Below are 56,624 nucleotides of genomic sequence, written 5' to 3'. Positions count from 1 at the left end.
CCTTCTGCTGCGGCGCCGGGATGGAGCCACCATGCAGTTCAGGCGCCGGAGCTGCCGCCGCCGCGGCTGCGGCCTGCGCCGCAGCCTGTGCCTGTGCTGCCGCCTGGGCCGCTTCCGCTGCCGGGGCTGAGGAGGTCCTGCCGGCGTCCGGCGCCGTCGCCTTGCCAGCGGTTGCGTCCTTGGCTGCCGGCGGCACGATGAGCTGTCCCGCCACAGCTGGCGACGGGATGACTGCTCCTGCCGGTGCACCCTTGACCGCAGGCGTAGCCTTTCCGGTCACGGACAACGTGGACAAGTCGATCTGGCCTTTGACCGTGGACGCCACCATTCCCAGTTCCGTTGCCTTGGCGGCCAAGTTCTGGGGTGCCTCGAAGTTCTGAACCTGCTGGGTGAGATCCTGGTTGGCCTTGGTCAAGGAGCTCTGTTTGGCTCGAAGCTCTACAAGCTGGTACTGGGCCGTGGACACCGAGATATTGAGGACGAGCACCGCCACCAGTGCGACCGCCAGCATGGCGAAACACATCACGACAAAGGGGGCCCGGCGCTTGCGCGGGGCCGTGCGGACGACGGAGAGCGGGGTCCGTCCCTTGCGTCCCTCGTCAGGCCGGCCCGCAGGCCTGCTGACGGGCGCCGAGCTGCCGGAAACGACGGGAAAGTTCTTGACGGCGGCGGTGCTCATGCAGCTCTCCTGGCTCTGATTCGTTCTGCAGCACGAAGCCTGGCGGAGGCAGCGCGCGGGTTTTCGGCGATTTCGACGGCGGTTGGCACTTCAGTGCCCTTGGTCAGGGTTTTCAGTTCGGGTTTGTGCTCTTCGAGCTCCACCGGAAAGCCGAGGGGAGCCGAGGATTTGGACCGGGCCTGGAACACGCCCTTGACGATCTTGTCTTCCAGCGAGTGGTAGGACATGACCACGATGCGTCCGCCCATGGCCAGGGAATCGACGGCGGCAGGTACGGCCCGTTCAAGCACATCGAGCTCTTCGTTGACCTCGATCCTCAGGGCCTGGAAAGTCCGCTTGGCGGGATGTCCGCCCGACTTGGCGGCCGAGGCAGGGACAACGGAGCGGATTTGTTCCACCAGCTCGCCGGTGGTGGTGAACTCCTTGACCGCGCGGGCCGCAACGATTCGGTTGGCTATGCGTCCCGCGAACTTTTCCTCGCCCCATTTGCGGATGATCCTGACCAGGTCCGCCTCGCTGTAGGTGTTGACCACATCCGCTGCAGTTTGGCCCCGGCTGGTGTCCATCCGCATGTCCAGTGGTGCGTCGAAGGAGTAGGCGAAGCCACGCTCACGCTCATCCAGCTGCAGGGAGGAGACGCCCAGGTCCATGAGGATCCCGTGTACTTCGGCTACGCCGAGGTCCGCCAGCACGTCCTGGATTTCGTCATAGACGGCGTGGACGAGGTCGGTCCGTGCCGCGAAAGGCGCCAGCCGCTCCCCCGCGAGGGCCAGCGCTTCTTCATCGCGGTCGATCCCGATGAGGTGGAGGTCGGGAAACCGCTGAAGCATGGCCTCTGAGTGCCCGCCCATGCCGAGGGTCGCGTCAATGGCTACCGGAGTCTGGCCCCGGAGCCTCGCAGCTTCAAATCCCGGTGCCAACAAATTGATGCACCGGTCCCGCAGGACCGGCACATGGCGTTCGGACGTGGGCTTCGGTTCATCTGTCATGCCTGGTCCTTTCCCGCCGTCGTTGTCACCTGCTGCTTCTGGGACCAGATCCCCATCCGCGCCTACCGTCCTGCCCGCCTGGCTCAGGGGAAGTTGAGCCAGGTTGGCAGCCGATGGGCCGGCTGGAGATCTCATCCAAGAAGCCACCTGCTGCCCGTTCCGGATTCAGAGAATGCCAGGAATGGGATCGTCAGTTTCGGAGAAGGCGGTTTCCTTCTCCGCAAGGTATTCATTCCAAGCCTGGGCGTCCCAGATCTCGGCGCGGGTACCGGCGCCGATTACGGCAAGTTCCCTTCCGAGTCCTGCATACTCCCGGAGCGCTGGTGGAATGGTCACGCGCCCCTGCTTGTCAGGTACCTCGTCCGAGGCTCCAGAGAGAAATACGCGGATGTAGTCACGTGCTTGCTTGGAGGAGATTGGTGCCTCCCGCATCTGCTCGTGGACCCGTGCAAATTCCTTCTCACTGAAGACGTAGATGCAACGTTCCTGGCCCCTTGTGAGCACCAGCCCGCTGGCAAGCTCCTCCCGGAACTTCGCGGGGAGAATGATCCGTCCCTTTTCATCCAGACGCGGCGAGTGTGTGCCCAGAAACACTGGCCCACCGCCTGTCCGCCGTCAGGAACTGCACATCCCCTGTGTTGCAACCACCCTCTTATGTCCTCCACATTACTCCACTTTCCACCACAGTCAACGCAAAACGGCCTTTCAGGCGCTCCATTTATGGGATAGAACCCTTGAAATGGCGCGGAAAATGCCGTGGTGGTGGAAAGTGGAGGACTTTTACCCAAAATTGGCTCCGCCGGGACCATCGGCGGGCATTCTCCGGTTAAACAGGAAATGGCCCGCCGAAGCGGGCCATTTCCTGCGTTTCCCTGCCGTCAGGGGATCGAAATGGAGGGGCGGGGCGATTTGACCCGGAGGCCGTTCAGGACTCACCCCTGCGGCGCTCGTCCCACCGATCCTCGAGGCTGCTCATGAAGGAATTCCGGGGCTTGCCGGCCTTGCCGGTTCCAGCCTTCGAACCAGGCCGGCCCCGGGAACTGCGCATGGTGGCGAAATAGACTCCGCCGCCCATGACCACAAAGCCCAGGACACCGACGAAGATGTTCTGGAGGGTGACACCAACCAGCAGCAGGAAGACGCCGGCAAGCGCGCACAGGACTCCGATGACCACGTGCCTCGTGGACCATGAACGCCCGGGGTCCGAACCCATCGAGTTCGCGAACTTCGGATCGTCCTCGTGAAGCTGCTTCTCAAGCTGCTCAAGCAGCTTCTGTTCGTGCTCCGACAGCGGCATCACGACCTCCTTTTGTAGGCCAACGTCCGGGCTGATCCCAGCCACTACTTCTGACCCCTAGAACGTCTGCTGTAGCTGGAAAGTTCCCATCCGGCCGGCGGCGGCCAAGACGGGAACCTTACATGCAGTCGCGGGGGCGGGAGCATGTCCAAGAGGGTCCGGCAGTAAGTCCATTCACTCGAAAACTATGTATATCTAAGGATAGATTGTTGAGGCCTGATCTGAAAGACGGCAATGACTTCGGCGGACCCTCAGTCCGGCCGTTCCGCCCGCTCCCCGGACGGGATGTCCGGCTCCATCAGGCGGGCGGGCAGGACGGACTTGCTGCCGAACCTGCGTGTTACCTCATCCAGCGCCTGCTCGGCGGCCCGCCAGTTCTCATCCCTGCGGTCAATGCTCAGCTGGAGCGAGGTCCGGGCCGCTTCCTCAAGCTGTTCAGCCCGGACGCCTAGGAGCCGCACGGTCATGGCCCTGGTTCCGAGGGAGTCCAACAGCTGGAGCACGACCGCATAGATCAGCTGGGCGCTGTCCACCGGGGTATGGACAGTCCTGCTGCGGGTAATGGTGGAGAAGTCCGCGAACCGGAGCTTCAGGGCCACGGTCCGGGCCACCATGCCGGAGCTGCGCAGCCGGGTCGCCGTCCGGTGGGACAGCCGGAGCAGTTCCCGCCGCAGGAGTGCGTCGTCAGCCGTATCCACGGCAAATGTCTCTTCCGCGCCGATGCTCTTTTCCAGCCGCACCGGGGTCACGGGACGGGGGTCAATGCCCCAGGCGAGCTGGTGCACGTGCTCTCCAGCGGCACCGAGGACCTTCTTCAACGAGGACACGGGAGTTGCCGCCACGTCCGCCACGGTCTTGATGCCCATGTTCGCGAGGGCCTCACCCGTCTTGGCGCCGACGCCCCACAGCGCACCAACCGGGAGGCTGTGGAGGTAGGGAACGGTTTCGTCCGGCCCAATCATCAGGAGCCCGTCGGGCTTGCACCGGGTGGAGGCGATCTTGGCCACGAATTTCGTTTCCGCAATCCCCACCGAGGCGGTAATGCCCAGTTCCGCAGCCACCCTGCGCCGGATGAGCTCCCCTATCCCCCGGGGCGGCCCCAGGCGGCGCAGCGCACCGGTGACGTCGAGGAAGGCTTCGTCAACACTCAACGGCTCCACGAGCCCGGTGATGGATTCGAAGATCGCCATCAGCTGTCCGGAGACCTCGTAGTAGAGCTTGTGCCGGGGTTCAATCACCACGGCCTGCGGGCACATTCGCATCGCCACGGCCATGGGCATCGCAGACTTCACGCCAAAAGCCCGGGCCTCATAGGACCCCGACAGGACCACCGACCGCTCCCCCGGGAATCCGACAATCACGGGCTTGCCGCGGAGTTCAGGGCGGGTCCGGAGCTCGACGGAGACGAAGAAGGCATCCATGTCCACATGCATGATGCACGTACGCCGGCGGCCCGGAAGGCGCGCGGCGGCTGGCTGGTTCATACCTGCGGGCCCCACGGCTGCAATCCTATCGGTTTGCGCCGACCCCTCCGGAGGCTGGCTAAACTGGAGGCTGATTCCGCCAACAACACCAGGAGGAAAGACTCTGTGACGGCTATTGGAAACTTCAAGCCAGCTGGCCTGGCCGCGCTTGCCGCCGTTGGGGTGCTCGCCCTTGCCGCGTGCAGCCAGGCCCCATCGGGTCAGGCACAGCCCTCCCAGACGCCTTCCATTGCCGCCACGCAGTCCACGCTCACGGCCTCGCCCAGCCCATCGGCATCCCCCAACACGTCGGCAACGGTTGGCGCCGTCGTGGAAGGGTTTCCGCAGCAGCTCCTTCCCCTGATGACCGGGGCCACAGTGGTATCCAGCAGTTTTGACAAAGCATCCACCCCGGCAACGGCCGCGCTGGTGGGCACCGTGTCCGCTCCCACCAGCGCCGTCATCGACTTCTACACCAAGGCCCTCGAAGGCCAAGGTTTCAAGGCGGTGCCGGGCGATACCGTCGGCGGTGTTGCCTCCAAGGACTTCGTCCGGGGCGACAATGAGACCGTGAACCTCTCGGTAGTGGAGGCCTCCGGCGTCTCCACGTTCACGATCGGCGCGAACGTCGCAGCTGAGTCGGCCAAGTGACGGCCGCGGAGCAGCTGAGGAATGAACAGGCAGACTTCGTGGCGGGAGTTGCCGGCGAGCTCACAGGCTTCCTGACCGAGCGCCAATCCATCATGTCGGGCATCTCGCCTGACATCGAGCCCATCATGGGTTCCATCTCCAACTTGGTCACCGGCGGCAAGCGCCTCCGGGCGCTCATGTGCTATTGGGGCTGGCGGGGCGCCGGCGGCGAGGCCGGAGCCGGCCAGGTTGTGACGGCAGGTGCCGCACTTGAGCTGTTCCAGGCGGCGGCCCTGATCCACGACGACATCATCGACCGGTCAGACACCAGGCGTGGCGGTCCCAGCGTGCACCGTCGCTTCAGCCAGTTGCACACCGCGCAGGGCTGGGCCCTGGACAGCGAACGTTTTGGCCAGGCAGCAGCCATTCTTGCCGGCGACCTTTGCCTGTCCTTCAGCGAGGAGGCGTTCACCGACATCGGCGAGCGTGCAGCCTCCGGCAGCCGGGCACGGCTGATCTTCAACCTCATGCGCGCCGAGGTGATGGCCGGACAGTACCTGGACATCCTGGAAGAAGTGGCGGGACCGGTCCGCGACCGCGCCGGCGCTGTCGGGAGGGCCCAGTCCATTATCCGGTTCAAGAGCGCCAAGTACTCCACCGAGCATCCGCTGGCGCTGGGCGGCGCCCTGGCTGGAGCGTCCAATGAACTGCTCCGCGGCTACTCGGCCTTCGCCCTGCCGCTCGGCGAAGCATTCCAGCTCCGCGACGACGTCCTGGGCGTATTCGGCGATCCGCTGACCACGGGCAAGCCGGCGGGGGACGATTTGAGGGAGGGCAAGCGCACGGTCCTGGTGGCGCTGGCCCTGGACCAGGCATCCCCCGCCGAGTCGGAGTTCATTGACGCGAGCCTCGGCAGCCCCGACCTTTCGGAGGCGGACATCCTCGAGATCAGGCGGATCATCGAAGACTCCGGAGCATTGCAGGCCACGGAAGTCCTGATCGGGGAATTCGGTGCGGCAGCATTTGATGCCCTTGATGAGCTCGAGTTGGAGGACCTGCCCAAGACCGCCCTGCGGAGGCTGGCTGAAGCAACCGTCAGCCGAGCCTCCTAAAGCGGGAAATTACCAGGCGAGGGTTTGGGCCCTGCGCCTGATTTCCGTCTTGCGGCCTTCCCGCAATGCATCAATCGGGCGGCCGCGCAATGATTCGTCGGCGGTAAACAGCCACACAATGAGGTCCTCATCCGAATAACCTGCATCGGAGAGCACCACGATGGTGCCTTTGAGGCTGTCCACTAGCTGGCCGTCCTGGATGAATTCTGCGGGAACCGAACGGATCTTCCGCTCCCCAATCCGCACGGCGGCCAAGGCATGGTCGTCAATCAGGCCATGGACTTTGGTAATTGAAACATCCAACAAACGTGCGACGTCGGGCAGCGGCAACCACTCGCCCACCAGGTTTTCTACATTACTCACGGACCAAGGTTGCCACGCTGCGCACCCCGTCGCCTAGTCGGCACAATTCATTTGCCTGCCCGCCCGGAGACACTCCGTGAAACTGGGCATTCCAGGCATTCCCCGGATTCTTGTGCTAATCGCAAATTCGTGAGAGATTCACTTTCATCACAGTTGTAACACGGATAACTTAAGTCACAGTAGTATCAAGATTGACAGCGGCATCCCCGCCCGCGTCCGCGCCCGCAGTTGAGAAGAGGATTCTTTCCATGTCGATGTCCCGCTCGCCCAAGCAGCCCCCCAAGCCGAGCCTGCCGATGATCGCCGCCACCACGGCGGCACTGCCAGCGGTCGTCCTGTCATCCTTGGCCCTTGCCCAGCCCGCAGCGGCAGCGCAGCCCGCACGGACCATTCCCAGCAGCCTTGCCGCGGCAATGAAGGCCCAGGCAGCTGCCCAGGCCACCGGCAGGGTCATCCCCGCTTCTTCCGTCTCCACCACCATTCCGTCCACTTTGCAGCCCGCACAGCCGTCAGCCCCCGCGGAATACACCATCGTCCGGGGCGATACCGTGAGCGGGATCGCCGGCCGCTTCGGACTGGACACAGGGGACGTCCTCAAACTCAACTACCTCCAGCCGAACACCATCATTTACCCCGGCCAGAAGATCAAGCTGTCCGGCTCGGGAGCACCGGCGGCCCCCGCGCCGGCTCCCGCAGCCCAGGCCCCGGCAGCGCCGGCCGCCCCAGGCGGGGCAACCTATACGGTGAAGCCCGGTGATACCCTTGGCGCCATTGCCGCACGGCACAACGTGGGCCTCTCGGACGTCCTTGCCTGGAACAACCTTTCGATGCGCTCCATCATCTACCCCGGCCAGAAGGTCAAGGTCAGCGCCGGCGACGCCGCTCCCGCCCCTGCAGCCCCGGCACCGGCGGCTCCGGCGGCCGCTCCTGCACCCGCCTTGGCCGTCACATCCGCCCCGGCCACCGGCTCCTACACCATCAAGGCCGGTGACACGCTCTCGGCCATTGCATCCCGGCACGGGGTCAAGTTGTCGGACCTGCTTTCCGCGAACCACCTGGGCATGACCACCGTCATCTACCCCGGCAGCAAACTGGTGATCCCCGGCGGCTCCGGACCGGCGAGCCCCCAGCCCGCCCCGGCAGCCCCGCAACCGGCCTCTGCTCCGCTGGTTCCCAGCACCTTCCTCGGATTCAGCTACCCGGCCGCGGTCGTGAGCTCGGCCAACGAAAACAAGGCCCTCCTCAACGCGTCCCCCGTCCCGTCGAGGGATGAAATGAAGAACATCGTGGCAGATACCGCCCGCCGCATGGGTGTGGATACTTCCCTTGCCCTCGCCTTTGCTTACCAGGAGTCAGGCTTCAACCAGAGGGCCGTGTCACCGGCGAACGCGATCGGGACCATGCAGGTGATTCCCAGCTCCGGGCAGTGGGCATCCGACCTGGTGGGGCGCAAGCTGAACCTGCTTGACCCCTACGACAACGCGACGGCAGGCATCGCCATCCTCCACCAGCTGCTGGCCACGAGCAAGGACCAGGACACGGCTATCGCTGGCTACTACCAAGGCCAGTATTCGGTGAGCAAGTACGGAATGTACGACGACACCAAGGCCTACGTGGCCGCCATCAGGGCGAACCAGAAGAACTACAGCTGAGCCCCTGGGCACCGCCGGCTCCGGATGAAACACCGCGGGTCCGAACCGTTACCGGTTCGGACCCGTTTCCGTTTCGGATGCCTTTTGCCGCGGGATTAGGATCGTAAGGTGCAGGAACACGTGACAGACCCCCTCGCAGGGACACTGGTGGACAACCGCTATGCAGTGGCCTCCAGGCTCGCTCGCGGCGGAATGTCCACCGTCTACCTTGCCGTTGACCAGAGGCTGGACCGCGAAGTGGCACTCAAGGTGCTCCACCCGCACCTCGCTGCAGACGAAAGCTTCCTGGACAGGCTTGGCCGCGAAGCGAAGGCCGCTGCGCGTCTCTCCCACCCGCATGTGGTTGGTGTACTGGACCAGGGCAACGACGGCACCACCGCCTACCTCGTCATGGAGTACATCAAGGGCCACACACTCAGGGACGTCCTCAGGGAGCGGGGCGCCTTGCCGCCGCGGCTGGCACTGGCCCTGATCGATCCCGTGGTGGAGGGGCTGGGAGCCGCGCACGCAGCCGGCTTTATCCACCGTGACGTCAAGCCGGAGAATGTCCTGATCGCCGACGACGGCAGGATCAAGATTGGCGATTTTGGCTTGGCCCGCGCGGTCACCAGTTCCACCAGCACCGGTGCACTGATCGGCACCGTCGCCTATATCTCCCCCGAACTGGTCCTGGGCCAACCGGCGGACGAGCGCAGCGACGTCTACTCCGTAGGCATCATGCTGTACGAAATGCTGACGGGCCGGCAGCCGTTCGAGGGTGACGTACCCATCCAGGTCGCCTACCAACACGTCAACGGAACGGTCGGGCCGCCGTCGGCCCTGGTCCCCGGCCTTGCGGCGGAAGTGGACGAGCTGGTGCAGTGGTGCACCGCCAATGATCCCGAAAACCGGCCGGTCGACGGCAATGCGCTGCTCCAGGAGCTGCGCCACATCCGGACCAACCTGACGGATGCGGAACTTGACCTGCAGCCGCCCGCAGCCGCAGCCGCGGCGGCCCAGCACCAGACCGAAGTGCTGGCCCGCGCCAGCAATCCAACAACGCTTATGCGCCCTTCACGGCCAGCCGCCCCCGGGTATCTTCCCGGACGGCAACCGCTGCCGCAGGAGGACGCGGCCGCCGGGACTGCGACGGAAGCCTTGCTGTCCCACCCCCGGCGGCCGGACCTCGCACTTCCCGACGACGACGACACCTGGACTCCCCCACCGCCCCGGCTCAGCAAGCGGGCGCAGCGCCGCTCGGACAGGGAAGACGAAAAGGTCCGCGCGAGGGCGGCCGCCACGCCGGCGCGGACGCTCAGGGAAGGCAATCCACGCCGTCGCGGCATCCTGTGGATTGTCGTCCTTATTATCGCCGCCCTGCTGGCCACGGGCGCCGGATGGTTTTTCGGCATGGGCCCCGGCGCTGCGGCCGCGGTACCGGCTGTTGCCAACAAGACGGTGGCGCAGGCCCAGCAGTTGCTCAACGGGGTGGGTTTCCATTCCACCACCAGCGATGTCTTCGATGACCAGGTGCCCACGGGGCTGGTGGTGGGCAGCGACCCGTCCGCGGGAACCGAGATCCGCAAATTCCAGCCGGTCTCCCTGCTGGTCTCGAAAGGCCCGCAACTCTTCCCCCTTCCCAAACTCTCCGGCGGAACCGTGACGGATGCGAAGAACGCGCTCAATGCAGCCGAAATGGCGCTGGGCCCGGTCACCGAACAATTCGACGACCAGGCCTCGGCCGGCACGGTGCTCTCGCAAAATCCCGCTGCCGGTACTCCCGCCCGGCACGGCACCCCCGTGGAGATCGTGGTTTCCAAGGGACCACAGCCGATCGCCGTTCCCTCCGTCGTGGGCAAAGCCAAGGACGATGCAGTCGCCGCCGTCAAGGCTGCGGGGCTCACTGCCGACACCTCACCCGATGCCGTGTTCGACAAATCCGTTCCCGAGGGCGCCGTGGTCAGCCAGTCCCCGGCCACCGGGACACTGACCCGCGGCGGTACGGTCACCTTGACCATTTCCAAGGGGCCAAGGATGGTGGATGTCCCCAGCTTCATCGGCAAGCAGGCTGCAGAAGCGCGGAAGGCCTTGGAGGCGATGGGCTTCCAGGTCCGGGTCAACAACATCCTGGGCGGCTTCTTCGGCACCGTCCGGGACCAGGAACCGGTGAACCGGAAGGTCCCTGAGGGTTCCGTCATCACCATCACCGTGGTGTAGCTGGTTGGGGCCGGCAGGTGCCGGCCCCAACCCTCCCTAGTTCTTGGCGAGGGCCCCAGCGACGAGGAACGCCATTTCCAGCGATTGCATGTGGTTCAGGCGGGGATCGCAAACAGATTCGTAGCGGTCCAGGAAGGCATCCTGGTCGATCGGGTCCGCGCCGCCCAGGCACTCGGCCACATCGTCGCCGGTCATCTCCACGTGGAGGCCACCCGGTACCGTGCCCAACCCGTGGTGCACTTCGAAGAAGCCGCGCACTTCGTCGATAACGTCGTCGAAATTGCGCGTCTTGTAACCGTTGGGCGACGTGACGGTGTTGCCGTGCATGGGGTCGGTGACCCACAGCACCTGGGCACCGGAAGCTGTGACCTTCTCGACGACGGCGGGCAGCTTTTCGCGGATGTTGCCGGCACCCATGCGGGTGATGAAGGTCAGGCGGCCAGGCTCCCGGTCAGGGTCCAGCTTGTCGATCAGGCGCAGGGCGTCATCACCGGTGGTGGACGGGCCAAGCTTGACCCCGATGGGGTTGCGCACCCGCGAGAGGAAGTCGACGTGCGCGTGGTCCAGTTCCCGGGTGCGCTCCCCGATCCACAGGAAGTGGGCCGAGGTGTCATACGGGAAACCGGTGCGGGAGTCGATGCGGGTCAGGGCGCGCTCGTAGTCCAGCAGCAGTGCCTCGTGGCTGGCGAAGAACTCCACCCGCTTGAGGGCTTCGAAGTCGGCGCCGCAGGAGTCCATGAACTTGATGGCGCGGTCGATATCCCGGGCCAGCGACTCGTAGCGGGCGTGGGCCGGGTTTTCAGTGAACCCCTTGTTCCACTGGTGTACCGAGCGGAGGTCCGCGAAGCCGCCCTGGGTGAAGGCCCGGATGAGGTTCAGGGTGGATGCCGAAGTGTGGTAGGCGCGGAGCATCCTGGCGGCGTCATGGCCGCGGGACTCGGGAGTGAAATCGTAACCGTTGACGATGTCGCCGCGGTAGGCGGGCAAGGTGACGCCGTCGCGGGTTTCGTCGTTTGAGGAACGGGGCTTGGCGAACTGGCCGGCCATCCGGCCCATCTTGATGACCGGCATGGCCGCCCCATACGTGAGAACGACTGCCATCTGCAGAATGGTCTTTACGCGGGCGCTGATCTTGTCCGCCGTGGCGGCCTCGAACGTTTCGGCGCAGTCGCCGCCCTGCAGCAGGAAGGCCTTGCCCTGGGCCGCAGCGGCGAGCCGCGCGCGCAGCACGTCCACTTCACCGGCGAACACCAGTGGGGGAAGGACGGAAAGTTCCTTAACCGAGGCTTCGAAGACGCCGCGGTCCTGCCAGCTGGGCTGCTGCGAGATGGGAAGGTCCCGCCAGTTGTCGAGTCCGGGATAGTTGGCCGCCCCGCTCTGGGCGGTACTGGACAGCGAAAAGGCAGGTTTTGCAGATAACTCAGTCACCATCTAAGACTAGCGGCAGGGCGGGACCGACGGGCACAGCGCCGTCACTCAGGCCGGTCCCGGCGTCACAACGGCAGCGGCAACCCAGCTGCCGCTACTTGGCTGCGGATGTCCCGGCGTCGTCCTCCGGGGCACCACTACCCTCCGCCGGTACCTCCGGGCCGCTGCCGCTGCCGTGGAGGAATTCGCCTTCGGCGGCGACCGGCGCTGCCAGTGGCTCGGCTGCCGCCTGGGGTTCTGCGGGTTTGCCGGCAAGCCGGAGCTTGACCACGGCGGCGTACTCGTCGACATACTCCTGGCCGGACAGCCGCATCAGGTTGGTCATGATCTCGTCCGTGACAAGCCGCTGCACGGTGCGGTCTTCCGCCTGGTCACGGTATTGGCTGAAATCCAACGGTTCGCCGAAGATCATGCCGATCCTGCGGATGTTGGGCAGCCGCTTGCCGATGGGCTGGACTTTGTCGGTGCCGATCATGGCAACGGGAATGACGGGAACGCCGGCCTGCAGCGCCAGCCGGGCCACGCCCACTTTCCCGCGATACAACCGGGCGTCCGGGCTGCGCGTGCCCTCGGGGTAGATACCCAGCAGGCCGCCGGAGGTGAGCACGTCCATCCCCGCGTTCAGGGACGCCGCCGAGGCCGCGCCGCCGGAGCGGTCCATCGGCAGCTGGTTGGTCAGGCGGAAGAACGCCGCCGTCAACCTGCCCTTGATCCCGGTTCCCGTAAAGTACTCCGATTTGGCCAGGAACACCACAGGGCGGCGGACCATGAGCGGCATGAAGATGGAATCCGAGAATGACAGGTGGTTGGAGGCGATAATGGCGGCCCCCTGCGCCGGGATGTTGTCCAGTCCTTTGACCCACGGCCGGAAAAGCAGCTTGATCACCGGACCGAGGAAGATCCTCTTCATGACCCAATAGAACACGTGGCGAACCTCTCCGGAAGGCGGCTTCCAGCCCCAGCGTCGGGCCTGGCCAGCGATTCAATGCAACCCTACTCTAGTGAGATTTGACAGGAACAGTGACACGATGGAGTCATGACTGAAAGCAGCATCCCGCCCCGTCCGGCCGCTTTCAGCTATCCAGGCCACGGCCCGAATGCGCGGATTGGCATTGCCATCTGCCACGGGTTCACCGGCAGCCCGTTGAGCGTGCTGCCATGGGCAATGCACTTGGCAGACCAGGGATACGCGGTGTCCGTTCCTTTGCTGCCGGGGCATGGAACCGACTGGCGCCAGCTCGCCCGGACGGAGTGGCAGGACTGGTACCGCAGTTATGAGGAAGCCTTCCTGGACCTGGCCGCGCGGACGGACGTGACGTTTACCGCCGGCCTGTCCATGGGCGGTGCGATCGCCCTGCTCGCGGCCTCCCGCCACCACGTTTCGGGGGTCACCATCGTCAACCCGGGGCTGAGCTTCTATGACCGCCGGGTGCGCGTGATCGGCGTCCTCAAGTACTTCCAGCGGACCACGGTTCCCATCCAGGAGGACCAGCCCACGGCGGCAGCAACCGATGACGGCGACTATTCGCGGACCCCGCTGGCGGCCGTGCATGAGCTCAAGAAGCTTTTTGGCGCCGCCACGCGCGGGCTGCCGAAAGTGGACGCCCCGGTCCAGGTCTTCAAATCGCGGACGGACGCTGTGGTCCCGCCAACATCCCTGGCCTTGCTGGAAAAGGGGCTCCGGGGAAACCTCGCCGAGGTGGTGGACCTTGCCGGCAGCGGACATGTGGCTACTCTGGACGTGGACGCGCCCGCGATCTTCGAAAAATCAGAAGCATTCGTCGCCGCCCACGCCCGCCGCACCAGCACCTTGGAGACGCCATGACCTCCGGCCTTGACCACAGCCCCTTCTCGAGCGCCTTCAGCGGCGAAGGTCCCCGCACAGGAATCGTCCTGTCCCATGGCTTCACGGGAAGCCCGCATGGTCTGCGGGCCTGGGCCACGGCATTCGCCGCCGCCGGTTTCGCCGTCCGGATGCCGTTGCTTCCGGGACACGGGACAACGTGGCAGGACCTCTCGAAGACCCGCTGGCAGCAGTGGCACAGCGCCCTCGATGAAGCGTTCCTCGAGCTGGACGCCCAGTGCGACCGGGTCTTCGCTGCCGGCCTGAGCATGGGAGGGGCCCTGGCCCTGCGGATTGCCGCCACAAGGCCCGTTGCGGGAGTGGTCCTGGTTAACCCCGGCCTGGTTGTTGACGACCCCCGCGCGCCGCTGGCGGGCATCCTGAAACTGGTCTTGAAGAGCACCCCCTCCATTGGCAACGACATCCTCAAGGCCGGTGTGGATGAGGGCGCCTACGCACGCACCCCGGTGGCGGCCGCCCACGAACTCAACAAGATGTTCAAGGACACGGTCCGGCTCCTCCCCCGGATCACCGCCCCGGTCCAGGTCTACCGGTCAACCGTGGACCATGTGGTGTCCGATGCCAGCATGGCCGTCCTGCGGCGTGGGCTGACGAACGCGCCCCTGGACGTGGTCCGGCTGGAAAACAGTTACCACGTCGCCACTCTGGACAACGACGCGGACCTCATCTTCGAGGGCTCCGTGGACTTCATCCGGCGGGTCCTGAGCGCCGCGCCGCCTGCCAGCCCCGCCACTGCACGGCAGGAGGGCCGCCATGAACAGGCATGACCCTGGCCAGCCGGACCCGGGAGCGAGCCAGGACGACGCCGTCTGGCTGGATCTGGTGGCACGGCTCGAATCGGACACCGTGGCAACGCGCCCGGATACCCCGGCAGGCGGGCAGCTGCCTCCATCCGGGGCTGCATCCGGCGCTCAGGAAACGCACCAGCCCCCGTCGTTCCGGGACTTTGACCCCCTGGGCCTGGCCGGGATGCCTCCTGCCGAGTTGTCGGCGGCGGAGCGCCAGGCGGCAGCCGCCGGCGGGACGGGCACTGAGCCTGCCGGCCCCCCTGAGGGCCCCCGGGACTACGAGGTGGACGACGACGGCGGTGAGTTTGTGCCCGAGGAACCGCCCAGCCTGGCCGGCACCGATCCCCTGACCATGCTGGCGTGGCTGGGTGCCGTGGGCGGGCCGGTGGCACTGCTGTTGTCGGCAATGTTCTGGCGGTCGGCGCCCCTGCTGGCGATCGTCGGCATTGTTGCCGTGTTCGTGCTCGCGACCGTTTACCTGATCATGAAGCTGCCCCAGGAAAAGAACGGGGACGACGACGGCGCGAGGGTCTAGCAGGCCCGCCGGGCCGGTCAGCTGCGGACGCGGCTGCTGACGCGGGACAGGTCCGCGGCACCGATCAGGCCGGCGTTGGGGCCCAAGGCTGCCAGTTCGATGCCCGCTTCCGGCCTGAAGCCACGGCCGGTGAGGTTCCGGGAGAACGCCTTGCGGGCCGGCTGCACCAGCAGGTCACCCGCGGAGCACAGGCCCCCGCCGATGACGAACAAGCCTGGATCCAAGGCTGCGGCCAGGTTGGCCAGTCCCAGGCCAAGCCATTCGCCCACTTCTTCGATCAGCTCGCGCGACGCACGGTCCCCTGCCAGCGCCAGTTCCGTGACGATGGCACCGGTGATGGCTTCGGGGCGGCCGCCCACGGCCGCCAGCAGGTCCTGGGCTACGGGCGAATTTGCCCGGGCGAGGAGCCGTGCCTCCCGGCCCAGGGCGTTGCCCGATGCGTACTGTTCCCAGCATCCGCGGTTGCCGCACTCGCACCGGTGGCCGCCGGGCATGATGATCTGGTGGCCGAACTCGCCCGCGACGCCGAAGCGGCCGCGTTCCACCCTCCCGTCCATCACCATCGCCCCGCCGATTCCGGTACCCAGCGTGATGCATACCAGACGGTCCTCCCCTTGGCCGGCACCGAAGCGCCATTCCGCCCAGGCCGCAGCATCGGCGTCGTTGGTCAGGAGCACTGGGCGGCGGAGGAGCCGCTGCAGGTTCTCGCGAAGGGGCTCGTTGCGCCAGGCCAGATGCGGACTGAAGAGGACGGTTCCACCTGCCAGGTCCATCCACCCGGCGGCGCCTATTCCCACCGACCAGATGCGGTGGCCACGGCCCAGTTCCTCAACGAGTTCCACGATGACCTGCTCCACCGCCCGCGGGTCCGTTCCCGGAGTGGACCGGCGGGCTTCGCTAAGGATCCGACCCTCGGCATCCACAACGCCCGCGGCGACCTTCGTTCCCCCGATATCGATCCCAATGGCCAATCCCTTGCGGCCGAGGCGCAGGTGACCGCGGACTCCGTCGCCGTGCAAGCGTCCGGCGCGGTGGGTGGCGGGACGGCGGCGCCAGGGAGCCGGTCTTCCAAGGGGGCCGGCCTGATCGCCGGGCAACGCTCCGTACATAGTCCACCATTCTAGGCGGGCACCGGAATTGTCTTGACATACACCGCCACTCGCGGCGCTCATTGACGCCTAAGTTACTCGCCAGTAGGTTTGTGTACTGCACGGTCCCGCCCGGGGTATTAGTCTTTAGGCACACCCCCTGCGCGGGACTTCAGATATCAAAGGAGCTATAGTGCGCGAATTCAGTGTTCCGCCCCTGGTTGTTGTCCCACCCGAATCCAACATCACCGACCTGGTGTTGCGGCAGGCAGGGAAGGCCAGCAATCCGGCACTGTTTTCGCGCCTGGATGCCGCGGGCACGTGGCAGGACGTGCCCGCCACCGAGTTCCTGGCAGATGTCAGGGCCCTGGCCAAGGGCCTGATCGCCAGCGGCGTCGCTGCAGGCGACCGCGTGGGCATCATGTCCCGCACACGCTACGAGTGGGCCCTGGTCGACTTTTCCATCTGGTTCGCCGGTGCGGTGTCGGTCCCCATCTATGAAACGTCCTCCCCGTCCCAGGTCGCCTGGAACCTCGGGGATTCGGGCGCTGTGGCCGCTTTCGGCGAATCTGCGCACCACGAGAACGTCATCCGCCAGGCCGTTACGGCCGAGGGGCTCACTGACGTGCAGCATGTCTGGCAGCTTGAGGGCCAGGGACTGGACGCGCTCCGCGATGCCGGCCGGGATATCAGCGATGAAGAACTCGAAGCGCGCCGCAGCGCAGCGAACCTTGGCGACGTCGCCACCATCATCTACACCTCCGGAACCACGGGACGGCCCAAGGGCTGCGAGCTGACCCACGGGAACTTCGCGGAGCTCTCGGACAACGCCCTCGCCATCATCGGCGACATCGTCCATGAGAACGCCAAGACCATCATGTTCCTGCCGATGGCCCACGTGTTCGCCCGCTTCATCTCCGTGCTTGCGATGGCCGCAGGAACCACCGTGGCCCACACCCCCGACATCAAGAACCTCCTGGGCGACCTGCAGAGCTACGAGCCCACCTTCATCCTGGCGGTACCGAGGGTCTTCGAGAAGGTCTACAACTCCGCACTGACCAAAGCCGAGGACGGCGGCAAGGGCGCCATCTTCCACCGGGCAGCCGAAACCGCCATCGCGTTTTCCAAGGCCCGCCAGGACGGCCGGGTGGGGCTGGGCCTGAAGGTGCGCCACGCCCTGTTCAACAAACTCGTCTACGGCAAGCTGCGGGCGGCGATGGGCGGACACGTCGCGCACGCCGTGTCCGGCGGCGGGCCCCTGGGCGAACGGCTGGGTCACTTCTTCCAAGGAATCGGGCTGCAGGTGCTGGAGGGATACGGCCTCACGGAGACCACCGCTCCCATCACGGTCAACACGCCTTCACGGATCAAGATCGGATCGGTGGGCAAGCCGCTGCCGGGCAACGCGGTCAAGATCGCCGACGACGGCGAGATCCTGGCCAAGGGTGTCTGCGTCATGCGGGGCTACTACCGGAGGGAAGACCTCACCGCCGAGGCGTTCACGGACGGCTGGTTCCACACCGGAGATATCGGCCGGCTGGACGAGGAAGGCTTCGTATGGATCACGGGGCGTAAGAAGGAGATCATCGTTACGGCGGGCGGAAAGAACGTGATTCCGGCCCTCCTGGAGGACCAGATCCGCGCTGACGCCCTGGTCTCCCAGGTCCTGGTGGTGGGCGACAACAGGCCCTTCATCGGCGCGCTGGTGACCCTGGACCAGGAAGCACTGCCGGGCTGGCTCCAGCGCCACGGCCTTCCAGCGGACACCACCCTTGAGCAGGCCGCGGGCAATCCGGTAGTGAAAGCGGCGGTACAGGACCTGATCACCGCGGCAAACACATCGGTATCCCAGGCCGAGGCAATCAAGTCCTTCCGGATCGTTCCGGCGGACTTCACCGAGGCCTCCGGGCACCTGACCCCCTCCATGAAGGTGAAGCGGGCCCAGGTAATGAAGGACTTCGAAACAGTCATCGAGGAAATGTACTCCGCTCCGCGTTCATAGCAAGGCGTCACCACAACGAAGGGGGCCTTCCGTTGCCGGAAGGCCCCCTTCGTTTGCCCGGGCTATGGCCCGATTACTCCTCGATCACCAGCAGCAGATCCCCGCCTTGGACCTGCTCGACGGCGGAGATGGCGAGCCTGGCCACCTTGCCCGCTACCGGCGTCGTGATGGAAGCTTCCATCTTCATCGCTTCGATCGTTGCCACGGTATCTCCGGCCTGGACCGTGTCGCCCGGTTTGACGGTGACAGTGACAGCGCCGGCGAAGGGTGCGGCGACCTGGCCGGGCTGGCCGGGATCGGCTTTTTCGGCCGCCTTGACGTTGCTGACCACGGAACGGTCCCGCACCACGACGGGACGGGACTGGCCGTTAAGGGTGCACATGACAGTGCGCATGCCCTTCTCGTCCGGCTCCGAGACGGCTTCCAGGGAGGCGATGAGACGGACGCCGCGTTCCAGCTGGATTTCGTGCTCGGTGCCGCGCTGCAGGCCGTAGAGGTAGTCGCGGGTGTCCAGCACGGAGATGTTGCCGTACGTGTCCACGCTCTTCAGGTAGTCCTTGGTGGGTCCGTCGAAGAGCAACCGGTTCAGCGTGTGCTGGCGGGTCTTCGAATCGGACTTCAAGGCTGCGCTGTCCTCGGCGCTGAGCTCTGCATCGCGGACCTTCACGCTCCTGCCCTGCAGGGCCTTGGTGCGGAAGGGCTCGGGCCAGCCTCCCGGAGGATCACCGAGCTCGCCGGACAGGAAGCCGATGACGGAGTCGGGGATGTCGTAATTCTGCGGGTTCGCTTCGAAGTCCGCGGGATCGGCGTTGAGGCCCACCAGGTGGAGCGCGAGGTCACCCACCACCTTGGAGGACGGCGTCACCTTCACCAGGTGGCCCAGGATCCTGTCCGCGGCCGTGTACATGTCCTCGATCGCTTCGAAGCGCTCCCCCAGGCCCAATGCCATGGCCTGCTGGCGGAGGTTGGACAACTGGCCGCCGGGGATTTCGTGCTTGTACACGCGGCCTGTGGGGCCCGGCAGGCCGGACTCGAACGGGGCGTAGACACGGCGCACCGCTTCCCAGTACGGTTCCAGCGAGCTGACCGCGTCCAGGCTGATGCCGGTGTCACGCGGCGTGTGGGCCAGGGCAGCAACGAGGGCCGACGCCGAGGGCTGGCTGGTGGTGCCGGCCAGCGATGCGGCTGCGACGTCAACGGCGTCGACTCCGGCGTCGACGGCGGCGAGCAGGGTGGCCAGCTGGCCGCCCGCAGTATCGTGCGTGTGCAGGTGGACGGGCAGGTCGAACCGTTCCCGCAGGGCAGCCACGAGCTTTGCTGCTGCCGCAGGGCGGAGCAGGCCCGCCATATCCTTGATGGCCAGGATGTGGGCGCCGGCGTCCACGATCTTTTGCGCCAGCCCCAGGTAGTAATCCAGGGTGTAGAGCTTCTCTTCCGGGTCCAGCATGTCGCCGGTGTAGCAGAGCGCCACTTCGGCGACGGCGGTGCCGGTGGCGCGGACTGCCCGGATGGCCGGGGCCATCTGGCTGACGTCGTTCAAGGCGTCGAAGATACGGAAGATGTCGATGCCGGTGGAGGCGGCCTCGTTGACGAAGGCCTCCGTCACTTCTTCGGGGTACGGCGTGTAGCCAACCGTGTTGCGGCCGCGCAGGAGCATCTGGATGCACACGTTCGGCATCGCCTTGCGAAGCGCGGCGAGCCGGTCCCAAGGGTCCTCGCCGAGGAAGCGGAGCGCGACATCGTAGGTTGCTCCGCCCCATGCCTCGACGGACAGCAGCTGCGGGAGCAGCGCCGTGACGGCAGGCCCGGCGGCGACGAGGTCGCGGGTGCGGACACGGGTGGCCAGCAGGGACTGGTGTGCGTCGCGGAACGTGGTGTCCGTGACCGCCACCGCCGTCTGCTCGCGCAGTGCCTTGGCGAAGCCCTCCGGGCCCAGTTCGAGGAGCCTCTGGCGCGAACCCGCAGCCGCCTCCTTGCCCTTGACGTCGGGCAGCTTGTCGGCCGGGTTGGAGTGCACGGTCAATTCGCCGTTGGGCTTGTTGACGGTGACGTCGGCCAACCAGGTCAAGAGCTTGGTGCCGCGGTCCGCCGAGACCCGGGCCTTGAGCAGCTCGGGACGCTGGTCGATGAAGTTGGTGGCCACATCACCGGCGATGAAATCGGGGTCGTCCAGGACGGCCTGGAGGAAGGGGATGTTCGTGGAGACACCCCGGATGCGGAACTCTGCAAGGGCACGGCGGGCACGGGCCACCGCTGACGGGTAGTCGCGGCCGCGGCAGGTGAGCTTGACCAGCATCGAGTCGAAATGGGGGCTGATCTCGGCACCGGAGTACACCGTGCCGCCGTCGAGCCGCACACCCGCGCCGCCGGCAGAGCGGTAACCGGTGATCTTTCCGACGTCGGGCCGGAAACCGTTGGCGGGATCCTCGGTGGTGATGCGGCTCTGCAAGGCGGCACCGCGAAGCTTGACCGTGTCCTGGGAAAGCCCCAGGTCGGCCAGGGTCTCGCCGGAGGCGATCCGCATCTGGGCCTGCACCAGGTCCACGTCGGTGACTTCCTCGGTGACGGTGTGCTCCACCTGGATGCGCGGGTTCATTTCGATAAACACGTGCTGGCCTGCCCGCTCACCCTCGGTGTCCACCAGGAATTCGACCGTGCCGGCGTTGACGTAGTTCAGGGCCTTGGCGAACTTCACGGCGTCCCGGTAGAGGGCCTGCCGGATTCCCTCATCGAGATTGGGGGCGGGAGCGATCTCGATGACCTTCTGGTGCCGCCGCTGGATGGAGCAGTCGCGCTCGAAAAGGTGCATGACGTTGCCCTCTGCGTCGGCGAGGATCTGCACTTCAATGTGGCGCGGGCGGAGGACGGCCTGCTCCAGGAACATGGTGGGGTCACCGAAGGCAGCATCCGCCTCGCGCATGGCGGACTTCAGGGCCTCGGGCAGGGCTTCCCGGGTGTCCACCCGGCGCATGCCGCGCCCGCCGCCGCCCGCCACAGCCTTGGCGAAGATCGGGAAACCAATCTCATCGGCGGCGGCCAGGAGCTCGTCCAGGTCCTTGGACGGCTCGCTGGACTTCAGCACGGGGACACCGGCCTCGCGGGCAGCCTTGAGGGCGGCCACCTTGTTGCCGGCAAGTTCCAGCACTTCTGCAGGCGGACCCACAAAGGTAATGCCGGCGGCCTTCGCCGCGCGGGCAAGCTCCGGGTTCTCGGAGAGGAAGCCGTAGCCCGGGTAGATGGCGTCCGCGCCGGACTCCTTGGCAACCCGGACCACCTCAGCGACGTCCAGGTAGGCCCGGACCGGGTGCCCTTCCTCGCCGATCAGGTAGGCCTCGTCCGCTTTCTGGCGGTGGATCGAGTTTCGGTCCTCCTGCGGAAAAACGGCAACGGTCTTGGCGCCCAGCTCATAGCCGGCGCGGAAGGCCCTGATCGCGATTTCACCGCGGTTGGCCACCAGAACTTTGGAAAACATACTTCTCCTGCATCATTGCGGGGTGGATCGATGAGTGGTCACAGTGTCTAGGACCTACAAGGACAAACACAAATCTTTGTGGCCACCATCACAGATTTCCCCGTCATGTCCCGAACGCTTTCAGCCTGGCTGGCGGAAACCGCCCCGGCAGCACAGTCGGTGCCATGCCGACGTCCGATAAAGCAGGATTCGCCGACGCATCAACATATGATGAGTAGGGCGGCAGGACCGTCCGGCTTCGGCTCTGCCGAGGCAAACATTACCCCCAACACGGCATCCGGCGTTAGGTTTTGGTCTCTCAAGTGCAAGTAGTCAGCATCAGCAGCCTCAAGGGTGGAGTCGGCAAGACTTCCGTCACCACAGGATTGGCGTCTGCGGCGCTGGCCGCCGGAGTACGCACGCTGGTGGTGGACCTGGATCCGCACGCCGACGCCACCACCGCGTTGGGCGTCCAGCCCGGCGACCACCTGGACATCGGCAGGATGCTGAAGAGCCCCCGCCGGGCGAAACTGGCCGAGAATGTGGTGCGAAGCAGCTGGGCTGACCGTACCCCCGCCAATGGTTCCGGGCCCGCCGTCCTTGACGTCGCCGTCGGCTCCGCCTACACAGGCATTTACGACCGGCCGGACCTGGGCCGCCGCGACCTCCGCAGGCTTTCGGCCGTACTCGCCGGTGCCGAGGACTACCAGCTGGTCCTGATCGACTGCCCGCCGTCCCTCAACGGACTGACGCGCATGGCGTGGGCCGCCAGCGACAAAGTCGCCCTGGTCGCCGAGCCCGGCCTCTTTTCGGTGGCGGGCACGGAGCGCACCATGCGCGCCATCCAACTGTTCCGCCAGGAGTTCGCCCCCAACCTTTCGCCTGCCGGCATCGTGGCCAACCGGGTCCGAACGGGCTCTTCCGAGCACACCTACCGGCTGGCGGAGATGGAATCCATGTTTGGCGAACTCCTGCTGAGCCCGCGGATCCCGGAGCAGGCCAACTGGCAGCAGATCCAGGGCGCGGCCCACCCTGTCCATCACTGGCCCGGCGATTCGGCCAAGTCCGCGGCAGGATTGTTTGACGACCTCCTGGCCAACCTCATGGCCGCCGGCAGCAGCCTGCGCAGCCGCACGCGCTAGGAGCCGTTCCAACGTGTAAGGGCCACCCTCCGACCGGAGGGTGGCCCTTACACGTTGAAATTCGTGTCAGCTGATTTTCCGCGCTGCACGGCGCTTACTCAGTTCGTCGTCGGGAAACGATTGTTCCGCGGCATGCTCGCTGGGCAGCGAGGCGAGGCTGCCTTCCACTTCCCGCCAGACGCGGCCCACGGCGATCCCGAAGACACCCTGGCCGCCCTGGACGAGGTCAATGACCTCATCCGCGGACGTGCACTCGTAGACGCTGGCACCGTCGCTCATGAGCGTGATCTGGGCCAGGTCCTCCACGCCGCGCTCCCGGAGGTGCTCGACGGCGGTGCGGATCTGCTGCAGGGACACCCCTGTGTCCAGGAGGCGCTTGACGACCTTGAGGACCAGGATGTCGCGGAAGCCGTACAGCCGCTGTGAGCCGGAGCCGGCGGCGCCGCGGACGGCGGGCTCCACCAGACCGGTCCTCGCCCAGTAATCGAGTTGCCGGTAAGTAATGCCTGCCGCTTTGCAGGCAGTGGGTCCGCGGTAGCCTGCGTCCTCGTCCAGTACCGGAAGGTCCTCGGTGAACAGGAGGCCCTGGGCACCGCTCACGGGCACAGCAACACCAGCCGTGGGCTGTTTCAGCCCGCCTGCTTCGCCTTTGGGACTCACCTGGATCCTCCTTGTCGTACGCTCCCAGGAACTCATTAAGGCAGCTTCGGCATGAAGACCATGCGTGTAATTTGTCGCGGGGCGCACTTTCCAGTGTGACTTGCGCGGCTGCCGTAAGCAAGGGAACTTGATACTTCGACGTTAGGCCCGGCAGGTCCCGAGGTCAAAGACGTTGGGGGGTTGAAAGAGGCGTGTCGAAACTTTCAGCCTCAACTTTAACCTTAACGTGACCTTAGCCGTCGAAATCCTCGGGCTCCACGTCGTCGAGGAACTCGCGGAACCGGCGCATTTCGCGCTCTTCGTCTACCGTGGGGCCCGGCTCGGTGTCCTCCCCCTCGTCGTGCTCGGTGATGCGCACCCCGGCCTCGTCCATGACCGAATCGGCACACCAGATCCGGCATTTGGCACGGAGCGCGATGGCCAGCGCGTCGGAGGCCCGGGAGCTGACGGTGGTTCCGTTCTCGAACTGCAGCTGGCCGTAGAAAATGTTGTCTTCGACAGCCACGATGTTGACGCTGACCACGGAGTGCCCCAAGGACTCCACCACATCCACGAGGAGGTCGTGCGTCATGGGCCTGGGCGGGACCACGCCCTGCTGGGCCAGCGCAATGGCGCTGGCCTCAGGCGTGCCGATCCAGATGGGGACGTGGCGTTCGCCGTGCATCTCCTTAAGCAGGACCAGCGGCTGGTTGGACGGCAGTTCGATGCGAACCCCTACGATCTCTACTTCAATCATCAGATGTCCATGCGTGAGATGTGGTCTTGCACCAGGGCCCGGTGCAGGGTGAGGCAAAGATCGCTGATCTCGCGGGCGGCCTCGGCGGCCCGTGCCTGCGATGCCGAGTCCTTGCGCGAGGCCAGCGGCGCGACGGCACGTTCCACCAGGCCGAATTCCCTCTCGGCCGCCGCCTGGAAGGGACGCAGGTGGCGTGGCTCGAGCCCATGGCTTTCCAGCTGCACGCACGCCCGGGCAACCTGGAGGGCATGCTCATCGAATTGGCCGTTGCTGTGGCTGATGAGACCGAAGCTCAGCAGCGACTGCAGCAGGGGGACGCTGGCTCCGGATTCGGTCCGGAGCTGTTCCTCGCTCATTTTCCGCCCGCGGTTCTGCAACTCAGCCGCAAGCTCGTCCGAGACGATGCGCGGGGAGACCACGACGCCGGGCGGCAGGTTATCCGGCCGCTCCCCCCGGTCGATCGCGTCAAGGTAGTCCTTGATGACCTTCAGGGGCAGGTACTGGTCGCGCTGCAGGGCCAGGACGAAGCGCAACCGTTCGACGTCGCCGTCGGAATACTGGCGGTAGCCGGCCGGTGTGCGGCGCGGATTGATCAGCCCCTTCTCCTCAAGGAAACGGATCTTTGACGCTGTCATGCCCGGGAAGTCGGCGCTGAGCTGGGCGAGGACCTCGCCGATATTCAGGACCTGGGGGCCCCGGCGTTCCGGTTGTGCCATTGCCACAGGCAGTGGTCCCCGGTTCAGCTGCGGCCTGCAGCCGTGGCAGGGCTCAGGTAGAAGGTAAGGCGGAACTTGCCGATCTGGACTTCGCTGCCGGACTTCAGCTCCACGCTGTCCACCCGGTCATGGTTGACGTAGGTGCCGTTAAGGCTGTTCTTGTCCACGACTTCGAAACTGCGCGCGGTGCGACGGAATTCGACGTGCCGGCGCGAAACGGTGACATCGTCCAGGAAGATATCAGCGTCCGGATGGCGTCCGGCGGTGGTCACGTCCGAATCCAGGAGGAACCGGGCACCGGCGTTAGGGCCGCTGTGGGCCACCAGCAGCGCGGAACCGGCAGGCAGGGCCTCCACGGAATTGCGCTCGTCCGAGGAAAGCTTCGGGGCGATGGTGGGCTCGTCGGTGACCGGCGTGAGATGGATCGAGGTGGTCTCCGACGCCTTAGCCGCACCCGTGCCGTAATCCCCATCGGCAGGGTTGTGTCTGTGGCCAGCCATGGATTCCTCCTCTTAGACGTGCAGGGCCTTTGGCCCGCAACCAACGATTGCTCTCCGGCCCTGCGCGGCAGGTCCGGCACCGGCTCCCGATCCGGCCACTGACGTGCGAAGACGTCCTGCCTGCGACGCGGGGCCGGACCGGATTAACCGGTTAGCTTTAGCCTACCTGTTGTTCGTACTCCGATGCACTGAGCAGCGACTCTACGGCATCAGGTTCGGCCAGTTTGATCTCGATAAGCCAGCCGTCGCCGTAGGGATCGGTGTTGATCAGGGCCGAATCGCTGTCCAGGGAGTCGTTGCGCGCCACGACTTCGCCGGAAACGGGTGCGTAGATGTCGCTCACGCTCTTGGTGGACTCGACCTCGCCCACCACTTCGTTTGCCGTAATCTTCGTGCCAACTTCGGGCATCTGGGCGTAAACGACATCGCCAAGGGCGTCCTGGGCAAAATCGGTGATTCCCACGCGGACCACGCCGTCGGCATTGGGGGCGGTAACCCACTCATGTTCGGCGGTGTAGGACAGGTCTTCGGGAATGTTGCTCATGGGGGGCCTTTCATCGGGGTGCGCGCCAAGGTCAAGAGTGGCCCGGGAATCGGGCCGCCGCTGAAAGTATAGGCATAACTGCCGGGGCGGGCACCGGGGTTTCTGACAAGATGGGACCCATGAGTGCAAGCACTGGTGCAGCGTCCCTGCGGCAGGGCAGGTAAGCCATGCCGGAACTGCCCGAAGTAGCCGGCCTGGCCACGTTCCTGGACGAGCAGCTGCGGGGGTGCACGATCTCCAGGCTGCAGATCGTGTCCTTCGCTGTCCTCAAGACCGCCGACCCTCCCTTCAGCGCCCTCGAGGGGCAGTTGGTTTCCGGGGTCCGGCGGTTTGGAAAGTTCATCAGCATCGATACCGCGGGCGTGTCGCTGGTGTTCCACCTGGCGCGCGCGGGGTGGGTGCGCTTTACGGATTCCCCCGCTGACAGCCAGCTTCGAATGGGCAAGGGGCTGATCGCCGTCCGGTGCACCTTCACCGGCCCCGACGGCCCGCGCGGCTTGGACCTGACCGAAGCGGGCACCAAGAAGAGCCTCGCGGTCTACGTGGTGCGCGATCCGCAGGATGTGCCCGGCATTGCGGCTCTTGGCCCCGATCCGTTCACGGAGGCGTTCGACGCCGGGATGCTGGCGGAGATCCTGCAGGGCAGTTCGCAGCAGATCAAGGGGCTCCTGCGCAGCCAAAGCGTCATTGCCGGCATCGGCAACGCGTACAGCGATGAAATCCTGCACGCCGCGCGGATCTCCCCGTTCGCGATTGCCAAGTCCCTGGACCGGGACACGGTCCAGGTGCTTTATGACGCCATCCACAGCGTGCTGGGCCAGGCGCTGGCGGAAGCCCGCGGCAAGCCGCCCAAGGACCTCAAGGACGTCAAGCGAAGCCACATGCGGGTGCACGCCCGCACCGGCCAGCCCTGCCCCGTCTGCGGCGACACCGTCCGTGAAGTCTCTTTTGCCGACACTGCGCTGCAGTACTGTCCCACGTGCCAGACGAAGGGCAAGATCCTGGCGGACCGGAGGACATCGAAGTTCCTGAAGTAGGCCGATCGGGAGCCGGGCGTCCGGGCGGCATGCCAAAAAACCGGAAGGCGCCGGAGATGATCTCCGGCGCCTTCCGCTTTTTGGTCGGGCTGACAGGATTTGAACCTGCGACCCCTTGACCCCCAGTCAAGTGCGCTACCAAGCTGCGCTACAGCCCGCTGGTTCCGCCGTTCTCCGCTGACTCCTATCCAAGGATTTCGCCGAGGATTTCCATCAGCAGTCCGGCCGAACCACCTAGAAGAGCTTACACGATCCGGAGGGGTGCCAGTGACACATTCCGGTGATCAGCCCCAAGGTGTGTCGCAATTAACGCTTCCGGCCGCGCTTCTCGCGCACGCGCATGCTGACCTCGATGGGGGTGCCTTCGAACCCGAAGGTTTCCCGCAGCCGGCGGGTGATGAACCGGCGGTAGCCGGGGTCCAGGAAGCCGGTGGTGAACAGCACGAACTTCGGCGGGCGGCTGGAGGCCTGGGTGCCGAAGAGGATGCGCGGCTGCTTGCCGCCACGGACCGGGTGCGGGTGTGCGGCCACGAGTTCGCCGAGGAAGGCATTGAGGCGCCCGGTGGGGATGCGCCGGTCCCAGTTCTCCAGGGCCAGGTCCAGTGCCGGCACCAGGCGGTCTTTGTGCCAGCCGGTCTTGGCGGAGATGTTGACCCGCGGAGCCCACTCGACGTGGGCAAGGTCCTGCTCGATTTCCCGTTCCAGGTAGCGGCGGCGTTCGTCGTCGAGCAGGTCCCACTTGTTGAACGCCAGCACCAGGGCGCGTCCGGATTCGATGGCCAGCTGGAGGATGCGCACGTCCTGTTCGCTGAGGACCTCGTCCACGGCCAGGAGCACGACGGCGACCTCCGCCTTTTCGAGGGCAGCCTGCGTCCGGAGGGAGGCGTAGTAGTCCGCACCCTGGGCCATGTGCTGGCGGCGGCGGATGCCGGCGGTGTCCACGAAACGCCACGTGCGGCCGCCGAGTTCGATGAATTCGTCCACGGGGTCACGGGTGGTGCCGGCGGTGTTGTCCACCACTACACGCTCGGATCCGGCGAGCTTGTTCAGCAGGGAGGACTTGCCCACGTTGGGACGGCCGATCAGGGCGATCCGGCGGGGACCGCCGGACCGTTCCACGCCCTCGACGGTGGAGAATTCGGGGAGGACGTCCATGACGTGGTCCAGGAGGTCCGCCACGCCGCGGCCGTGCAGCGCTGATACCGGGTACGGTTCGCCGAAGCCGAGGCCCCACAGTGCGGCGCTGTCTGCTTCCTGGGCGAAGTCGTCCACCTTGTTGGCCACCATGATGACCGGTTTCTTGCTGCGGCGAAGCATCTTCATGACGCCTTCGTCCGTGGCGGTGGCGCCGACGGCGGAGTCCACCACGAAGAGGACGGCGTCGGCAAGTTCCACGGCCATTTCGGCCTGCTCGGCCACGCGGGCGTGGATGCCGCGGGCGTCATGTTCCCATCCGCCCGTGTCCACCAAGGTGAAGTTGCGGCCGTTCCAGTTCGCCGAGTACATGACGCGGTCCCGGGTGACGCCGGGGGTGTCCTCCACCACGGCTTCCCGCCGGCCCAGGATCCGGTTTACCAGCGTGGACTTGCCCACGTTCGGGCGGCCGATGATTGCCAGGACAGGATCCAGCTTAAGGGGACCCTCCAGGTCCTCGTCGCCGTAGTGTCCGCTGAGCAGGGCGGCGTCGTCCTCATCGAGGTCGTAGTCCTCCAGGCCGGCCCGGAGGGATGCGGCACGCAGCTCCGCTTCGTCGTCGCCTATTGCCGCCAGCCGTTCGGCGACCTGGTCGCTGCCGGAGGGTACGTATTCGTCGTCGCCGGCACCGGAATGCCCGGAAGTCTGGGTGGTGTCGCTCATTGCACTGTCCTTAGTGGTCATCTGCCGGCGTCCCCGGCTACTGCTGTCAGGTCTTGGTGATCAGCGAAGGGCAAGGGCTGCCCGCTGATGTTGATGGTGTCCTGGACATGCCCCGCCAGGGCCGCACGGATTTCCTGCGCCGCCCTGTCCATTGAAGCACGTCCGCTTTCGCCGGCCCGGCGGGCCAGGGTAAGGGCTGTTCCGAAGCTGACGTGGAAGCGCCGCCCGGGCCGCGGAACGGAATCCAGGTGTTCAGCTCCCTGGCGGGTCCCGAGGATGGCCACCGGAACCACCGGCGCACCGGAGTTCAGGGCCAGCCACGCCACGCCGCCGTTAATGTCTTCTGCTGCCCCGCTCCCCCGCGTTCCCTCGGGGAGAATCCCGACGCAGCGTCCGGCGTCGAGCACGGCCTTGCAGCGCTGCAGCGCGCCCCGGTCGCCGCGGCGGTCCACGGGAAGTTGTCCGGAGGCGGTGAGGACCCGGCCCAGGAAACCTTTGAACATCTCCTGCTTCACCAGGATGTGCATGGGCCGCGGGGCCGCGCCGAACATCACCGGCCCGTCCAGGAAGCTGATGTGGTTGCCCGCGAAGATGACGGGGCCGCCGGTGGGGACGTTGCTCCTGCCGGTCACGGAGGTCCGGTAGACCACGTGGTCCAGCACCCAGCCCACGGGCCTGCTCCACACCGTGGTCAATCCGGACGGCAGGCCGATGCCGGCGTCAGTCACGGTTGAGCACCTTGGTGACGATGACGAGCGCGGCGTCCACGGTCTGCTCGAAGTCGAGGTCCGAGGAGTCAAGGGTGACCACGCCGTCCGCCGCCTGGGTAAAGTTGACGACCGTTGAGTCCTTGGCGTCCCGGTGCGTGACCTGGGCGGCAAGTTGTTCGGCGTTCTGGGTGCCGCCCAGCTGGATGCCGCGCCGGCGCAGCCGGGCTTCCTCGCTGGCCGTGAGGAGCATGCGCACTTCGGCGCCGGGCGCGACGACGGTGGTGATGTCCCGGCCTTCCACCACCATGCGGCGGTGGTGCTTTTCGATCAGGTCCCGCTGCCGGCGGATCAGTTCGGTCCGGGCCCCAAGCGTGGTGGCGACGGCGCTGACGGCTGAGGAGATCGCGGGCTCACGGATGGCGTCGGTGACGTCTACGCCGCCAACCCGCACGTATTCCTCCTGCGGGCTGGTGCTCAATTCCAGCACAAAGTCGCGGGAGGCCTGCTCCACGGCAGGGGTGTCCGCCAGGTCGATGCCCTCGCTCACGCAGAACCAGGTCAGGGCACGGTACATGGCACCGGTGTCCAGGTAGGCAAGCCGGAGCCGGCGGGCGACTTCCTTGCTCACGCTGGATTTGCCGGAGCCTGACGGCCCGTCGATGGCAACCACCAGGGGCCGGCCGATGCGCAGCGCGCGCATGGTTTCGAGAAGTTCCTGTGTCATTACTGAAGTACCCGCCATCCGCGGTCGTTGAGGGCTTCGATCAGGTGGTCGTGCTTGTTCGGCAACACAGACAATTCCACCATGCCAACGTTTTGTCCGGATGAATGATCCAGCCGGAGGTCTTCGACGTTCACGCCGATTTCACCGATCTCGGTGAGCAGCTGCGCGATCTGGCCAGGCTTGTCGTCCACCAGCACCGTCAGCCAGGAATATGCCTGCGGCGGCCCGCCGTGCTTGCCGGGAATCCGCGCCTGGCCGGCGTTCCCCTCACTGATGAGCTGGGCCAGGTCCAGGCGGGCGCCCGGTGCCGTGGGCTGCTCCAAGGTTCCGATGAGCCGGTTCAGGTCCTCGCGGACACCATAAAGGATCTCCACGACCTTGGCCGCGTTGCCGCCCAGGATCTGGACCCACAGGGTGGGATCGCTGGCGGCGATCCTGGTGACGTCGCGCAGGCCGTTGCCCGCCAGGGACAGGGCATGCAGCGGCGTGCCCTGCAGTCTGCTGGCCAGGAGCGAAGACATGACCTGGGGCAGGTGCGACACCAGGGCAACGGCTTCATCGTGTTCTTCCGCCGTGAACTGCGAGACGACGGCTCCCAGGTCCGAAGCAAGGGAGCGAGCCACCTGCAGGGCATGGCCCGACGTCTCCTCCGACGGGCAGAGCACCCACGGCATGGAGGTGAACAGCTCGCCGCGGGCAGCCACCGGACCGGACTTTTCCCTGCCGGCCATGGGGTGCGTGCCCACGTACCGTGAAAGGTCGGCGCCCAGGCTCCGGAGCCGGGCAAGGATGTCCGCCTTGACACTGGCAATATCCACTACGACGGCGTCAGGGTAGTCAGAGAGTGCCTGGCAGACGACGTCGGCAGTAACGTCCGGCGGAGCGGCAACCACCACGAGCTGGGCTTTTCCGCTGCCGAGGTCGGACAGCGGGCGGCCGGCCCCGATGTCCACCGCCACCGCCTGGTTGGTGGGTGACGGATCGGACAGGAACACCGCCACGCCGCGCCCCCGCAGGCCCAGCCCGATGCTGGTACCCAGCAGTCCGGCGCCAAGAACCACCACAGGCCCGTCCAGGTGGCCGCGGCCGTGGCTTTTGAACGCGGACATGGATCAGAGCCCTACGGATGCCAGCAGGTGGCCGACTTCCTGCTTGCCGAGGTTGCGGATGCTGCCCTGGCGCTGGTCTCCGAGCCCAATGGGGCCCACCTTGACGCGGACCAGCCGCTGGACCGGGAACCCGACGGCGTCGAAGAGACGGCGGACAATCCGGTTCTTGCCGGAGTGCAGCACAACCTCGATCAGCACGTGGCCGGGCGTGGAGTCCACCAGCCGGAATGAATCGACGCTGGCAAAGCCGTCCTCAAGCTCGACGCCGGCCTTCAGCTGGGCACCAACACCCTGCGGGAACGGCCCGCGCACCTGGACCAGGTAGGTCTTGGGTACCTCGTAGGAAGGGTGCGTCAGCCGGTTGGCGAGTTCGCCGTCGTTGGTCAGCAGCAGCAGTCCCTCGGTGGCGACGTCCAGCCGGCCCACGTGGAAGAGGCGTTCGCCGGTGTTCTTGTTGTTCTTCAGGAAGTCGCTGATGCAGGGCCGGCCCTCCGGGTCCTCCATGGTGGACACCACGCCCTTGGGCTTGTTGAACACCATGTAGACCAGGTTTTCGTCGAGCTGGATCCGCAGGCCGTCGACGTGGATGACGGCGGTTTTGGGATCGACGCGGACACCGAGCTCGGTGACCACCTGGCCGTCCACCTCCACCCGGCCTTCCGCGATCATCTCTTCGCAGACGCGCCGGGACGCGACTCCCGCCGACGCCATGACCTTCTGGAGGCGGACGCCGTCGGCATCGTGGAGTTCCGACTGGGGAACGTTGCCGCGGGGGCCCTTCCTGCGGGCAGGTTTGCGGACCGGGCCGAGGTTCTGGCCGAAGCGTTCGCTGCCAAAGGCGCGGGAGGCCGCCGCGCCGGGTGCGCCCGTGCGCGGCTTGGGCTTGGGTGCGCCGGGAGTTCCGGGGGCCTTCTTGGCTCCCGGCTTGCGGGCTGCGGGCTTGCGCGACGACGGCGCGGCCGGCTTGGAGCCTCCTGCTGCGCGTCCTTGCTGGTCCCCGGCAAGGTCGGGGTCGACGAAGCGCTCCTCGCGCGGCTTGGGTGCCCGCTGCGGGCGGTCGCCGCCGAATGCGGACGCACGCTTTGCGGCGCCGCCCCGGGAGCCTCCGCCCTGATTGCCGCCGCGCTGGGGTGAATTCCCGCGCTGTGACGCGTTGCGGTCGCTCCCGCCGCGTCCTGATCCGTTACGTGGTGAACCCTGGCGTCCCGCCTGTGTCATGACCCGTCCTTCGATATTTTGGCCCGCAGAGATGTCCAAGAACAACCCTAGCCAGCCGTGCAGACTTCGTCTGCCCTGGTAAGTGAATTGACGCGGACAGGGCGTGCCCTGCCTACATCCTGTCGGCGTCGTAGAACTCTGCGATCCCGTCGAGCCCCGGTAGGTGCGGCGACAGGTGGGGCAACTCCCCCACTGAACCGATTCCCATCCGTTCAAGGAAATAGGAGGTGGTCCGGTAGAGGATTGCGCCGGACTCGGGATCGGTTCCCGCGTCCTCGATCAGCCCGCGCTGGGCGAGTGTCCGTACGACAGAATCAACATTGACTCCGCGAATTGCAGACACCCTGGCCCGTGAAACGGGTTGGCGGTACGCGATGACCGCCAGTGTTTCCAACGCCGCCTGGGTGAGCCTGGTGGTCTGCCCCTCAAGCACGTACTTGCCCACAATGTCGGCAAACTCGGCGCGGGAGTAGATCCGCCAGCCACCGGCGATGTTCCGCAATTCAAAACCCCGGGGCCTGGAGCCCAAGCCAGCGTGGCTGGCATTCTCCATATCCGGGGCGTTAACAGTATAGCCGTCATACTCGCGTTGCAGTTCTGCCAGCAGGGAGCGCACCGTGGCGGGTGCGAGGCCGACCCCCGCGGCGAGCTCGTCCTCGGTGGCCGGCTCGTCGAGGACCATGAGGACGGCCTCAAGGGCGGCCTTGGCGCCACCGGGAAGCCCGGCGGCGTCGTGGGCATCCACAAAATCCTCCCCCGGCTCCGGTTGTTGCGGTTCCAGGTTCACAGTTGTTCCTCGTATTCTTCGCTGAGATGCTCCGCCGACCAGTCGCGGCCATCGGCTGTCCAGTGGATGGCGAGCTCTGCCAGCGGGGACAGCTGGTCGAATGAAACGGCCTTGTCCCTGAACAGCTCCAACAGGGCCAGGAACCGGGCGACCACTACCAGCGTTGATTCGGCGTCGGCGATCAGGGAGCGGAAGGTCAACGGGGACTGCCGTTGCAGGCGCAGCCCCAGCATCTCCGCCTGCTCCTTGACGCTGACGTTGCCCCCGTGGAGGTGCCCAAGCGCCACCTGCGGCGGCTGCGCCGGTGCCTTGGGCCGGAGGGCGGCCTCGGCCAGCGCGGCGAATTGTTCAGGCGTGTGCTTCCAGACCAGTTCGGGAAGCATAGCCGCGAACTGTTCTTCAAGTGCCGCCTGCCGCGGGAAGCGCCGGCCTTCCTGGTGCAGGGTCTCGCCAAGGATTCCAGCCACATGCTTGAAGGCTTTGTATTGGAGCAGCCGGGCGAAGAGCAGGTCCCTCGCTTCCAACAGGGCGATGTCTTCGTCGTCCTCGACCTCACCGGCGGGAAGGAGCCGTGCCGCCTTCAGGTCGAGCAGCGTGGCGGCAATCACCAGGAACTCGCTTGCCTCGTCCAGCGCCCATTCTTCGCCGAGCTCCTGGAGTTTCCGGATGTACTTGATGAACTCATCCGTCACGGTGGCGATGGCCACCTCGGTGATGTCCAGCTGGTGCTTGGCAATGAGGCCCAGGAGGAGGTCGAAAGGCCCGGTGAAGTTGGCCAGCCTGACCTCGAAGCCTGGCTTTGATTCGGCCACGGCGTTGGTTACGGTGCGCCGCCGCGGGCGATCAGTTCCTTGGCCAGCCGGCGGTAGGCGTCTGCCCCCACATGGTTCCCCGCGTAGCTGGTGATGGGTTCGGCGGCAACGGTGGCATCGGCGAACTTGATGGAACGCTTGATGACGGTCTCGAAGACTTTGTCGCCGAAGGCCTCCACCAGGCGGGTGATGACTTCCCGGCTGTGCAGCGTGCGGGCGTCGTACATGGTGGCCAGCACGCCGTCCACCTGCAGGCGCGGGTTCAGCCGGTCCTGGACTTTGTCGATGGTTTCGACCAGCAGCGCCACCGCGCGGAGCGCAAAGAACTCGCAGATCAGCGGGATGATGACGCCGTGTGCTGCGGTAAGGGCGTTAACGGTCAGGAGGCCGAGGGAAGGCTGGCAGTCGATGAGGACGACGTCGTAATCGTCTTCGACCTTCTTGAGCGCACGGTCCAGGACTTGCTCGCGCGCTACTTCGTTGACCAACTGAACCTCCGCGGCGGAGAGGTCGATGTTGGCCGGCAGCAGGTCCACGTTGTCGACGCCGGTCTGGTGGATGGCGTCGCGAATGTCCACCTTGCGGTCCATCAGGACGTTGTAGACGGTGAGGTCAAGCTCGTGCGGATTGACGCCAAGGCCTGCCGAGAGCGCACCCTGGGGGTCGAAGTCCACCAGCAGGACCCGGCGGCCGTATTCTGCGAGCGCTGCAGCGAGGTTGATGGTGGAGGTCGTCTTCCCGACGCCACCCTTCTGGTTGACCATGGCAATGACGCGGGCCGGGCCGTGGGAGGACAGCGGCGCGGGTTCCGGGAACTCCCGGTATGGGCGCCCGGTGGGGCCCATCACCGCGTTTTCCAGGTCGAATTCCGTGCCCTCCAGAGTTGCTGAACCCTGTTCGCTGCTCACGTATCTGTCCACACTTTCGATGACGGTGATTTCCTGCCGCTGGCTCGCCAGCGCCGTTCGTTCTGATCCTTAGGTTACAGCGCCCGACACGGCATTCGACGGAACTTGACTTTCCGCGAATGTTGAGCCTTGACCTTCTAGTTGAGGTCGAAGGTTTCGGGTTGGACGCACGAAAACAGCCCCCGCAGCTGAGGCTGCAGGGGCTGTTTCATGCGGTGCCGCCGGTGAAGATCAGGCCTTGGCGACCTCCCGGGCGCCTTCTTCCTTGGGTGCCATTTCGCCATGCCCGGCGATCATGGTCTGCTCATCGAACGGAGCCTCGCCGGAGAGGACGCGGGTGACCTGGCCGCCGTCGATCTCCTTGACCCAGGTGCCGATCAGGACGGTGGCGACGGCGTTGCCGGTGAAGTTCGTCAGTGCGCGGGCTTCGGACATGAAGCGGTCGATGCCGACGATCATTCCCACGCCGCCGAGCAGCTCGGGACGGTGTGCCTGCAGGCCTGCGGCAAGGGTGGCCAGGCCGGCGCCGGTCACACCGGCGGCACCCTTGGACGCAATGATCATGAAGATCAGCAGGGAGATCTGGGCGCCAAGGTCCAGCGGGGTGCCCATGGCGTTGGCAACGAAGAGCGATGCCATGGTCAGGTAGATGGCCGTTCCGTCCAGGTTGAAGGAGTATCCGGTGGGAACGGTCACGCCGACGACGGGCTTGGAGACGCCCAGGTGTTCCATCTTGGCGATCAGCCGCGGGAGTGCAGCCTCGGAGGATGACGTGGAGAAGATCAGGAGGTATTCCCGGGCCAAGTACTTCATCAGCTTGAAGATGTTGACGCCCGCCACCACCTGGAGGAGCCCGCCGAGGATCACGACGATGAACAGCGCACAGGTGATGTAGAACGCCACCATCAGGGTGAACATGCTCACGATGGCCTGGACGCCTGTGGCACCCACGACGGCGGCGATGGCACCGAAGGCACCAACCGGTGCTAGCCACATGATCATGATCAGGACGCGGAACACGAGGGCCTGGCCGTGGCCGATGGCCTTGAGGATCGGAGCGCCCTGGGGGCCCATCTTTTGCAGCGCGAAGCCAACCAGGATTGCCGCGAGCAGGGTGGGCAGAACGGGGATGTCGCTGGGGATGATGCCCAGCAGGAAGTCAACGGTGCTGTCCGTGGCTGCCTTCTTGTTGGGATCGTAGGGCGTGAGCTTCAGGCCCTCGCCGGGGTGGATGAGGTTGCCCACCACCAGGCCGATGGCCAGGGCGAAGGTCGACATGATGACGAAGTAGCCCAGCGCCAGGCCACCCACCTTGCCCACGGTGGCCGCCTTGGCGATGGACCCGATGCCCAGGACGATGGTGCAGAAGATGACCGGAGCGATCATCATCTTGATCAGCTTGATGAACCCGTCGCCCAGGGGCTTGAGGTTCTTGGCGACCTCCGGGAACAGCAGGCCGACCAGCGCGCCCAGGATAACTGCCGCGATGACGGCGATGTAAAGATAGTGGGACTTGTCCAGTCCCTTGCGCCGCGGCGTCGCGGTTCCGAGCGACTCTCCTCGTTGAGAAGCCATGATGTGTCTCCTTGTGGATATTCTGATAGACGCTGCGGCGCAGACTCTGGGCTCGACACGTCCTTGCAATGTGATATCCATCATTGGGCACCCCGTGATCCAGCTCACCGTTGCGTTCATATTGGTCGTGGCACCCGCAGGGTCAGATGGAGGTACGCATGATCCACCGCTGGAGTATTGCCCGCCGGCTCTTCGTGGCAAACCTGCTGATCGTGGTGTGCTTCATCGCCATCGTGGGAACGGCGGCCTACCTCGACGCACGGGACCGGACCTATGACGAAGCCGGCCGCCGGATGGAGGGGGTGGCCGCCTCCATCGCCGCCAATCCGCTGGTGCTGCAGGCCGCTGCCACGCCGGACCCGTCGGTCCTCCTGCAGCCGTATGCCAAGGATGTCACCGCCGCGGCCCGCGTCGATTTCATCACCATCATGGCTCCCGACCGGACCCGCTGGACGCATCCCCGGGATGAGGAACTGGGCCGGCCCTACATCGGCTCCATCGACGCAGCCCTGCAGGGGCGGACGTTTACGGAAGTCACCGCGGGAACCCTGGGCCCTTCCGTCCGGACCATAGTTCCGGTCAAGGATTCAGCGGGAACAATCAAAGCGCTGGTGGCTGTGGGTGTAACTGTCCGCAACGTGGACGTTGCCTTCGCTGCCCGGCTCCCCGTGCTGCTGGCCCTTGGCATTGCCCTGCTGGTGGGCGGGTCCCTGGCCTCGTGGCTGCTGGGCCGGTACCTTCGCCGGGTGACCCGCGGCTGGGGGCCCGAACAATTGGCCCAGCTGTTCGCCTATTACGAGTCGGTACTTCACTCGGTCCGCGAGGGGCTGATCCTGATCGATGCCAGGAAGCGGGTGGTGATGTACAACGACCAGGCCGCCGAGCTGCTGGGCCTTGCGGAAACCGGAAGCAATGATCCCACCAAGCCGCCGTCGCTGTCCGACCTCCCACTGGACAGCGAACTTCGCAGCCTGTTCGATTCCGGACGTACCACCAAGGACGAGATGGTCCTGACAGGTTCCCGCGTGCTGGTGGTCAACCAGGGCCCTGCCCGGGGTCCGGAGTCGCCCGGCGTGCGCGGCAAGGTCCCGGTGTATGGAACGGTTGCGACACTCCGGGACAGGACGGAGATCGAAGCCCTGGGCAACGAGTTGCAGACGATGCGGACCCTGTCCGACGCGTTGCGGGCGCAGACCCACGAACACGCCAACCGGCTGCACACCATGGTCTCGCTCCTGGAGCTGGGCCGGACCGGAGAAGCCCTGGACTTTGCCACGAAGGACCTCGCGTTGAGCCAGCAACTGACCGATGACATGGTGAGCTCCATCGACGAACCGGTGGTGGGTGCCCTGGTCATGGGCAAGGTGGCCGAGGCCCACGAGCGCGGGGTCCAGCTGGATGTTTCCACCCTGGGTTCGGGCTCGACGCAGGGTGTCGCCGTCCAGGACCTGGTGACGATCATGGGCAACCTGCTGGACAATGCTATTGACGCGGCCGCGGATGCTCCCGCCCCGCGGCGGGTCCAGCTGACCCTGGAAGCTGACGAGGAAGGACTGGATATCGCGGTCAACGACTCCGGGACCCCTATCGACCCGGCCGATGCCGACCTGATCTTCCGGCACGGATTCAGCACGAAACCGGCCGGCCCCGGGGGCCGGGGGATCGGGCTGGCGCTGGTCCGCCAGGCAGTGGGGCGTTTGGGCGGTACGCTGGCCATCAACGGACGGAACGGCGCCAAGTTCGAAGTCTTCCTGCCCGCGGCGGTTCCCCCGGAAAAGGAGCACAGCCAGTGAGCAACATCCGGGTCCTCGTCGTAGAGGATGAAGCGATCGCTTCCGCAGCCCACGCCGCCTACGTCGGGCGGCTGCCCGGATTCGAGCTCGCCGGGACGGCCCCTGACGGCCAGTCGGCCCTGCGGCTGTTGAACGAGTTCGTGGCGGCCGGAGAGCCTGTGGAATTGGTCCTGCTGGACATGAACCTGCCGGACCTGCACGGGCTGGACATTGCCCGGCGGATGCGATCAGGCGGGATCCTTGCCGACATCATCGCCATTACCGCCGTGCGCGAACTGGCCATCGTCCGCAGCGCTGTCGCCATCGGCGTGGTCCAGTACCTGATCAAGCCGTTCACGTTCGCCACGTTCTCCGACAAGCTCGAAAGCTACCGCCAGTTCAGGCAGCAGTTGGCCGGCTCCGGCGCTGGAACCGGCAGAGGGGGCGCCTCGCAGAGTGAGGTGGACCGGGCCTTCGCCAGCTTGCGGGCTCCCTCAGAATTGCCGTTGCCCAAAGGGCTCTCCACCTCCACCCTCGGTTCGGTCCAGGAGTTTCTCCGGCAACAGCCCGAGGCAGTCTCTGCCACCGAGGTCATGGATGCCTTAGGCATGTCCCGCGTAACGGCCCGGAGGTACCTGGAATATCTCGCCGATGCCGGCGCCGTTTCGCGCATGGCCCGCTACGGCACCCCCGGCAGGCCGGAGAACGAATACCGGTGGACTGCCCGCTGAGGCCAGGGGCCGGACCCTGCCCCTCAGTCCCCTCCCGCCAGCCCCGGCCGCAGGACGCCGGCCAGTTGGTCGATGACCCGGGGGTCTTCGATGGTTGAGGGCACGGTGTACTCCTCGCCGTCGGCGATCTGCCGCATGGTCTTCCGGAGGATCTTTCCCGAACGCGTCTTGGGCAGGGCCTCAACCACCGTGACGTGCTTGAAGTCCGCCACCGCCCCGATGTCCCGCCGCACCAGGGCGACCAGGTCCTTCGCCAGGAGTTCCTCGGGTATGTCCACCCCGGACTTGAGCACCACGTAGCCGCTGGGGCGCTGGCCCTTGAGCGGGTCGGCGAGACCGATCACGGCGCATTCGGCGACGGCCGGATGCTGGCCGATCACCTGCTCCATGGCGCCAGTGGAGAGACGGTGGCCGGCGACGTTGATGATGTCGTCGGTGCGGCCCATCACGAAAAGGTAGCCGTCCTCATCCTGGTAGCCGGAGTCGCCGGTGGCGTAGCAGCCCTCGAAGGCCTGCAGGTAGGAGGAGATGTAGCGGTCGTCGTTGCCCCAGAGCGTGGCGAGGGTCCCCGGCGGCAGCGGCAGCCCCAGGACAATGTTGCCCTCGGTGCCGGCCTCCACTTCCTCTCCGGCCCCGTCGAGGATCCGCAGTTTGAAGCCGGGCATCGGCACGCTCGGCGAGCCCGCTTTGATCGGCAGCCCGTCCAGGCCGCGCGGGTTGGCACAGATGGCCCAGCCGGTCTCGGTCTGCCACCAGTGGTCCACCACGGGTACGCCGAGGATGCGGGAGGCCCAGTGGAAGGTGTCGGTGTCGAGCCGCTCGCCGGCCGCGAAGAGGGTCCGCAGGCTGGAGATGTCGTACTGTCCCAAGAGCTTTGCCTCGGGGTCTGCCTTCCGGATGGCCCGCAGCGCCGTCGGCGCGGTAAACAGCACGTTGACCTTGTGGTCCTCGATGACGCGCCAAAACGCGCCGGCGTCCGGGGTGCCCACCGGCTTGCCTTCGTAGAGGACTGTGGTGGCACCGGCGAGCAGCGGCCCATAGACGATGTAGGAGTGCCCCACTACCCAGCCCACGTCGGAAGCAGTCCACATGACATCGCCGGGGCCGACGTCGTAGATGTTCTCCAGCGTCCAGCTCAGGGCGACGGCGTGTCCGCCGTTGTCCCGCACCACGCCTTTGGGGGTGCCGGTGGTTCCGGAGGTGTAGAGGATATAGAGCGGATCCGTGGCCATGACGTCCACCGGTGCGACGGGATCTGCGGATGCCATTTCGCTGTCCCAGTCCAGCCACCCCGGGTGGTCCGCAGCCGATGATGCGAAGCCGTCCCGGGCTTTCACCAGCACGGGAATGCCGGGTGTGCCCGCAAGGTCCAGGGCTTCGACGACGGCGGGCAGGTATTCGATCCGGCGGGACGGTTCGATCCCGCCGGCGGCGGTGACGACGGCGGCGGGGGCGGCGTCCCGGATCCGGGCGGCAAGTTCCTTGGGGGCGAAGCCGCCGAAGACCACCGAATGGATCGCGCCCAGGCGGGCAGTAGCAAGCATGGCGATGACGGCCGCGGGAATCATGGGCAGGTAGATCACCACCCGGTCGCCCTTGCCCACGCCGTTTCTCCGGAGCACCCCGGCGAATCGGGCCACGAGATCGGTGAGTTCCGCGTAGCTGAAGCGCTGGTGCATGCCCAGCATTGCCGAGTCGTAAATCAAGGCGTCCTGGGCTCCCCGGCCTTCCGCGACGTGCCGGTCCAGGGCGTTGTAGCAGGTGTTCAGCACGCCGTCAGGGAACCAGCCATAGAGGGGCGCCCGGCTGGAGTCCAGGGCACGGCCGGGCGGTGCGCTCCAGTGGATCTTCCTGGCAGCGTCGAGCCAGAAGTCCTCCGGCCGCTGCACGCTGCGCTCATAACTTTCCCGGTAGCTGCTGGTGCCCATGAAGTCATCCCATCCACGACGTTGTGATGCAGGTCATGCTAGTTGCTCTGGGGACTCACCACAAGGCGTGTGTATACACAAAAATGGATGATGGGGATAAATCGTCGAACTTACTTGGCCCAGCAGGAGTCTGTGTATACACTGGTGAGCGTCGACCGAGGAAGGAGACCCCCATGCGCGCCAGCGAGAAGGCCTACGCCGCCCTCCGGGATGACATTGTCGAATGGCGGCTGGCCCCCGGGACCGTCCTTGCCGAGGTGGAGCAGTCCGAACGGCTCGGCGTCTCCCGCACTCCGCTTCGCGAGGCCCTTGGCCGGCTCACCGCGGAAGGCCTCACGACGCCGGGCGGGCGCGGTGTGGTGGTCACCGACATCTCCCTTGAGGACATCGACGAACTGTTCGAACTGCGCGAAACCCTTGAGGGGAAGGCCGCTGCGCTGGCCGCCAGCCGCGGTGATACCACCACTTTCGAGCAGTTGCAGCGCGAGCTGGTTGGGGCCCCGGACCTGATTAACGGCAACGATCCCGCCCGCCACGAGTACTACGAACTGGTGGGACGGCTCGATACCGCCATTGATGCCGCCATCTCCAACTCCTACCTGGCCCAGGCCATGCGAAGCCTTCGCGTGCATCTGGTCCGTATCCGCCGGTTGGCCGCCGACGACGCCGCCCGCCTGACTGCCGCGGCCGCCGAGCACGCAGCGATCGCCGAGGCAATCGCCGCAGGCAATCCGAAGCTCGCCGAAGCAGCCACGATCGTGCACCTGCACCGCAGCCTTTCCCACGTCAAAGCAACCCACGCATCCCACCACAAGGAGCACCATGGTTAAGGAACACCACGTCCGCGTCTACAAGAGCGAAGAGAACCTGGCCCGCGAGGACCAGCTTGCCTACAAGATCGCCAAGGTGGCCGCGGATCCTGTGGCGGTTCGCGACGATGTCACCGACATGGTGATCAACCGCGTGATCGACAACGCCTCGGTGGCCATCGCCTCCCTGACCCGCGCCCCCATCGTCGCCGCCCGGGCACAGGCCCTCACCCACGGCCCCAGCACCGGCGGCAACGGCTCGAAGGTCTTCGGCATCGACGAACGCGTCTCCCCCGAATGGGCGGCCTGGGCCAACGGCGTGGCCGTCCGCGAACTCGACTACCACGACACCTTCCTGGCCGCGGACTACTCCCACCCGGGCGACAACATCCCGCCGATCCTCGCCGTCGCCCAGCACGTGGGCGCCAGCGGCACGGACCTGGTCCGCGGCATCGCCACCGGCTACGAAATCCAGGTCAACCTGGTCAAAGCCATCTGCCTGCACAAGCACAAGATCGACCACGTAGCGCACCTGGGCCCCTCGGCCGCCGCCGGCATCGGCACCCTGCTGGGCCTCGACGTCGAGACCATCTTCCAGTCGGTCGGCCAGGCGCTGCACACCACCACCGCCACCCGCCAGTCCCGCAAGGGCGAAATCTCCACCTGGAAGGCCCACGCCCCCGCCTTCGCCGGCAAGATGGCCGTCGAATCCGCCGACCGCGCCATGCGCGGCCAGACCTCCCCTGTGCCGATCTACGAAGGCGAAGACGGCGTCATCGCCTGGATGCTCGATGGCCCCGACGCCAACTACACGGTGCCGCTGCCCGAGGACGGCGAAGCCAAGCGAGCCATCCTGGACACGTACACCAAGGAACACTCCGCCGAATACCAGGCCCAGGCCTGGATCGACCTGGCCCGCAAGCTGCACGGTGAACACCCCGAGGTCACGGACCCGGCCAACGTCGAGTCCGTGCTGATCAAGACCAGCCACCACACGCACTACGTGATCGGCTCCGGCGCCAACGACCCGCAGAAGTACAGCCCCACGGCCAGCCGCGAAACCCTGGACCACTCCATCCCGTACATCTTCACGGTGGCCCTGCAGGACGGCGCCTGGCACCACGTCGATTCCTACGCCCCGGAGCGCGCGGGCCGCCCGGACACGGTGGAATTGTGGCACAAGGTCACCACGGTGGAGGATCCGGAATGGACCCGCCGCTACCACTCCCTGGACATCGCGGAGAAGGCGTTCGGCGGCTCTGTGGAAATCGCGCTCAAGGACGGCACCGTCGTCACCGACCAGATCGCCGTCGCGGACGCGCACCCGCTGGGCGCCCGGCCGTTCGCCCGGGAACAGTACGTCAACAAGTTCCGCACCCTGGCCGCCGGGCTCGTGGAGGAGGCCGAGATTGAAAGGTTCCTCGCCGCCGTCGAACGCCTCCCCGAACTCGCCGCCGGCGAGCTGGACCAGCTGAACATCACCGCCGCCCCCGGCGTCATCGACCTCGCAGCGGCACCGAAGGGACTCTTCTGATGCTGTACTCGAAGACCACGCCGGAACAGAAGCGGATCCGGTTCCGGGAACTGCTGGCCTCCGGGACCATCCAGCAGTTTCCCGGCGCCTTCAATCCCCTCTCCGCCCGGCTGATCGAAGAAAAGGGCTTCGCCGGCGTGTACATCTCCGGTGCCGTCCTCGCCAACGACCTTGGCCTGCCGGACATCGGGCTGACGACGCTCACCGAGGTGGCCACCCGGGCCGGGCAGATCGCCCGGATGACGGACCTGCCCTCGATCGTCGACGCCGACACAGGTTTCGGCGAGCCGATGAACGTGGCACGCACCGTGCAGGAACTCGAGAACGCCGGCCTGGCCGGCCTGCACATCGAGGACCAGTTCAACCCGAAGCGCTGCGGCCACCTGGACGGCAAGAACGTGGTGGACCTCGAGACCGCCACCAAACGGATCCGCGCCGCAGCCGACGCCCGCCGCGACCCGAACTTCCTGATCATGGCGCGCACCGACATCCGCGCCACCGACGGGCTCGAAGCGGCACAGCAGCGAGCCAAGGCCCTCGTGGACGCCGGCGCGGACGCGATCTTTCCCGAAGCCATGAAGGACCTCAGCGAATTCCAGGCCATCCGCGACGCCGTGGACGTGCCCATCCTGGCCAACATGACCGAGTTCGGCAAGAGCGACCTCTTCACGGTGGACGAACTGGCCGGCGTCGGCGTCAACATGGTGATCTACCCGGTCACCCTGCTCCGTAGTGCCATGGGCGCTGCTGAGCGTACTCTGGAATCGATCAAATCCGACGGCACCCAGGAGGCCCAGGTTTCGAGCATGCTGACCCGTGCACGGCTCTACGACCTCGTGGACTACGAGGCCTACAACCGTTTTGACACCGGGGTCTTCAACTTCCAGATCCCCGGAATCTGACACCCCCACCGGACTGCCGGCCCCGGCCGGTCAACAGGCGTTAGGAACAAAGGAGTTTCAGCATGGCTGAAAATGAGATCAAGAAGGGCCTCGCCGGCGTGGTGGTGGATTACACCGCGGTTTCGAAGGTCAACCCGGACACCAATTCGCTGCTCTACCGCGGCTACCCCGTCCAGGAACTGGCTGCCAAGTGCAGCTTCGAGGAAGTCGCGTACCTGCTGTGGAACGGAGAGCTCCCCACGAAGGACCAGCTCGCCGAATTTTCCGCGCGGGAACGCGCCGGCAGGGCGCTGGATCCGGTGGTCAAGACGGTCATCGACGCGTTGCCCACCACGGCGCATCCGATGGACGTGTGCCGCACCGCGGCCTCGGTGATGGGCGCACGGCACCCCCTGGCCGAAGATTCGTCCAGGGACGCCAACATGGCCAAGGCCATCGACCTCTTCGCCGCCATGCCCGCGGTGGTGGCCTATGACCAGCGCCGCCGGCACGGCCAGGACATTGTTGAGCCACGCGATGACCTGGGCTATTCGGCAAACTTCCTGTGGATGGCTTTCGGCGAAGAACAGGTCCCGGAGGTGGTGGAGGCCTTCAACGTCTCGATGATCCTCTATGCCGAGCACTCCTTCAACGCCTCCACCTTCACCGCCCGCGTCATCACCTCGACGCTCTCTGACCTGCACTCCGCAGTGACCGGAGCAATCGGGGCCCTCAAGGGTCCGCTGCACGGCGGCGCCAACGAAGCGGTCATGCACACCTTCGATGAGATCGGCATCCGGCAGGAGGAGTCCCTCGAAGAAGCCGCGGCACGGGCCAAAGCCTGGATGGAAGATGCCCTGGCCCAGAAGAAGAAAGTCATGGGCTTCGGCCACCGCGTCTACAAGCACGGCGACTCCAGGGTTCCCACCATGAAGGCGGCGCTGGACAAGATGATCGCCCACTATGGCCGCCCGGAGCTGCTGGGGCTGTACAACGGCCTGGAAACCGCGATGGACGAGGCCAAGGCCATCAAGCCCAACCTCGACTACCCCGCCGGGCCCACGTACCACCTGATGGGCTTCGACACCCCGACCTTCACTCCCCTGTTCGTCGCCAGCCGGATCACCGGCTGGACGGCCCACATCATGGAGCAGTTGGACTCGAACTCGCTGATCAGGCCGTTGAGCGAGTACAACGGCGTGGAGGAACGGCACCTCCCCTAGCGTGTGCCGGACGACGGCGGCCGGAGCACCCAGGTGCCCCGGCCGCCGTCGGGCGTTAAACACCGTGGCGGCCAGGCGCCGGTTGCGCGGCAGTTCAGCCCAAAAGGCTCTCGGACGAGGCGACGGATTCGTTGTCGGTATCCATGGTGACCACGACCCTCACTGTCCCGCCTTCGAGCACCACGGGGAGCCAGTGGTCCGCGTCCTGCCACATCCGCTCGACCGGCAGGGTATCCACCGGGAACCATTCGGGGAGGATTTCGTCGCTGGGGGCCGGCTCGCCGTGCCACAGGCGGGCGGTGAAGAGCCGGGTCTGCATGTTCCATTCCGGCCGGGCGGGAAAGACGAAGTGTACCGATCCGGCGTCGGCGAGGTCTTCCAGCTGCAGCACCACCCCGGTTTCTTCCAGGACTTCCCGGACCGCGGCCTGCTGGTCGGTCTCCCCCGGTTCAACGTGGCCGCCGATTCCCACGATCTTGCCCCTGCCGAAACCTGTCTGCTTCAGCCCCAGAAGGACCTCAGTCCCGTCAGCCCCGTCACGGAGCAGGAAGCAAAGGGTCACGGCGGCTGCGGTCATGGCTCCAGCTTAACCGGCACCGCCGTGGATACCGGACTGCATCACAGCTGCTGCCACGGGCCACTCCCCATTGCTACAGTGAGGCCCATGAACCCGGCTGGAGAGGACCACTCCACCCCCGCTCCGAAACTTGGGGCCAGGCTTCCCCGCCCCGTGCCTCTGCCTGGCTGGTTGTCCCGGAATCCGCTGTACGCCGGGTGGGCGTGGACGGGTGCGTGGGCAGTGCTGATCGTTGCCGACGAGTACCTGGACCTGGCCGGCTGGACCTGGTACGCCTGCGTGGGGATGGCCGCACTGCCCACCTTGGCGTGCACTGTGGCCGTGCTTCACGCAACGCCGCGCCGGTACCTCCGGCCAACACGGGAGTCCGTGCTGTCGCACTTCTTCGTCCGGTTCCTGGCCTTGACCGCCGCCTTCCTGGTGTGGGGCATCTCGGTGGTGGCCAGCGCTTCAATTTCAACCACCGTCCAGGCGCTTGCCGGCGATTCGGAGCGGGCAGTCACCTCGCTGGGACTCAGCCTGCTCGCAGCGGCCGTCCCGCTGGTTGTATCGGTGCTGTGGATGGCACTGATCGTGCGCTGCGCGTGGTTCCTGCGACGCCTGCGGGGCTGGCGCCAGGTACCGGTGGATTCGCGTGTGCCGGCAGGGTTCCTGCACCGCGCGCCGCAGCTCCGGCGGGTGGTGGTTGCCCTCGCCCACCCGGGCCTGCTCTTCGTGGCCGGAGTGGGCACTTCCATCCTGGCGTTGTCCCTCGGCGCAGCGGAAGTGACCCTCAACCTCGCCGAGTGAACGGTAGTTTGCTGCCCGCCAGGCTGCTCCGGGATTGGCTAGCCCAGGGCCCTCGGATGCGCGGCGGCGTAGATCTCCCGGAGGGTATCGGCCGTGACCAGCGTGTAGACCTGGGTGGTGGTCACGGAGGCGTGGCCCAGCAGTTCCTGCACCACCCGGACATCGGCGCCGCCTTCAAGGAGGTGGGTGGCGAACGAGTGGCGCAGGGTGTGGGGTGAGACGTCCCTGGTGATGTTGGCTTTCTCCGCAGCAGCCTTCAGGATGGTCCAGGCACTCTGCCGGCTGATCCTTCCACCGCGGGCGTTGAGGAACAGCGCCGGCGTGCCTTTGCCCTTGGCGGCGAGCAGCGGGCGGCCGCGGACCAGGTAGGCATCGAGGGCGCGTGCTCCGTACGATCCCAGCGGGACCAGCCGTTCCTTCGATCCCTTGCCGAAAAGCCGGACGATGGCGGGACCGGCCCCTGGCTCTGCGAGGGTGATGTCATCGACGTCCAGCCCCACGGCCTCACTGATCCGCGCTCCGGTGGAATAGAGGAACTCGAGCAGGGCCCGGTCCCTCAGCCCCGTGGCCGTGTCAGTGCCTGCCGCCTCGAGGATGCGGGTCACCTCGTCCACGCTGATGGCTTTGGGCAGCCGTTTGCCGGCCATCGGCGGGTGGACTTCGCTGGCAGGATCGGCCGGCGTGTAGCCTTCCAGGGCCCAGAACTTATGCAGGCCCCGCACCGCCACCACTGTCCTGGCCGCTGACCGCACTCCCAGGGTGGACCCGCCGTCGGAACCGTCGGAGAGGGCGCGGACGTAACCGGTGACATGGTGCCGGGTGATGTCCTCCGGCCGGGTGCACCCGGCAGCGGCGAGATACCGGGCGTACCGGGCGAGGTCGCGGCGGTAGGCGGCCAGCGTATTGGCGGCCAAACCCCGTTCCACGCCCACGTGCTGCAGGTAGTCGGTGATGGCCCGGTCGACGGCCGCGGAACGTCCTGCGGCCGGTTCCCCGGCCGCAGGCGTGCCCGGTGCCGTTTCGGCCGAAGGCACCGGTTCAGCCGAAGGACCGGGAACCATCAGCGCTGGCTGGGGTGTGCGGGCCAGGGAGCGTCGGCGGGGCGGAGTTCCTGGAAGTTGCCGTCACGGGCGGCCGCGGCGGCAAGGATCCCGACGACGGCGGACGGGTTGTGCAGGCGTCCGGCCAGCACGGAGGCCACGGCATCGTCCAGGCTGATCCAGTGGAACTCGATCTCCGCTTCCTCGTCCGTCCGCTCGTGACGTTCGTGGTGCGGGATCTCGGTCAGGTCGCGGGCCAGGTAGATGCGGATTGCTTCGCTGGAGGAGCCAGGGGAATTGAAGACGTCGGCAAGGACGTTCCAGGTTCCGGCCGCGAGGTCGGCTTCCTCGCCAAGTTCGCGGGCGGCCCCCACCACGAAGTCTTCACCTTCGACGTCGAGCAGGCCGGCCGGCACCTCCCAGAGGTCCATGCCTACCGGGTGCCGGTACTGCTTCAGGAGCAGGATCCGGCCCTCGGCGTCCATGGGCAGCACGGCCACTGCCCCGGGGTGGTCGATGTAGTCGCGGGTCAGCGCATCCCCGGATTCGGAGAGCTGGAAGGTGTCGCTGACGACGTCCCAGATCCGGCCTTGGTACACCTTCTCGGTAGACAAAAGACGGCGCGGGCTTGGTGCATCCGAAACCTGCGTGGCAGGGGTGGTTTCAGGTGTACCAGGCATCGCGCCGTCCTTCTTCTGCTCTATTGACTACTTAGCGGTAACCGTACCGGATGCCGCGGCCTTCCCGGCCACGGGCGCAGCCGTGTCGGCAACCGCCTGGGATCCGGCGCCCTGGTGGTCCAGGGCCGCCTTGACCAGGCCGGCGAACAGCGGGTGCGGGCGGGTGGGCCGCGAGCTCAGCTCGGGGTGCGCCTGCGTGGCCACGTAGTACGGGTGCACGTCGGCCGGAAGTTCAACGAATTCCACCAGCTTGCCGTCCGGGGAGGTACCGGAGAAGACCAGGCCCTTGTCGGCAATCTGCTGGCGGTACTTGTTGTTGACCTCGTACCGGTGCCGGTGGCGTTCGCTGACGGTGGTGGCGCCGTACGTTCCGGCGATGACGGAGCCTTCGTCAAGCTTGGCTTCGTAGAGGCCCAGGCGCATGGTTCCGCCGAGGTCTCCGCCGCCTTCAACGAACTCGAGCTGTTCCTCCATGGTGGCGATGACGGGGTACTTGGAGTCCGGTTCGAACTCGCTGGAAGAAGCACCCTCCAGGCCCACCACGTTGCGCGCGTACTCGATGACCATGCACTGCAGGCCCAGGCACAAGCCCAGGACGGGAAGCTTGGTTTCGCGGGCGAACTTCAGGGCGCCGAGCTTCCCTTCAAGTCCGCGGATGCCGAAGCCGCCCGGCACGCAGATGGCGTCGACGCCGTCGAGCGCCTTGATGGCGCCTTCGCGCGTCTCGCACTCGTCCGACGGGACCCAGCGGATCTTTACCTTGGCTTCGTTGGCGAAGCCGCCGGCGCGCAGTGCTTCGGTCACCGAAAGGTAGGCGTCGGGCAGGTCGATGTACTTGCCCACCAGGGCGATCTCGACGTGGTGCTTGGGGTTGTGGACGGCGTCGAGCAGTTTGTCCCAGCTGGTCCAGTCAACATCCTTGAACGGCAGGTCGAGGGCGCGGACGATGTACGAATCCAGGCCCTGGGAGTGCAGGGTCTTGGGGATGTCGTAAATGCTCGGGGCGTCAGCGGCGTTGACCACGGCGTCGATGTCGACGTCGCACATGCGGCCGATCTTTTCCCGCATGGCCTCGGGAACTTCGCGGTCCGAACGGATCACGATCGCCTCGGGCTGGATGCCGATGGAGCGCAGCGCGGCAACGGAGTGTTGCGTGGGCTTGGTCTTCAGCTCCTGGGACGGCCCGATGTAGGGCACCAGCGAGACGTGGAGGAAGAACACGTTTCCGCGGCCGATGTCCTGGCGGACCTGGCGGGCGGACTCGAGGAACGGCTGTGATTCGATGTCGCCAACGGTGCCGCCGATTTCGGTGATGATGACGTCGGGGGCGTTCTTTCCCTCGGCGGGCAGGCGCATGCGTCGCTTGATTTCATCCGTGATGTGCGGGATGACCTGGACGGTGTCGCCGAGGTATTCGCCGCGGCGTTCCTTCGCGATCACCGTGGAGTACACCTGGCCGGTGGTCACGTTCGCGGAACCTTCAAGGTTCTCGTCCAGGAAGCGCTCGTAGTGCCCGATGTCGAGGTCCGTCTCGGCGCCGTCGTCGGTCACGAAGACCTCACCGTGCTGGAAGGGGTTCATTGTGCCCGGATCCACGTTGAGGTAGGGATCGAGCTTTTGCATCGTCACGGACAGGCCGCGGGCCCGGAGCAGGTGACCAAGGCTTGAGGCCGTCAGTCCCTTACCAAGCGAGGACGCCACACCGCCGGTGACGAAAATGTGCTTCGTCGTCTTGGAGGAGCCCGGGAACCGGGAATTTACACGGGAATTTGATCGCTGCACCACGGAATTCGAGCCTATCATCAATTCAGCCATCCCGTTGTTGTCCTGTCAGGCACGCTGGGGCAGCAGCTTGGCGTCGTCCAGCAGTTCGCGGGCGTGTGCCTGCGCGGATTCGGAGTCCTCCTGGCCTGCCAGCATGCGGGCCAGTTCACGGACCCGCTCGGGACCGTCGAGGAGGCGGACATCACTGGATGTGAAGCCGGTGGCGGTTTTGCCGTCCGCTCCCCTGACCGAGGTCTTGGTCACAGTGATGTGCTGGTCCGCGAAAGCAGCCACCTGGGGAAGGTGGGTGACCACCAGCACCTGGACGTGGCGTGCCAGCATCGCCAACCGCCGGCCGATCTCGACGGCGGCCCGTCCGCCCACCCCGGCGTCCACCTCGTCGAAGACGAACGTAGGGACCGGATCCACGGCGGCGAGCACGACCTCGATGGCCAGCATGACGCGGGACAATTCACCGCCGGATGCACCCTTGCCCAGCGGCCGGGCCGGCGCGCCGGAATGGGGCTGGAGCAGGAAGCTGATGTCGTCCGCGCCGTGCGGGCCCGGCTGTCCCGCTGATTCCAGGTTGATCACCAGAGTGGCGTCTGCCATGGCCAGCGCCGTCAATTCGGCGCTGACACGGGCCGAGAGGTCCTTGGCTGCCTTGGACCGGATCTTGCTGATGGCCGCCGACTGCTTCCGCAGCTCCGCTTCGGCACGGACCACCTCGGCGTCCAGCGCCTCGATCCGGGAGGAGTCGTCCTGCAGTTCGTCGTACCGGATGCGCGCGGTTTCAGCCCACACCAGCACTTCGTCAATGGTGGGCGCGTATTTGCGGACCAGCTTGGCCAGGGCGGCCCTGCGGTCCTCGATTTCGGCCAGCCGTTCCGGACCCTCCGAGTCCAGTCCTGCCTGGTAGCTGGCAAGTTCCGTGGCGATGTCGTTGAGCAGGAAACCGACCTCGGCCAGGCGTTCGGCGGCGGAACCGAGCTCGGCATCGTGCTCTGCCACGTGCTCCAGGGTGCGCTTGGCGGCATCCACCAGGGTGGTCGCATCGCCGGCTTCGCCAAAGTCCTCGGCGATGAGGGCCTGGTGCGCGGTGCTGGCGGCGATCCGCAATTCTTCTACGTTGGCGAGCTTTACGGCCTCGGCCTTCAGTAGCTCGTCCTCGCCCGGCTGGGGGTCCACGCCGTCGATCTCAGCGAGGGCGGCCTCCAGCGATTCCGCTTCCCGGAGCCTGTCCCGGGCGGCGCTGCGCAGGCTGTCCAGCTCTGCCTGGCTGGCCTTCCACCGGCCATAGAGCTCCTGATAGGCGGCCAAGGGACCGGCCAGGGCATCGCCGGCGAACTTGTCCAATGCCTCGCGCTGGGCCGTGGCGCTCTTGAGCCGGATCTGGTCCGACTGGCCGTGCACCACCACCAGCGACTCGCCGATCTCGGCCAGCACGCCCACCGGAGCGGCCCGGCCGCCAAGGAACGCACGGCTGCGTCCGTCCGCACCCAGGCGGCGGGCCAGGATCAGCTCGGCGCCGTCGTCGAACTCTTCCGCTTCCGCGCCGGCGTCAAGGGCGCGGGCGATGGCCGGGTGCCCGGACTCAAGCTTCAGGACTGCCTCGGCCGTGGCGCTCTTCGCACCGCTCCTGACGGCCCCGGCATCCGACCGGGCGCCCAGCAGGAGGCCGACGGCGGTGACCACCATGGTCTTGCCGGCACCGGTTTCGCCGGTCACCACGCTCAGGCCCGGGCCGAGCGGCAGCGTTGCGTCGGTGATGACGCCAAGATCGCGGATTCTCAGTTCTTCAATCATGGATTCACTTTGCAGTCAACGGATCGGGGTCGCCGCCGGGGCCGTCCGGCTCCGGGACCTGCAGCGGCGGCATAGGCCGTGGCGTGCGTACCAGCGGGATGGGACCGGTGTGCACAGCCTCGGCCTTGGGCACGGGGCCGCGCCAGCCGTGGATGGGCAGTTCGAACTTGCGGACCAGGCGGGCGGAGAAGGGGGTCTGGTGCGTGCGGGCCAGCCGTACCGGGTTGGCGGACTTGGTCACCTCGACGCGGGCACCGGGGGGCAGGTCCACCGAGCGCCGGCCATCACACCACAGCACGCCCTGCGCGTCGGTCCGGCCGAGCACCTCGACGGCGAGCCTGGACCGGGGCGAGACGACCAGGGGCTTTGCGAACAACGCGTGCGCACTGATGGGCACGATCACCAGGGCTTCCACCTCCGGCCAGACCACGGGTCCCCCGGCCGAGAACGCGTAGGCCGTGGAACCGGTGGGAGTGGCAAGCACGATGCCGTCGGAACCGAAGGACGTGAGCGGGCGCTCATCGACTTCGGTGACAACTTCGAGCATCCGTTCGCGGTTGGCCTTCTCGATGGCGGCCTCGTTTAAAGCCCAGGTGTGCCAAATCTTTTGTCCGCGGACCCACACCTGGACGTCGATGGTCATCCGCTCTTCGACCGTGTATTCACGGCTGGCAATCCATTGGACGGTCTGGGCCAGGTCCGCCCGTTCGCTTTCGGCCAGGAAGCCCACGTGGCCCAGGTTGACGCCCAGTAGGGGCACGTCCGCCTCGCGGACCAGTTCGGCAGCGCGCAGGATGGTTCCATCGCCGCCGAGGACCATGACGAGTTCGACCTCGGGCAGTTGGACATGGTCGTGGAGCACCTCCACCGGCTGGGCCAGGTGGCCAAAAAACCGCTCCATGTCCTCCAGCTCGGACTCCAGCATCACGGGGACGATGCCCGACGCGTGCAGCAAGGCGCAGGCTTCCCAGGCAGCCTTCAGTGATTCCTCGCGGCCGGTGTGGGCAAGGACCAATACACGCCTGCTCATCAGGTTCCGCTCTCTAGTGGTTCGGCCAGATTTGTCCGAGCAACGCAGCGGCTGCTGCCTCTCGCTCTTCGATCTTAGGCAAGTCTTGGGTGTTCCTGCGTTTTATCCACAGGAAGTATTCGACGTTGCCATCCTGTCCCGGAAGCGGGCTGACCGCCAGCCCGCACAGGTCCAGCCCGGCGTCGAGCGCCGCCATCGCGACTTTCTCCACGGCCAGCCTGCGTTCGCGCTCCGACGTGACCACGCCCGTCCTGCCCAGGCGGTCCTTGCCGATCTCGAACTGCGGCTTCACCATGAGCACCAGGTCGCCGCCGGGTTCGGTGCAGGCCGCCAGCGGCCGCACCACCAGGGTGAGGGAAATAAAGGAAAGGTCGGCCACCGTCAGCGCGCACGTCCCGCCGATGTGCTCCGGTGCCATGTACCGGACGTTCAGTCCCTCGTGGACTGCCACGCGCGGGTCGCTGCGCAGGTGCGGCACCAACTGGCCGTGCCCGACGTCGACCGCCACCACGTGCGCGGCCCCGCGGCGGAGCAGGACGTCGGTGAAGCCTCCGGTGGAGGCGCCTGCGTCGAGGCACCTTTTGCCCTGGACCGTGATGGCCGGGAAGGCGTCGAGGGCACCCGCCAGCTTGTGCCCGGCACGGCTGGCATAAACATCCTGGTCATCGTGCTCGACGGCGATGTCACGGCCGTCGTCGATTTGGAGGGACGCTTTGGCGAGGACCTGGCCGCCGGAACTGACTTTGCCCTCGGCGATGAGCGACGCCGCGTGCGTGCGCGACCGTGCCAGGCCGCGGGCCACCAAAGCCTGGTCGAGGCGGACGGGCATCAGGCGCTGCCTCCGGCGGGAGCAGTGGCGGCAGGTGCGCCGTCCGTTGCGTCGCTGTCGGTGGGGTCGTTGAGCGCGGCCAGGAGGTCATCGTGAAGCCGGTTGTACAGGTCTTCGTGATCGGCAGTTGGAAGCCGGGGCACCTCCCGCAGCCGCTCCGTGGCCTGCGCCACGCGTGGATCAGGGATGTCCTGTCCGTCGGCATGCGGCCACTCGGGAGCAGGCTGGGCTGGCGCGTCGTCCGGTTCGGTCAGCTCAGTCATGGAACCATCCTAGTGATCCATCCACACCAGCTTGGGCGCCTGCGGGGCGGATGCGTCGGGGGTCGCAGCCCACCAGGCGGCACATGCTGCCCGCCAGGAATCGAGGTTGTCCTTGCCGCCAATGATGCCCACCGCGCCGTTGGCCACGCGTGCCGTCGCCTGGCCGCAGGCGTAAGTGCCGTCGTCGTGCGTCACGTCCGGGTACGGACGGTGCAGCCCGGCGAGGTCTTCGATGATGTAGTCGGGCCGTTCCACGGATCGCGCCGCGAGGATGCTTTCCCGGGAGTCGACGCCGGTCAGGACGGCGACCGTGGCAAACCCTGCGTTGTTGCCGCCCAGGATGTCCGTGTCCAGCCGGTCGCCCACGACCAAGGGCCGCTCGGCCCCGAGGCGCTTGGCGGCGGAGTGGAACAGCGGTGCCTCGGGTTTGCCGGCGACTTTGGGTTTCTGTCCGGTCGCCGCCGCGACGGCGGCCACCAGGGTCCCGTTCCCGGGGGCGATGCCGCGGGCCTGCGGAATGGACATGTCGGTATTTGTTGCCACCCACAGGGCACCGGCGGACACCACGTAGGAGGCTTCCGCCAGGTCCTTCCAGCCGATCGACGGGCTGAAGCCTTGCACCACGGCCACCGGTTCCTCATCCTGGCTGCCAACCGGCACCAGGCCCACGAGCTCTATCTCCCGGGCCAGCGCGGAGCTGCCGGTGATGAGGACCCGTGATCCGGCTGGAAGAAGCGAGGCCAACAGGTCCGCCGCCGCTTGGGATGAGCTGACCACCTGGTCGTCTTCTGCCGGGGCACCGAGCTCGCGCAGGTGTTCGGCCACCTCCGCCGGTGAGCGCGAGGCGTTGTTCGTCACGTAGCCCAACCCGATACCCAGTCCGGAGAGCTGCTTCAGCGCATCGACGGCTCCCGGAATGGCGTGCGGGCCGGCGTAGACCACGCCGTCCAGGTCTGCGAGGAGCGCGTCGAAGCGGGAAACCAGGGAAACGTCACCCATCCGGTGTCAGTCCTCCCGGCGTTCTTCGGTGTGCGGGGCGTTGTCTGCCCCGTCTTCGTGGCCTTCTTCCGAGGCGTCGGTATCAAGCTCGTCCTGTTCCACCGAGTCGGGGTCGGATTCGGCGTCGTCGGAGACGAAGTAGTCGGCGTCCTGGTCGTCGAGGTTGCCGTCCTGGACCGTCTTGGCCTCGGTGGCGCGCCCGGCTTGGGCGCTCTCCGTTGAAGCGGTTGCGGAGCCTTCGGTTTCGGAGCCCTGTGCTTCCGGGGACGCGGACGCACGGTCCAGCAGCCTCCGGCGTTCGGCTTCCTCCCGGGCTTCTTCCTCTTCGTCCCAGCCGAGGTCGATGATTTCGGGTTCTTCATCGACGCCCTGGCCGAGGGCGTTTTCGGCAACGGCGGCCTGCCTGCTCCACTTCTCCGACTCCGCTTGGCGGCCAACTGCGGCGAGGGCGTCGGAGTAGGCGCGGAACAGCCGCGGGCTGTAGGAGAACGCACGGTTGATGTCCAGCTGCTGGATCTCGAGCTCGGCTACAGCGGCATCCAGCTGGCCGAGGTCGGTCCGGGCGCCGGCCGCCACGATAGCCAGTTCCACTTTGCCGGGTGCGTCAAGGTCCTGGGCTTCCTCGGAACGGGCAACGTCCAGTGCCCTGTCCGGACGTCCCAGGCCTCGTTCGCAGTCGGCCATGACAGGGAGGTGCACGTTGGAGCCGCTGATCCGGCGGAAGGTACGGAATTCGCGGAGCGCCTCGCCGTAATGCCCGGCGGCGTAAGCCGTCAGACCGACCGCTTCACGGACGGCTGCGAGCCGTCCACCACGCCGGCTGGCGGCGAGGGCATGCTGGAACGCCAGTTCGGGTTCGTCATCAATCAACCGGCCGGCCATCACCAGGTGGCGGGCCACCCACTCAGCGCTCTTCGGTTCGAGGGTCTTGATCTGGTGGTGGGTGGCGCTGTCCAGCTCCTTGCCCGTGACGTCCTCATCGATCTCGGGCGAACGTTCGCGGTCCGGCCGGTTGGCGCTGCGGAGATCGGCGGCGTTCGGCACACGGACAGGGCGCTCTTCCTGGCGGTCGCGGCCAAAGCCGCGGGGACCTGAGCCGCCCCGCCCGGAGTCGGCACGGGAATCTCCACGATCGAAGCTGCGGGGCGCGCGGTCCTGGCGGTCACCGAAAGGCTTGCGGTTCTCGCCGCCGCCGAACCCGCGACGGTCACCCTCACCATCACGACGCGGACGATCACCAAAGGGTTTGCGGTCACGGTCACCAAACGGCTTACGATCGCGGTCACCACCGGCACCGCCGCTGAACCCGCGACGGTCACCCTCACCATCACGACGCGGACGATCACCAAAGGGTTTGCGGTCACGGTCACCAAACGGCTTACGATCGCGGTCACCAC

At 66.5% G+C, this 56,624-nt stretch carries 51 protein-coding genes, 1 tRNA gene and 1 pseudogene (1 of these 53 cut by a window edge); 17 read left to right on the top strand and 36 right to left on the bottom strand.

What is annotated here, in order from left to right; all coding sequences use genetic code 11:
* The 5 genes from ACFVVC_RS03020 to dinB all read right to left on the bottom strand — a co-directional run.
* A protein-coding gene (locus ACFVVC_RS03020) for a hypothetical protein (RefSeq protein WP_387449019.1) crosses the window boundary here: on the bottom strand, positions 1–679 show its 5' portion. The gene continues 14 nt to the left of window position 1, outside the view; 679 of the gene's 693 nt are visible here — the first part of the coding sequence; the start codon lies at positions 677–679; the stop codon falls past the left edge of the window.
* Positions 676–1,668: a 16S rRNA (cytosine(1402)-N(4))-methyltransferase RsmH gene (gene rsmH / locus ACFVVC_RS03015; RefSeq protein WP_387449016.1), complete on the bottom strand. Its 993-nt coding sequence runs from the start codon at positions 1,666–1,668 to the stop codon at positions 676–678. The genes ACFVVC_RS03020 and rsmH overlap by 4 nt, the downstream gene beginning before the upstream one ends.
* A gap of 165 nt (positions 1,669–1,833) precedes the next feature.
* Positions 1,834–2,262 (bottom strand): division/cell wall cluster transcriptional repressor MraZ, encoded by a 429-nt coding sequence (mraZ, locus tag ACFVVC_RS03010; protein ID WP_018763545.1) that lies wholly within the window; start codon positions 2,260–2,262, stop codon positions 1,834–1,836.
* A 331-nt stretch (positions 2,263–2,593) separates the two neighbouring features.
* Positions 2,594–2,965, bottom strand: coding sequence for a DUF3040 domain-containing protein (locus ACFVVC_RS03005; RefSeq protein ID WP_387449014.1), 372 nt, complete (start codon positions 2,963–2,965; stop codon positions 2,594–2,596).
* A gap of 251 nt (positions 2,966–3,216) precedes the next feature.
* Positions 3,217–4,449: a DNA polymerase IV gene (gene dinB, locus ACFVVC_RS03000; protein ID WP_387449011.1), complete on the bottom strand. Its 1,233-nt coding sequence runs from the start codon at positions 4,447–4,449 to the stop codon at positions 3,217–3,219.
* A gap of 105 nt (positions 4,450–4,554) precedes the next feature.
* Between dinB and ACFVVC_RS02995 the strand changes: the two genes are divergently transcribed.
* The gene (locus tag ACFVVC_RS02995) at positions 4,555–5,079 is read left to right on the top strand and encodes a hypothetical protein (protein ID WP_387449008.1); all 525 of its coding nucleotides are present in this window, start codon (positions 4,555–4,557) and stop codon (positions 5,077–5,079) included.
* Positions 5,076–6,170, top strand: coding sequence for a polyprenyl synthetase family protein (locus ACFVVC_RS02990; RefSeq protein WP_387449005.1), 1,095 nt, complete (start codon positions 5,076–5,078; stop codon positions 6,168–6,170). The genes ACFVVC_RS02995 and ACFVVC_RS02990 overlap by 4 nt, the downstream gene beginning before the upstream one ends.
* A 9-nt stretch (positions 6,171–6,179) precedes the next feature.
* Here ACFVVC_RS02990 and ACFVVC_RS02985 read toward each other — a convergent pair whose 3' ends face one another.
* A complete protein-coding gene (locus tag ACFVVC_RS02985; protein ID WP_387449003.1) occupies positions 6,180–6,533 on the bottom strand; it encodes an Rv2175c family DNA-binding protein in 354 nt (117 codons plus the stop codon).
* Between the two features lie 248 nt (positions 6,534–6,781).
* Between ACFVVC_RS02985 and ACFVVC_RS02980 the strand changes: the two genes are divergently transcribed.
* Together ACFVVC_RS02980 and pknB are read left to right on the top strand one after the other, a co-directional pair.
* On the top strand, positions 6,782–8,185 hold the full coding sequence (locus ACFVVC_RS02980) for a LysM peptidoglycan-binding domain-containing protein (RefSeq protein WP_387448999.1): 1,404 nt from the start codon (positions 6,782–6,784) through the stop codon (positions 8,183–8,185).
* 108 nt (positions 8,186–8,293) lie between these two features.
* On the top strand, positions 8,294–10,381 hold the full coding sequence (gene pknB / locus ACFVVC_RS02975; RefSeq protein ID WP_387448996.1) for a Stk1 family PASTA domain-containing Ser/Thr kinase: 2,088 nt from the start codon (positions 8,294–8,296) through the stop codon (positions 10,379–10,381).
* A 36-nt stretch (positions 10,382–10,417) separates the two neighbouring features.
* Here pknB and ACFVVC_RS02970 read toward each other — a convergent pair whose 3' ends face one another.
* Positions 10,418–11,812 (bottom strand): class II 3-deoxy-7-phosphoheptulonate synthase, encoded by a 1,395-nt coding sequence (locus ACFVVC_RS02970; RefSeq protein ID WP_387448993.1) that lies wholly within the window; start codon positions 11,810–11,812, stop codon positions 10,418–10,420.
* A gap of 91 nt (positions 11,813–11,903) precedes the next feature.
* Entirely contained in the window at positions 11,904–12,734 is an 831-nt protein-coding gene (locus tag ACFVVC_RS02965; protein ID WP_387448991.1) for a lysophospholipid acyltransferase family protein, read from the bottom strand.
* Positions 12,735–12,845: 111 nt separating this feature from the next.
* Between ACFVVC_RS02965 and ACFVVC_RS02960 the strand changes: the two genes are divergently transcribed.
* Genes ACFVVC_RS02960 through ACFVVC_RS02950 form a run of 3 tightly spaced genes read left to right on the top strand, consistent with a single transcriptional unit; the run spans position 12,846 to position 14,996 of the window.
* Entirely contained in the window at positions 12,846–13,634 is a 789-nt protein-coding gene (locus tag ACFVVC_RS02960; protein ID WP_387448988.1) for an alpha/beta hydrolase, read from the top strand.
* On the top strand, positions 13,631–14,440 hold the full coding sequence (locus tag ACFVVC_RS02955; RefSeq protein ID WP_387448985.1) for an alpha/beta hydrolase: 810 nt from the start codon (positions 13,631–13,633) through the stop codon (positions 14,438–14,440). The genes ACFVVC_RS02960 and ACFVVC_RS02955 overlap by 4 nt, the downstream gene beginning before the upstream one ends.
* The gene (locus ACFVVC_RS02950; RefSeq protein ID WP_387448982.1) at positions 14,427–14,996 is read left to right on the top strand and encodes a hypothetical protein; all 570 of its coding nucleotides are present in this window, start codon (positions 14,427–14,429) and stop codon (positions 14,994–14,996) included. Before ACFVVC_RS02955 ends, ACFVVC_RS02950 begins: the two co-directional genes overlap by 14 nt.
* Positions 14,997–15,013: 17 nt before the next feature.
* Here ACFVVC_RS02950 and ACFVVC_RS02945 read toward each other — a convergent pair whose 3' ends face one another.
* The gene (locus ACFVVC_RS02945) at positions 15,014–16,105 is read right to left on the bottom strand and encodes an ROK family glucokinase (protein ID WP_387448979.1); all 1,092 of its coding nucleotides are present in this window, start codon (positions 16,103–16,105) and stop codon (positions 15,014–15,016) included.
* A gap of 172 nt (positions 16,106–16,277) precedes the next feature.
* Here ACFVVC_RS02945 and ACFVVC_RS02940 point away from each other — a divergent pair, with 172 nt between their 5' ends.
* Positions 16,278–18,086: an AMP-dependent synthetase/ligase gene (locus ACFVVC_RS02940; protein WP_387448977.1), complete on the top strand. Its 1,809-nt coding sequence runs from the start codon at positions 16,278–16,280 to the stop codon at positions 18,084–18,086.
* Positions 18,087–18,159: 73 nt separating this feature from the next.
* Here ACFVVC_RS02940 and ACFVVC_RS02935 read toward each other — a convergent pair whose 3' ends face one another.
* Positions 18,160–21,558: a pyruvate carboxylase gene (locus tag ACFVVC_RS02935; RefSeq protein ID WP_387448974.1), complete on the bottom strand. Its 3,399-nt coding sequence runs from the start codon at positions 21,556–21,558 to the stop codon at positions 18,160–18,162.
* Between the two features lie 302 nt (positions 21,559–21,860).
* Between ACFVVC_RS02935 and ACFVVC_RS02930 the strand changes: the two genes are divergently transcribed.
* The gene (locus ACFVVC_RS02930; protein ID WP_387448970.1) at positions 21,861–22,679 is read left to right on the top strand and encodes a ParA family protein; all 819 of its coding nucleotides are present in this window, start codon (positions 21,861–21,863) and stop codon (positions 22,677–22,679) included.
* 66 nt (positions 22,680–22,745) lie between these two features.
* On the opposite strand, the gene ACFVVC_RS02925 is transcribed toward ACFVVC_RS02930, so the two are convergent.
* The 5 genes from ACFVVC_RS02925 to gcvH all read right to left on the bottom strand — a co-directional run bounded on the left by ACFVVC_RS02925 (position 22,746) and on the right by gcvH (position 25,835).
* Positions 22,746–23,339, bottom strand: a complete 594-nt coding sequence (locus ACFVVC_RS02925) for a MerR family transcriptional regulator (RefSeq protein ID WP_018763528.1) — start codon at positions 23,337–23,339, stop codon at positions 22,746–22,748.
* Positions 23,340–23,571: 232 nt separating this feature from the next.
* Entirely contained in the window at positions 23,572–24,075 is a 504-nt protein-coding gene (locus ACFVVC_RS02920) for a bifunctional nuclease family protein (protein WP_018763527.1), read from the bottom strand.
* Complete coding sequence (locus ACFVVC_RS02915; protein ID WP_387448965.1) at positions 24,075–24,791, bottom strand: MerR family transcriptional regulator; 717 nt, start codon at positions 24,789–24,791, stop codon at positions 24,075–24,077. The genes ACFVVC_RS02920 and ACFVVC_RS02915 overlap by 1 nt, the downstream gene beginning before the upstream one ends.
* A 23-nt stretch (positions 24,792–24,814) precedes the next feature.
* Positions 24,815–25,291 carry an FHA domain-containing protein gene (locus ACFVVC_RS02910; protein ID WP_018763525.1) on the bottom strand — a complete coding sequence of 159 codons (477 nt, stop codon included), beginning with the start codon at positions 25,289–25,291 and terminating at the stop codon, positions 24,815–24,817.
* 157 nt (positions 25,292–25,448) lie between these two features.
* Complete coding sequence (gcvH, locus tag ACFVVC_RS02905) at positions 25,449–25,835, bottom strand: glycine cleavage system protein GcvH (RefSeq protein WP_159632264.1); 387 nt, start codon at positions 25,833–25,835, stop codon at positions 25,449–25,451.
* Positions 25,836–26,002: 167 nt separating this feature from the next.
* Here gcvH and ACFVVC_RS02900 point away from each other — a divergent pair, with 167 nt between their 5' ends.
* Positions 26,003–26,872 (top strand): Fpg/Nei family DNA glycosylase, encoded by an 870-nt coding sequence (locus ACFVVC_RS02900; RefSeq protein WP_387448960.1) that lies wholly within the window; start codon positions 26,003–26,005, stop codon positions 26,870–26,872.
* Between the two features lie 81 nt (positions 26,873–26,953).
* Here ACFVVC_RS02900 and ACFVVC_RS02895 read toward each other — a convergent pair.
* The 10 genes and pseudogenes from ACFVVC_RS02895 to ACFVVC_RS02850 all read right to left on the bottom strand — a co-directional run bounded on the left by ACFVVC_RS02895 (position 26,954) and on the right by ACFVVC_RS02850 (position 36,572).
* A tRNA-Pro gene (locus tag ACFVVC_RS02895) sits at positions 26,954–27,030 on the bottom strand.
* Positions 27,031–27,178: 148 nt separating this feature from the next.
* Positions 27,179–28,729, bottom strand: a complete 1,551-nt coding sequence (gene der, locus ACFVVC_RS02890; RefSeq protein WP_387448958.1) for a ribosome biogenesis GTPase Der — start codon at positions 28,727–28,729, stop codon at positions 27,179–27,181.
* A gap of 10 nt (positions 28,730–28,739) precedes the next feature.
* Positions 28,740–29,457: pseudogene (locus tag ACFVVC_RS02885) on the bottom strand (lysophospholipid acyltransferase family protein).
* On the bottom strand, positions 29,450–30,163 hold the full coding sequence (gene cmk / locus ACFVVC_RS02880; RefSeq protein ID WP_387448955.1) for a (d)CMP kinase: 714 nt from the start codon (positions 30,161–30,163) through the stop codon (positions 29,450–29,452). Before cmk ends, ACFVVC_RS02885 begins: the two are co-directional and overlap by 8 nt.
* Positions 30,163–31,272, bottom strand: coding sequence for a prephenate dehydrogenase (locus ACFVVC_RS02875; RefSeq protein WP_387448953.1), 1,110 nt, complete (start codon positions 31,270–31,272; stop codon positions 30,163–30,165). The genes cmk and ACFVVC_RS02875 overlap by 1 nt, the downstream gene beginning before the upstream one ends.
* 3 nt (positions 31,273–31,275) lie before the next feature.
* The gene (locus tag ACFVVC_RS02870) at positions 31,276–32,490 is read right to left on the bottom strand and encodes a pseudouridine synthase (protein ID WP_387448950.1); all 1,215 of its coding nucleotides are present in this window, start codon (positions 32,488–32,490) and stop codon (positions 31,276–31,278) included.
* A 112-nt stretch (positions 32,491–32,602) separates the two neighbouring features.
* A complete protein-coding gene (locus tag ACFVVC_RS02865; RefSeq protein WP_387449832.1) occupies positions 32,603–33,271 on the bottom strand; it encodes an SMC-Scp complex subunit ScpB in 669 nt (222 codons plus the stop codon).
* 2 nt (positions 33,272–33,273) lie between these two features.
* Entirely contained in the window at positions 33,274–34,089 is an 816-nt protein-coding gene (locus ACFVVC_RS02860; RefSeq protein WP_387448947.1) for a segregation and condensation protein A, read from the bottom strand.
* Positions 34,090–34,097: 8 nt separating this feature from the next.
* Positions 34,098–34,997: an AAA family ATPase gene (locus tag ACFVVC_RS02855; RefSeq protein WP_308931373.1), complete on the bottom strand. Its 900-nt coding sequence runs from the start codon at positions 34,995–34,997 to the stop codon at positions 34,098–34,100.
* A 231-nt stretch (positions 34,998–35,228) separates the two neighbouring features.
* Positions 35,229–36,572, bottom strand: coding sequence for a cation:dicarboxylate symporter family transporter (locus ACFVVC_RS02850; protein WP_387448943.1), 1,344 nt, complete (start codon positions 36,570–36,572; stop codon positions 35,229–35,231).
* A gap of 158 nt (positions 36,573–36,730) precedes the next feature.
* Here ACFVVC_RS02850 and ACFVVC_RS02845 point away from each other — a divergent pair, with 158 nt between their 5' ends.
* Both ACFVVC_RS02845 and ACFVVC_RS02840 read left to right on the top strand, forming a co-directional pair.
* Entirely contained in the window at positions 36,731–38,365 is a 1,635-nt protein-coding gene (locus ACFVVC_RS02845) for an ATP-binding protein (RefSeq protein ID WP_387448940.1), read from the top strand.
* Positions 38,362–39,075, top strand: a complete 714-nt coding sequence (locus tag ACFVVC_RS02840; protein WP_387448937.1) for a response regulator — start codon at positions 38,362–38,364, stop codon at positions 39,073–39,075. Before ACFVVC_RS02845 ends, ACFVVC_RS02840 begins: the two co-directional genes overlap by 4 nt.
* Before the next feature lie 23 nt (positions 39,076–39,098).
* Here ACFVVC_RS02840 and ACFVVC_RS02835 read toward each other — a convergent pair whose 3' ends face one another.
* Entirely contained in the window at positions 39,099–41,003 is a 1,905-nt protein-coding gene (locus tag ACFVVC_RS02835; protein WP_387448935.1) for an AMP-binding protein, read from the bottom strand.
* A 173-nt stretch (positions 41,004–41,176) separates the two neighbouring features.
* Between ACFVVC_RS02835 and ACFVVC_RS02830 the strand changes: the two genes are divergently transcribed.
* The 4 genes from ACFVVC_RS02830 (at position 41,177) to ACFVVC_RS02815 (ending at position 45,450) form a co-directional block, all read left to right on the top strand.
* Positions 41,177–41,833 (top strand): GntR family transcriptional regulator, encoded by a 657-nt coding sequence (locus ACFVVC_RS02830; RefSeq protein ID WP_387448932.1) that lies wholly within the window; start codon positions 41,177–41,179, stop codon positions 41,831–41,833.
* Positions 41,826–43,346, top strand: a complete 1,521-nt coding sequence (locus ACFVVC_RS02825) for an MmgE/PrpD family protein (protein ID WP_387448929.1) — start codon at positions 41,826–41,828, stop codon at positions 43,344–43,346. The genes ACFVVC_RS02830 and ACFVVC_RS02825 overlap by 8 nt, the downstream gene beginning before the upstream one ends.
* Positions 43,346–44,248, top strand: coding sequence for a methylisocitrate lyase (prpB, locus tag ACFVVC_RS02820; protein ID WP_387448927.1), 903 nt, complete (start codon positions 43,346–43,348; stop codon positions 44,246–44,248). Before ACFVVC_RS02825 ends, prpB begins: the two co-directional genes overlap by 1 nt.
* A gap of 62 nt (positions 44,249–44,310) precedes the next feature.
* Positions 44,311–45,450 carry a bifunctional 2-methylcitrate synthase/citrate synthase gene (locus ACFVVC_RS02815; protein ID WP_387448924.1) on the top strand — a complete coding sequence of 380 codons (1,140 nt, stop codon included), beginning with the start codon at positions 44,311–44,313 and terminating at the stop codon, positions 45,448–45,450.
* Positions 45,451–45,544: 94 nt separating this feature from the next.
* Here ACFVVC_RS02815 and ACFVVC_RS02810 read toward each other — a convergent pair whose 3' ends face one another.
* A complete protein-coding gene (locus ACFVVC_RS02810) occupies positions 45,545–46,027 on the bottom strand; it encodes an 8-oxo-dGTP diphosphatase (RefSeq protein ID WP_387448921.1) in 483 nt (160 codons plus the stop codon).
* 87 nt (positions 46,028–46,114) lie between these two features.
* Between ACFVVC_RS02810 and ACFVVC_RS02805 the strand changes: the two genes are divergently transcribed.
* Positions 46,115–46,816 (top strand): hypothetical protein, encoded by a 702-nt coding sequence (locus tag ACFVVC_RS02805; RefSeq protein WP_387448918.1) that lies wholly within the window; start codon positions 46,115–46,117, stop codon positions 46,814–46,816.
* Positions 46,817–46,854: 38 nt separating this feature from the next.
* On the opposite strand, the gene xerD is transcribed toward ACFVVC_RS02805, so the two are convergent.
* From xerD to ACFVVC_RS02760, 9 genes are all read right to left on the bottom strand, one after another.
* A complete protein-coding gene (gene xerD, locus ACFVVC_RS02800; RefSeq protein WP_387448915.1) occupies positions 46,855–47,877 on the bottom strand; it encodes a site-specific tyrosine recombinase XerD in 1,023 nt (340 codons plus the stop codon).
* Entirely contained in the window at positions 47,877–48,536 is a 660-nt protein-coding gene (locus ACFVVC_RS02795; protein ID WP_387448912.1) for an NUDIX domain-containing protein, read from the bottom strand. The genes xerD and ACFVVC_RS02795 overlap by 1 nt, the downstream gene beginning before the upstream one ends.
* A 27-nt stretch (positions 48,537–48,563) precedes the next feature.
* Positions 48,564–50,339, bottom strand: a complete 1,776-nt coding sequence (locus ACFVVC_RS02790; protein ID WP_133832200.1) for a CTP synthase — start codon at positions 50,337–50,339, stop codon at positions 48,564–48,566.
* A 27-nt stretch (positions 50,340–50,366) separates the two neighbouring features.
* The gene (gene recN / locus ACFVVC_RS02785) at positions 50,367–52,106 is read right to left on the bottom strand and encodes a DNA repair protein RecN (RefSeq protein ID WP_387448910.1); all 1,740 of its coding nucleotides are present in this window, start codon (positions 52,104–52,106) and stop codon (positions 50,367–50,369) included.
* 4 nt (positions 52,107–52,110) lie between these two features.
* On the bottom strand, positions 52,111–53,136 hold the full coding sequence (locus ACFVVC_RS02780; protein WP_387448907.1) for an NAD kinase: 1,026 nt from the start codon (positions 53,134–53,136) through the stop codon (positions 52,111–52,113).
* Positions 53,137–53,149: 13 nt separating this feature from the next.
* On the bottom strand, positions 53,150–53,965 hold the full coding sequence (locus ACFVVC_RS02775) for a TlyA family RNA methyltransferase (protein ID WP_387448904.1): 816 nt from the start codon (positions 53,963–53,965) through the stop codon (positions 53,150–53,152).
* Positions 53,965–54,228, bottom strand: a complete 264-nt coding sequence (locus ACFVVC_RS02770) for a hypothetical protein (protein WP_387448902.1) — start codon at positions 54,226–54,228, stop codon at positions 53,965–53,967. Before ACFVVC_RS02770 ends, ACFVVC_RS02775 begins: the two co-directional genes overlap by 1 nt.
* Positions 54,229–54,237: 9 nt before the next feature.
* Complete coding sequence (locus tag ACFVVC_RS02765) at positions 54,238–55,227, bottom strand: HAD-IIA family hydrolase (protein ID WP_387448899.1); 990 nt, start codon at positions 55,225–55,227, stop codon at positions 54,238–54,240.
* A gap of 6 nt (positions 55,228–55,233) precedes the next feature.
* Positions 55,234–56,624 (bottom strand): hypothetical protein (locus ACFVVC_RS02760; protein ID WP_387448896.1); only part of this gene is annotated, 1,391 nt, incomplete at its 5' end.

This window comes from Pseudarthrobacter sp. NPDC058196 (assembly GCF_042882685.1).
Taxonomy (GTDB): Bacteria; Actinomycetota; Actinomycetes; order Actinomycetales; family Micrococcaceae; genus Arthrobacter.
This window is presented reverse-complemented; position numbering and strand designations above follow the sequence as displayed.

Bases quoted from the DNA above. Each gene is read 5' to 3' on its own strand.
- ACFVVC_RS02915 (WP_387448965.1), bottom strand. From the start codon at position 24,791: ATGGCACAACCGGAACGCCGGGGCCCCCAGGTCCTGAATATCGGCGAG.
- ACFVVC_RS02845 (WP_387448940.1), top strand. From the start codon at position 36,731: ATGATCCACCGCTGGAGTATTGCCCGCCGGCTCTTCGTGGCAAACCTG.
- ACFVVC_RS02910 (WP_018763525.1), bottom strand. From the start codon at position 25,291: ATGGCTGGCCACAGACACAACCCTGCCGATGGGGATTACGGCACGGGT.
- ACFVVC_RS02795 (WP_387448912.1), bottom strand. From the start codon at position 48,536: ATGCCTGGTACACCTGAAACCACCCCTGCCACGCAGGTTTCGGATGCA.
- ACFVVC_RS02775 (WP_387448904.1), bottom strand. From the start codon at position 53,965: ATGCCCGTCCGCCTCGACCAGGCTTTGGTGGCCCGCGGCCTGGCACGG.
- ACFVVC_RS02970 (WP_387448993.1), bottom strand. From the start codon at position 11,812: ATGGTGACTGAGTTATCTGCAAAACCTGCCTTTTCGCTGTCCAGTACC.
- ACFVVC_RS02830 (WP_387448932.1), top strand. From the start codon at position 41,177: ATGCGCGCCAGCGAGAAGGCCTACGCCGCCCTCCGGGATGACATTGTC.
- ACFVVC_RS02810 (WP_387448921.1), bottom strand. From the start codon at position 46,027: ATGACCGCAGCCGCCGTGACCCTTTGCTTCCTGCTCCGTGACGGGGCT.
- cmk (WP_387448955.1), bottom strand. From the start codon at position 30,163: ATGACACAGGAACTTCTCGAAACCATGCGCGCGCTGCGCATCGGCCGG.
- ACFVVC_RS02900 (WP_387448960.1), top strand. From the start codon at position 26,003: ATGCCGGAACTGCCCGAAGTAGCCGGCCTGGCCACGTTCCTGGACGAG.
- ACFVVC_RS02825 (WP_387448929.1), top strand. From the start codon at position 41,826: ATGGTTAAGGAACACCACGTCCGCGTCTACAAGAGCGAAGAGAACCTG.
- recN (WP_387448910.1), bottom strand. From the start codon at position 52,106: ATGATTGAAGAACTGAGAATCCGCGATCTTGGCGTCATCACCGACGCA.
- ACFVVC_RS02980 (WP_387448999.1), top strand. From the start codon at position 6,782: ATGTCGATGTCCCGCTCGCCCAAGCAGCCCCCCAAGCCGAGCCTGCCG.
- ACFVVC_RS02850 (WP_387448943.1), bottom strand. From the start codon at position 36,572: ATGGCTTCTCAACGAGGAGAGTCGCTCGGAACCGCGACGCCGCGGCGC.
- ACFVVC_RS02875 (WP_387448953.1), bottom strand. From the start codon at position 31,272: ATGTCCGCGTTCAAAAGCCACGGCCGCGGCCACCTGGACGGGCCTGTG.
- ACFVVC_RS02815 (WP_387448924.1), top strand. From the start codon at position 44,311: ATGGCTGAAAATGAGATCAAGAAGGGCCTCGCCGGCGTGGTGGTGGAT.
- ACFVVC_RS02920 (WP_018763527.1), bottom strand. From the start codon at position 24,075: ATGATTGAAGTAGAGATCGTAGGGGTTCGCATCGAACTGCCGTCCAAC.
- ACFVVC_RS02790 (WP_133832200.1), bottom strand. From the start codon at position 50,339: ATGATAGGCTCGAATTCCGTGGTGCAGCGATCAAATTCCCGTGTAAAT.
- prpB (WP_387448927.1), top strand. From the start codon at position 43,346: ATGCTGTACTCGAAGACCACGCCGGAACAGAAGCGGATCCGGTTCCGG.
- ACFVVC_RS03005 (WP_387449014.1), bottom strand. From the start codon at position 2,965: ATGCCGCTGTCGGAGCACGAACAGAAGCTGCTTGAGCAGCTTGAGAAG.
- rsmH (WP_387449016.1), bottom strand. From the start codon at position 1,668: ATGACAGATGAACCGAAGCCCACGTCCGAACGCCATGTGCCGGTCCTG.
- xerD (WP_387448915.1), bottom strand. From the start codon at position 47,877: ATGGTTCCCGGTCCTTCGGCTGAACCGGTGCCTTCGGCCGAAACGGCA.
- ACFVVC_RS02770 (WP_387448902.1), bottom strand. From the start codon at position 54,228: ATGACTGAGCTGACCGAACCGGACGACGCGCCAGCCCAGCCTGCTCCC.
- ACFVVC_RS02950 (WP_387448982.1), top strand. From the start codon at position 14,427: ATGAACAGGCATGACCCTGGCCAGCCGGACCCGGGAGCGAGCCAGGAC.
- gcvH (WP_159632264.1), bottom strand. From the start codon at position 25,835: ATGAGCAACATTCCCGAAGACCTGTCCTACACCGCCGAACATGAGTGG.
- ACFVVC_RS02935 (WP_387448974.1), bottom strand. From the start codon at position 21,558: ATGTTTTCCAAAGTTCTGGTGGCCAACCGCGGTGAAATCGCGATCAGG.
- dinB (WP_387449011.1), bottom strand. From the start codon at position 4,449: ATGAACCAGCCAGCCGCCGCGCGCCTTCCGGGCCGCCGGCGTACGTGC.
- ACFVVC_RS02780 (WP_387448907.1), bottom strand. From the start codon at position 53,136: ATGAGCAGGCGTGTATTGGTCCTTGCCCACACCGGCCGCGAGGAATCA.
- ACFVVC_RS02955 (WP_387448985.1), top strand. From the start codon at position 13,631: ATGACCTCCGGCCTTGACCACAGCCCCTTCTCGAGCGCCTTCAGCGGC.
- ACFVVC_RS02960 (WP_387448988.1), top strand. From the start codon at position 12,846: ATGACTGAAAGCAGCATCCCGCCCCGTCCGGCCGCTTTCAGCTATCCA.
- ACFVVC_RS02765 (WP_387448899.1), bottom strand. From the start codon at position 55,227: ATGGGTGACGTTTCCCTGGTTTCCCGCTTCGACGCGCTCCTCGCAGAC.
- ACFVVC_RS02805 (WP_387448918.1), top strand. From the start codon at position 46,115: ATGAACCCGGCTGGAGAGGACCACTCCACCCCCGCTCCGAAACTTGGG.
- der (WP_387448958.1), bottom strand. From the start codon at position 28,729: ATGAGCGACACCACCCAGACTTCCGGGCATTCCGGTGCCGGCGACGAC.
- ACFVVC_RS02870 (WP_387448950.1), bottom strand. From the start codon at position 32,490: ATGACACAGGCGGGACGCCAGGGTTCACCACGTAACGGATCAGGACGC.
- ACFVVC_RS02945 (WP_387448979.1), bottom strand. From the start codon at position 16,105: ATGTACGGAGCGTTGCCCGGCGATCAGGCCGGCCCCCTTGGAAGACCG.
- ACFVVC_RS02835 (WP_387448935.1), bottom strand. From the start codon at position 41,003: ATGGGCACCAGCAGCTACCGGGAAAGTTATGAGCGCAGCGTGCAGCGG.